The 43,180-nt window shown below is 67.1% G+C and carries 44 protein-coding genes (1 of these 44 cut by a window edge); 17 read left to right on the forward strand and 27 right to left on the reverse strand.

What is annotated here, in order from left to right:
• The 4 genes in view from J1902_RS10100 to J1902_RS10115 are tightly spaced (each overlapping or abutting the next) and all read right to left on the reverse strand, a layout consistent with a single transcriptional unit that may run on beyond the window.
• On the reverse strand, positions 1-791 hold the 5' portion of the coding sequence (locus J1902_RS10100; protein ID WP_207616124.1) for an aldo/keto reductase. The gene continues 181 nt to the left of window position 1, outside the view; the window shows 791 of its 972 coding nt (coding positions 1-791); its start codon is at positions 789-791; its stop codon lies off the left edge, out of view.
• Entirely contained in the window at positions 788-1,102 is a 315-nt protein-coding gene (locus tag J1902_RS10105; RefSeq protein ID WP_207616125.1) for an L-rhamnose mutarotase, read from the reverse strand. The genes J1902_RS10100 and J1902_RS10105 overlap by 4 nt, the downstream gene beginning before the upstream one ends.
• The gene (locus tag J1902_RS10110; protein ID WP_207616126.1) at positions 1,095-2,387 is read right to left on the reverse strand and encodes an alpha-L-fucosidase; all 1,293 of its coding nucleotides are present in this window, start codon (positions 2,385-2,387) and stop codon (positions 1,095-1,097) included. Before J1902_RS10110 ends, J1902_RS10105 begins: the two co-directional genes overlap by 8 nt.
• Positions 2,384-3,718: an L-fuconate dehydratase gene (locus tag J1902_RS10115; protein WP_207616127.1), complete on the reverse strand. Its 1,335-nt coding sequence runs from the start codon at positions 3,716-3,718 to the stop codon at positions 2,384-2,386. The genes J1902_RS10110 and J1902_RS10115 overlap by 4 nt, the downstream gene beginning before the upstream one ends.
• Before the next feature lie 148 nt (positions 3,719-3,866).
• Here J1902_RS10115 and J1902_RS10120 point away from each other — a divergent pair, with 148 nt between their 5' ends.
• Entirely contained in the window at positions 3,867-4,778 is a 912-nt protein-coding gene (locus tag J1902_RS10120; protein WP_207616128.1) for a fumarylacetoacetate hydrolase family protein, read from the forward strand.
• A complete protein-coding gene (locus J1902_RS10125) occupies positions 4,775-5,524 on the forward strand; it encodes an SDR family NAD(P)-dependent oxidoreductase (RefSeq protein ID WP_207616129.1) in 750 nt (249 codons plus the stop codon). Before J1902_RS10120 ends, J1902_RS10125 begins: the two co-directional genes overlap by 4 nt.
• 406 nt (positions 5,525-5,930) lie before the next feature.
• Here J1902_RS10125 and J1902_RS10130 read toward each other — a convergent pair whose 3' ends face one another.
• The 3 genes from J1902_RS10130 to J1902_RS10140 form a co-directional block, all read right to left on the reverse strand.
• Positions 5,931-6,512: a dihydrofolate reductase family protein gene (locus tag J1902_RS10130; RefSeq protein ID WP_207616130.1), complete on the reverse strand. Its 582-nt coding sequence runs from the start codon at positions 6,510-6,512 to the stop codon at positions 5,931-5,933.
• Positions 6,513-6,593: 81 nt separating this feature from the next.
• A complete protein-coding gene (locus J1902_RS10135) occupies positions 6,594-6,743 on the reverse strand; it encodes a transposase (RefSeq protein WP_307794422.1) in 150 nt (49 codons plus the stop codon).
• A 413-nt stretch (positions 6,744-7,156) separates the two neighbouring features.
• A complete protein-coding gene (locus J1902_RS10140) occupies positions 7,157-8,167 on the reverse strand; it encodes an Lrp/AsnC family transcriptional regulator (RefSeq protein WP_207616131.1) in 1,011 nt (336 codons plus the stop codon).
• Between the two features lie 115 nt (positions 8,168-8,282).
• On the opposite strand from J1902_RS10140, the gene J1902_RS10145 reads away from it, so the two are divergent.
• Together J1902_RS10145 and J1902_RS10150 are read left to right on the forward strand one after the other, a co-directional pair.
• Positions 8,283-9,773, forward strand: coding sequence for an MFS transporter (locus J1902_RS10145; RefSeq protein ID WP_207616132.1), 1,491 nt, complete (start codon positions 8,283-8,285; stop codon positions 9,771-9,773).
• Positions 9,774-9,811: 38 nt separating this feature from the next.
• The gene (locus J1902_RS10150; protein WP_207616133.1) at positions 9,812-11,047 is read left to right on the forward strand and encodes an amidohydrolase; all 1,236 of its coding nucleotides are present in this window, start codon (positions 9,812-9,814) and stop codon (positions 11,045-11,047) included.
• A 152-nt stretch (positions 11,048-11,199) separates the two neighbouring features.
• Here J1902_RS10150 and J1902_RS10155 read toward each other — a convergent pair whose 3' ends face one another.
• A complete protein-coding gene (locus tag J1902_RS10155; RefSeq protein WP_207616134.1) occupies positions 11,200-11,394 on the reverse strand; it encodes a hypothetical protein in 195 nt (64 codons plus the stop codon).
• 172 nt (positions 11,395-11,566) lie between these two features.
• Here J1902_RS10155 and J1902_RS10160 point away from each other — a divergent pair, with 172 nt between their 5' ends.
• From J1902_RS10160 to J1902_RS10175, 4 genes are all read left to right on the forward strand, one after another.
• Positions 11,567-12,886: an ATP-binding protein gene (locus J1902_RS10160; protein WP_207616135.1), complete on the forward strand. Its 1,320-nt coding sequence runs from the start codon at positions 11,567-11,569 to the stop codon at positions 12,884-12,886.
• A 117-nt stretch (positions 12,887-13,003) separates the two neighbouring features.
• Positions 13,004-13,642: a transmembrane-type terpene cyclase gene (locus J1902_RS10165; protein WP_207616136.1), complete on the forward strand. Its 639-nt coding sequence runs from the start codon at positions 13,004-13,006 to the stop codon at positions 13,640-13,642.
• 168 nt (positions 13,643-13,810) lie between these two features.
• Positions 13,811-14,044, forward strand: a complete 234-nt coding sequence (locus J1902_RS10170; RefSeq protein ID WP_207616137.1) for a helix-turn-helix transcriptional regulator — start codon at positions 13,811-13,813, stop codon at positions 14,042-14,044.
• Positions 14,041-15,234 carry a type II toxin-antitoxin system HipA family toxin gene (locus J1902_RS10175; protein ID WP_207616138.1) on the forward strand — a complete coding sequence of 398 codons (1,194 nt, stop codon included), beginning with the start codon at positions 14,041-14,043 and terminating at the stop codon, positions 15,232-15,234. The genes J1902_RS10170 and J1902_RS10175 overlap by 4 nt, the downstream gene beginning before the upstream one ends.
• 7 nt (positions 15,235-15,241) lie before the next feature.
• Here the strand turns inward: J1902_RS10175 and J1902_RS10180 are convergent, their stop codons facing one another.
• From J1902_RS10180 to gluQRS, 3 genes are read right to left on the reverse strand one after another with little or no spacing between them, the layout of a single operon-like run.
• On the reverse strand, positions 15,242-15,778 hold the full coding sequence (locus J1902_RS10180; protein WP_207616139.1) for an HD domain-containing protein: 537 nt from the start codon (positions 15,776-15,778) through the stop codon (positions 15,242-15,244).
• 8 nt (positions 15,779-15,786) lie between these two features.
• Positions 15,787-16,914, reverse strand: a complete 1,128-nt coding sequence (locus tag J1902_RS10185) for a serine hydrolase domain-containing protein (protein WP_207616140.1) — start codon at positions 16,912-16,914, stop codon at positions 15,787-15,789.
• Between the two features lie 41 nt (positions 16,915-16,955).
• The gene (gluQRS, locus tag J1902_RS10190) at positions 16,956-17,852 is read right to left on the reverse strand and encodes a tRNA glutamyl-Q(34) synthetase GluQRS (protein WP_207616141.1); all 897 of its coding nucleotides are present in this window, start codon (positions 17,850-17,852) and stop codon (positions 16,956-16,958) included.
• 356 nt (positions 17,853-18,208) lie between these two features.
• On the opposite strand from gluQRS, the gene J1902_RS10195 reads away from it, so the two are divergent.
• Positions 18,209-18,667: an Lrp/AsnC family transcriptional regulator gene (locus tag J1902_RS10195; RefSeq protein ID WP_207616170.1), complete on the forward strand. Its 459-nt coding sequence runs from the start codon at positions 18,209-18,211 to the stop codon at positions 18,665-18,667.
• A 20-nt stretch (positions 18,668-18,687) separates the two neighbouring features.
• Here the strand turns inward: J1902_RS10195 and J1902_RS10200 are convergent, their stop codons facing one another.
• Positions 18,688-19,143, reverse strand: a complete 456-nt coding sequence (locus J1902_RS10200) for an Lrp/AsnC family transcriptional regulator (RefSeq protein WP_207616142.1) — start codon at positions 19,141-19,143, stop codon at positions 18,688-18,690.
• 104 nt (positions 19,144-19,247) lie between these two features.
• On the opposite strand from J1902_RS10200, the gene J1902_RS10205 reads away from it, so the two are divergent.
• A complete protein-coding gene (locus tag J1902_RS10205) occupies positions 19,248-19,910 on the forward strand; it encodes a LysE family translocator (RefSeq protein ID WP_207616143.1) in 663 nt (220 codons plus the stop codon).
• Positions 19,911-19,961: 51 nt separating this feature from the next.
• On the opposite strand, the gene J1902_RS10210 is transcribed toward J1902_RS10205, so the two are convergent.
• The 3 genes from J1902_RS10210 to J1902_RS10220 form a co-directional block, all read right to left on the reverse strand.
• On the reverse strand, positions 19,962-20,432 hold the full coding sequence (locus tag J1902_RS10210; protein WP_207616144.1) for an SRPBCC family protein: 471 nt from the start codon (positions 20,430-20,432) through the stop codon (positions 19,962-19,964).
• Entirely contained in the window at positions 20,429-20,749 is a 321-nt protein-coding gene (locus J1902_RS10215) for an ArsR/SmtB family transcription factor (RefSeq protein WP_207616171.1), read from the reverse strand. Before J1902_RS10215 ends, J1902_RS10210 begins: the two co-directional genes overlap by 4 nt.
• Positions 20,750-21,032: 283 nt before the next feature.
• Positions 21,033-22,004 carry a hypothetical protein gene (locus tag J1902_RS10220; RefSeq protein ID WP_207616145.1) on the reverse strand — a complete coding sequence of 324 codons (972 nt, stop codon included), beginning with the start codon at positions 22,002-22,004 and terminating at the stop codon, positions 21,033-21,035.
• A 158-nt stretch (positions 22,005-22,162) separates the two neighbouring features.
• Here J1902_RS10220 and J1902_RS10225 point away from each other — a divergent pair, with 158 nt between their 5' ends.
• The gene (locus tag J1902_RS10225; RefSeq protein WP_207616146.1) at positions 22,163-22,642 is read left to right on the forward strand and encodes a DUF4383 domain-containing protein; all 480 of its coding nucleotides are present in this window, start codon (positions 22,163-22,165) and stop codon (positions 22,640-22,642) included.
• Between the two features lie 83 nt (positions 22,643-22,725).
• Here J1902_RS10225 and J1902_RS10230 read toward each other — a convergent pair whose 3' ends face one another.
• The 6 genes from J1902_RS10230 to J1902_RS10255 all read right to left on the reverse strand — a co-directional run bounded on the left by J1902_RS10230 (position 22,726) and on the right by J1902_RS10255 (position 29,138).
• Entirely contained in the window at positions 22,726-23,427 is a 702-nt protein-coding gene (locus J1902_RS10230) for a response regulator (RefSeq protein ID WP_207616147.1), read from the reverse strand.
• Complete coding sequence (locus J1902_RS10235; protein WP_207616148.1) at positions 23,399-24,799, reverse strand: sensor histidine kinase; 1,401 nt, start codon at positions 24,797-24,799, stop codon at positions 23,399-23,401. Before J1902_RS10235 ends, J1902_RS10230 begins: the two co-directional genes overlap by 29 nt.
• A 196-nt stretch (positions 24,800-24,995) precedes the next feature.
• Positions 24,996-25,499: a DUF456 domain-containing protein gene (locus J1902_RS10240; RefSeq protein WP_207616149.1), complete on the reverse strand. Its 504-nt coding sequence runs from the start codon at positions 25,497-25,499 to the stop codon at positions 24,996-24,998.
• A gap of 92 nt (positions 25,500-25,591) precedes the next feature.
• Entirely contained in the window at positions 25,592-26,785 is a 1,194-nt protein-coding gene (locus J1902_RS10245) for an NAD(P)-dependent malic enzyme (protein ID WP_207616150.1), read from the reverse strand.
• Positions 26,786-27,067: 282 nt separating this feature from the next.
• Positions 27,068-27,673, reverse strand: coding sequence for a TetR/AcrR family transcriptional regulator (locus J1902_RS10250; protein ID WP_207616151.1), 606 nt, complete (start codon positions 27,671-27,673; stop codon positions 27,068-27,070).
• A 157-nt stretch (positions 27,674-27,830) separates the two neighbouring features.
• A complete protein-coding gene (locus tag J1902_RS10255) occupies positions 27,831-29,138 on the reverse strand; it encodes an MFS transporter (RefSeq protein WP_207616152.1) in 1,308 nt (435 codons plus the stop codon).
• A gap of 144 nt (positions 29,139-29,282) precedes the next feature.
• Here J1902_RS10255 and rraA point away from each other — a divergent pair, with 144 nt between their 5' ends.
• The 4 genes from rraA (at position 29,283) to cycA (ending at position 34,966) form a co-directional block, all read left to right on the forward strand.
• Positions 29,283-29,756, forward strand: coding sequence for a ribonuclease E activity regulator RraA (rraA, locus tag J1902_RS10260; RefSeq protein ID WP_207616153.1), 474 nt, complete (start codon positions 29,283-29,285; stop codon positions 29,754-29,756).
• Between the two features lie 123 nt (positions 29,757-29,879).
• Complete coding sequence (locus J1902_RS10265) at positions 29,880-31,556, forward strand: MDR family MFS transporter (RefSeq protein WP_207616154.1); 1,677 nt, start codon at positions 29,880-29,882, stop codon at positions 31,554-31,556.
• 225 nt (positions 31,557-31,781) lie between these two features.
• Positions 31,782-33,236 (forward strand): sugar porter family MFS transporter, encoded by a 1,455-nt coding sequence (locus J1902_RS10270; protein WP_207616155.1) that lies wholly within the window; start codon positions 31,782-31,784, stop codon positions 33,234-33,236.
• 269 nt (positions 33,237-33,505) lie between these two features.
• Entirely contained in the window at positions 33,506-34,966 is a 1,461-nt protein-coding gene (cycA, locus tag J1902_RS10275) for a D-serine/D-alanine/glycine transporter (RefSeq protein ID WP_207616156.1), read from the forward strand.
• A 116-nt stretch (positions 34,967-35,082) separates the two neighbouring features.
• Here the strand turns inward: cycA and J1902_RS10280 are convergent, their stop codons facing one another.
• The 3 genes from J1902_RS10280 to J1902_RS10290 are packed head-to-tail and all read right to left on the reverse strand — an operon-like array spanning position 35,083 to position 39,036.
• Positions 35,083-36,240 carry a mannitol-1-phosphate 5-dehydrogenase gene (locus tag J1902_RS10280; RefSeq protein ID WP_207616157.1) on the reverse strand — a complete coding sequence of 386 codons (1,158 nt, stop codon included), beginning with the start codon at positions 36,238-36,240 and terminating at the stop codon, positions 35,083-35,085.
• Complete coding sequence (locus J1902_RS10285) at positions 36,240-38,255, reverse strand: PTS mannitol transporter subunit IICBA (protein WP_207616158.1); 2,016 nt, start codon at positions 38,253-38,255, stop codon at positions 36,240-36,242. Before J1902_RS10285 ends, J1902_RS10280 begins: the two co-directional genes overlap by 1 nt.
• 58 nt (positions 38,256-38,313) lie before the next feature.
• Positions 38,314-39,036 carry a TetR/AcrR family transcriptional regulator gene (locus J1902_RS10290; RefSeq protein ID WP_207616159.1) on the reverse strand — a complete coding sequence of 241 codons (723 nt, stop codon included), beginning with the start codon at positions 39,034-39,036 and terminating at the stop codon, positions 38,314-38,316.
• A 115-nt stretch (positions 39,037-39,151) separates the two neighbouring features.
• Here J1902_RS10290 and ptsP point away from each other — a divergent pair, with 115 nt between their 5' ends.
• Positions 39,152-40,837, forward strand: coding sequence for a phosphoenolpyruvate--protein phosphotransferase (ptsP, locus tag J1902_RS10295; protein ID WP_207616160.1), 1,686 nt, complete (start codon positions 39,152-39,154; stop codon positions 40,835-40,837).
• 33 nt (positions 40,838-40,870) lie between these two features.
• Complete coding sequence (locus J1902_RS10300) at positions 40,871-41,149, forward strand: HPr family phosphocarrier protein (protein ID WP_207616161.1); 279 nt, start codon at positions 40,871-40,873, stop codon at positions 41,147-41,149.
• 59 nt (positions 41,150-41,208) lie between these two features.
• Here the strand turns inward: J1902_RS10300 and J1902_RS10305 are convergent, their stop codons facing one another.
• The 3 genes from J1902_RS10305 to J1902_RS10315 form a co-directional block, all read right to left on the reverse strand.
• Positions 41,209-41,595: a metal-sulfur cluster assembly factor gene (locus J1902_RS10305; protein ID WP_207616162.1), complete on the reverse strand. Its 387-nt coding sequence runs from the start codon at positions 41,593-41,595 to the stop codon at positions 41,209-41,211.
• Between the two features lie 169 nt (positions 41,596-41,764).
• On the reverse strand, positions 41,765-42,385 hold the full coding sequence (locus J1902_RS10310; RefSeq protein WP_207616163.1) for a ferritin: 621 nt from the start codon (positions 42,383-42,385) through the stop codon (positions 41,765-41,767).
• A 361-nt stretch (positions 42,386-42,746) separates the two neighbouring features.
• Positions 42,747-43,180 (reverse strand): acyl-CoA dehydrogenase family protein (locus J1902_RS10315; RefSeq protein WP_278253620.1); only part of this gene is annotated, 434 nt, incomplete at its 5' end.

Raw genomic sequence — 43,180 nt, forward strand, 5'->3', positions numbered from 1 at the left:
CACACGCCGGCCAGCGCCCGCGCCCGCTCCACCAGGGCCCGGGGCGCGCGCCCGTAGTTGTAGTGCGCGTCCTCGGGGACCTCGGGCCGGGCCAGCAGCCCGGAGTTGAAGACGCCTACGTTCACGACGCCGGTGCCGCGGGCGGTGCAGCGGTCCAGCAGCGGGACGCCGGGCTGCTCCAGGAGGGTGTAGCGGCCGGCAAGCATCACGAGATCCAGCTCGGCGGACTCGACGCACTCGAGCGCAGCCTCCGCCGAGTTGGTCCCGACGCCGATGGCCCGGACCAGGCCTTCCGCACGCAATTTCTCGAGCACGGGCAGGGCATGGCTGATGCCGGCCTCGAGGTCATGGACGTCGGGGTCGTGCAGGTACGCGATGTCCACGTGGTCCAGGCCCAGCCGGCCGAGCGAGTCCTCGAGGCTGCGGCGGATGCCGGCCTCGGAGAAGTCCCACACGCGCAGGCTGTCTGCGGGAACGTCGAAGCCTTCGTCGTCGAGCCGGCCCTGAGCATCTTGCGGCTCCAGCAGCCGGCCCACCTTGGTGGAGATGGTGAAGCTGTCCCGGGGCTTGTCCCGGAGCACGGCGCCGAGGCGCCGCTCGGACAGGCCCAGGCCGTAGTGCGGCGCGGTGTCGAAGTAGCGCACGCCGGCGTCCCAGGCCGCGTTGATGGTGTCCTCGGCCTGCGAATCGGGCATGGCACGGTACAGGTTCCCGATGCCGGCGGCGCCGAAACCGAGCCTGCCCAGCCGGGCCGCCTCAGGCTGCCCGCCCAGCTCGGAGGCCGCGCTCATGCGAGCTCCCAGACGAGCGGGATGCCGGAATCGTTGCCGGAGTAATCGTCCTGGACCTCCAGCAGCTCCGCCATGCGGGCCTGCCAGGGCACATTGGCCGGGTGGCCTGCGAGCGCCCGGCGCATGGCCTGGTAGTCCTCAACGTCCACCAGGTGGAAGAGGTCCTGGCCGCTGCGCCAGATGCGCCAGTTGCCCACGCCGGCTTCCTTCAGTGCCGCGGCCAGTTCGGCGGGGATCACCGCGTGGACGGAGTCGTATTCCTGTTCCGCCCCGGGCTTGAGCCGGGTGTGCAGGGCGACGGTCTCAGGCACCGGAGACGCCTTCCTTGAGGAACAGCTCCAGCACGGGCACGGCCACATCGGGCCGCTGGACCGGAAGCTTGATGGTCAGGGTCCCGGCGGGCTGGGCGCCGGGGGTGGTGTTGTAGGCCTGCTGGTTGGGGTCGCTCTCCTTGAGGAACACCTCCGAGGCGTCGTTGAGCAGCTGGGCGTAGTCCACCTTCCCGGCCAGCCCAGGAAGGTGCACGAACTCGAACGGCCAGGCGAACAGGTGCACGTAGAGCCTGTCGCCACGCTGCGTGTAGCGGGCATCCGCCGGCGGAGTGAAGCCGGAGGGACCTGCGCCGTGGATGGAGCGGCCGTGCAGGTGCATCCAGTCCCCAATTCCCTGCAGCGAGGCCGCGGCGCGGGGGTCGAGGTTGCCGCGGGCGGTGGGGCCGACATTGAGCAGCAGGTTGCCGCCCTTGGAGACCCCGTCCACGAGCATCCGGATGAGCAGGTCCACGGACTTGTAGTCCAGGTTGTCGCGGTCGTAGCCCCAGCTGCCGTTGAGGGTCTGGCAGGCCTCCCAGGTGACCGGAACGCCGTCGGACATCATGGGACCGGCCGGCTGGTACTGCTCGGGGGTGACGAAGTCGCCCGGAATGTCGAGGCGGTCGTTGACCACGATGCCCGGCTGCAGCTCGCGGACCATGGCCAGCAGGGACTCGGAGTCCCAGTCCTTGCGCCCCTTGCCGCCCCAGAACTCATCGGGGTTGGCATCCGAGTAGGAGAAGTCGAAGAACAGGTAGTCGATGGTGCCGTAGTTGCTGAGCAGTTCGCGCACCTGGCCGTGCAGGTAGTCGCGGTAGCGGCCCATGTCGCGGCCCTGGTTCAGGGCGTCGACGTCCCCGGCATTGCGCAGGGGGTGCACGCTGTCCACCGTGAAATCGGGATGGTGCCAGTCGATCAGCGAGTAGTAGAAGCCCACCTTGAGGCCTTCGGCGCGCAGGGCCGCCACGTAGGGGGCGATGAGGTCGCGGCCCGCCGGCGTGTTGCTGGCCTTGTAGTCGGTGAGGGCCGAGTCCCAGAGGCAGAAGCCCTCGTGGTGCTTGGTGGTGAACACCACGTACTTCATTCCGGCGTCCCGGGCGGCACGGGCCCACTCGCGGGGATCGTAGAGGTCCGGGTCAAAGCGGCGGAAGTACTTGGCGTACTCCTCCACGGGGGTCTGCTCGCGGTTCATCACCCATTCGTGGCGGGCCGGCAGGGCGTAGAGGCCCCAGTGCACAAACATGCCAAACCGCGCCTCTTCGAACCATGGTGCGTGCTGGATCAACGGGATTCCTTCCGGGTCGTCTCAAGTACAGCGCCCGCGGCCCAGACGGGGCCCTCGGGATAGCTGTAGTCGGCCAGTGTCTCACGGAGCATTTCAGTCCCAGCGCCAGGGGCCGACGGCGGCCAGTAGCTGCCGCCGTGGACGTCCACCGGCGTCACGAAGTGCTCGTGGAGGTGGTCCACGAACTCGATCATCCGGTCCTCTTTGGTGCCGGACACTGCCACGAAATCGAACATGGAGAGGTGCTGCACGGCTTCGCAGAGGCCCACGCCGCCGGCATGCGGGCAGACGCGGACGCCGAACTTCGCCGCGAGGAGCAGGATGGCGATGTTCTCGTTGACGCCGGCCACCCGGGCGGCATCGATCTGCAGCACCTGCAGGGCACCGGCCTGGAGCATCTGCTTGAACATCACCCGGTTCTGCACGTGCTCACCGGTGGCCACGGGGATCGGGGCAACCCCGCGGGCGATGGCCGCGTGGCCCAGCACGTCGTCCGGGCTGGTGGGTTCCTCAATCCAGGCGATGCCGTACGGCGCCAGGTGGGCCATCCAGTCGATCGCGTCCTGGACGTCCCAGCGCTGGTTGGCGTCGACGGCGATCCTCACGTCCGGGCCCACGGCATCGCGCGCGGTGCGGACGCGGCGGATGTCGTCCTCCAGCGACGCCCCGACCTTGAGCTTGATCTGTGTGAATCCCTCGGCCACGGCTTCCTTGGCCAGTCGCGCGAGCTTGTCGTCGCTGTATCCCAGCCAGCCCGGCGTCGTGGTGTATCCCGGGTAGCCTTCGGCCAGCAGCGCTGCCTTGCGCGCCTCCCGTCCGGGTTCCGCGGCGCGGAGCATGGCCAGTGCTTCCTCCGGGGTCAGGGCGTCGCTGAGGTAGCGGAAGTCCACCAGGGCCACAAGGTCCTCCGGGCTCATGCCGGAAAGCAGTTCCCACAGCGGCAGGCCGGCCCGCTTGGCCTTGAGGTCCCACAGGGCGTTGACGACGGCGCCGATCGCCATGTGGATGACGCCCTTTTCCGGGCCGAGCCAGCGGAGCTGGGAATCGTGGGCCAGAAGCTTCCAGGTGGCGCCCATGTCGGCGAGCAATTCCTCGACGTTGCGGCCCAGGACGTGGTGGCGGAGGGCCTCGATCGCCGCGGTTTCCACCTCGTTGCCGCGGCCGATGGTGAAGACGAAGCCGTGGCCCCCGTGGCCGTCGCCGGCGTCCGTGCGGATGATCAGGTAGGCGGCCGAGTAGTCGGGATCCGGATTCATGGCGTCCGAGCCGTCCAGGTCCTGCGAGGTGGGGAACCGGATGTCGAAGGTGTCCACGGCGGTGATGACGCTCATTGTGCTCCTAGCTTGGCAGCTATTGGTCGTTAAATCTGCACTGAGCCTAAACATCCGATGTCTGTATTGTCAATGGGTCACATTTCCGTATTATGGAGGACAACATCACACTAGAGCTCGGATGTTAGTCCCAGAGCAGGAGGAAGCCATGAACTTGAAATTCGCCAGGCTGGGCACGGCCGGAAACGAGCAGCCGGTTGTTGTCGCCCAGGACACGAACGGCACTGAAAAGTACTTCAGCCTTGCGGCGCTGACCGGGGACATCGATGGCGGTTTCCTCGCCGCGGACGGCATCTCCCGCACCCGCGAGGCCCTTGCATCCGGCAATCTGCCCGAGATTTCGGCCGAGGGGCTCCGAATCGGCTCGCCCATTGCCCGCCCCGGCTCGGTGGTCTGCATCGGCCTGAACTACACCGCCCACGCCGCCGAATCCGGCGCGGAGCCGCCCACCGTGCCTGTCGTCTTCCTCAAGCCGGCCAACACGGTCAGCGGGCCGTTCGACGCCGCCCCCATTCCGCCGTCGTCGGAAAAGTACGACTGGGAGGTGGAACTGGGCATCGTGATCGGCCGGGAAGCGTCATACCTTTCCAGCACGGACGAGGCCGCCGAATGCATCGCCGGCTACGTGGCCGCCAACGATCTCTCCGAGCGCGAGTACCAGATTCCGGGCGCCGCCGGCCAGTGGACCAAGGGCAAGTCCCTGCCGTCCTCCACGCCGCTGGGCCCCTGGCTTGTCCCGGCCGGGCAGCTCGACGCCGGCAACCTCGGACTGCGCACCTGGGTCAACGGCGAGATCCGGCAGTCCTCCAACACCTCGGACATGATCTTCGACCCCGCCACCGTGGTCCACCACCTCAGCCAGTACATGGTCCTGGAACCGGGCGATGTGATCCTCACCGGCACCCCCGAGGGCGTGGCGCTCTCCGGCCGCTTCCAGTACATCCAGCCCGGCGACGTCGTGGAGCTCGAAGTCGACGGACTCGGCCGCCAGCGCCGGGAGTTCTACCGGGCGCAGACGCGGGCGGAATCGCTGTCCTCGGCCGCCGGGCAGGGGGCGTGAGCACCGAATTCGAGGGCCTCGCAGCCCTGGTGACGGGCGGGGCATCCGGCATCGGCGCGGCCATCGCGGACCGCCTCGCCGCAGGTGGAGCGAAGGTGGCCGTGCTGGACCTGAACCCGGCCGGTTCGCCGCATTTCGGCGTCGAATGCAACGTGGCCGATGACGCCTCGGTGCGGGCCGCCGTCGACGCCGTCGCCGCGAAGTTCGGCCGCCTGGACGTGGTGGTCAACAACGCCGGGATCGGCGCCCAGGGCGACATCGCCGCAAATGACGACGCCGAGTGGCACCGCGTGCTGGACATCAACGTCGTCGGGATTGCCCGCGTCAGCCGTGCGGCACTGCCGTACCTGCGCGAATCTCCGGCCGCGGCGATCGTCAACACCTGCTCCATCGCCGCGACGGCGGGGCTGCAGCAGCGCGCGCTGTATTCGGCGTCGAAGGGTGCCGTACTGTCCCTGACCCTGGCGATGGCCGCCGACCACGTCCGCGAAGGCATCCGGGTGAACTGCGTGAACCCGGGCACCGTGGACACGCCTTGGGTGGGTCGCCTGCTCGATTCCGCCGCCGACCCCGCCGCGGAACGCGCCGCCCTCAACGCCCGGCAGCCGCACGGCCGCCTGGTGGATGCGGCCGAGGTGGCCGGCGCCGTGGCCTACCTCGCGAGCCCTCTGTCCGGTTCGACGTCGGGCACGTCCCTGGCGATCGACGGCGGCATGCAGGGCCTGCGGCTGCGGCCGGTGGGCTAGGGGTTCCCCGCCCTCGCTTACCCGCGAACTCGCGGCTCCGGGGCCGTGCTGTTCCCCGTCTAGTCGGCGGACGACGACGGCGGAGGGTCGCCTTATGGGGCTCTTCGCGGTTCGTGGTGAATTGACCTGCTGAAGGGTGTTCACGCTGCGACTCTCGCGGCGCTGGTGAGCAGGATACGGGATCGGTAGTTGCGCTCGTTGCTCACCGTCGACCAGGTGCTCGAGCGGCGCCGGGGGCCGACGCCGGCAGACCAGGTGCTCGACGCGCTGCGCGACGTCTACGACACCTGCCCCAAGTGCGGCACGTACACCGGCGGGCAGCCGCACGGGTGCTAGGCCAGCGAGCGGAGGCCCGATCTTGTGTCACCGTTCGCAGTGGACTTCTTCGCGTACCCGCTTAGATCGGTCAACGGCGCACCCGATAGCGCAGGTGAAGCACCCGGTTGCCCTGAATCACCACGTCAGGATCCTCCAACAGGTGCTGCGCGTGGACCGACCCGAAGTAGCGCTTGCCGGACCCGAACACGACGGGTACGACGTCCATGCGCACCTCGTCGATCAGGCCCGCGGCAAGCACCTGGCCACCGACGTCGCCAGCGGCGACCTCGACCATGCGGTCACCGGCAAGCTCCTGCGCCTTGGCCACGGCTGCCTCGACGCCGTCGACGAAGTGAAACGGCGCCTCGGGGTCCCAGCCCTCAGGCTCCGGCCGGTGCGTCACGACGACCACGTGGTCGACCCCGCCCGGAGGCTTCCCGTCCCAGCCGTCCGTCAAGTCGAAGACGTGGCGGCCGACTAGTGTCGCCCCGATCTGGTCCCAGTACGGCCGGGTGTAGTCGTAGGACGTCTGCGACACCTTCAACTCGCCGCTCTCGTCCAACGGCACGTCACCGCTGGACAACCAGTCGAACAGGGGTCCGGGCTGGTCATTCTCGTCCGCGATGAAGCCGTCCACCGACACCGAGCTGTACATGACCACCTTGCCCATGGGGCTCTCCTTTGCCTTGGGGTGCCCCCAGATTAGCGGCTCTCCGCGGGTTCGTGGGCGAATTGACCTGCTGAAGGGAGTTCACGCTGCGACTCTCGCGGCGCTGGTGAGCAGGATACGGGATCGGTAGTTGCGCTCGTTGCGGAAGCCGCGGCCGGTGCGCTTGATGTGCTTGATCTTCGTGTTCGCTGCCTCGGTGCGGGCGTTGGTTGCGCCGGTGACGATGAGCACCTCGATCTGTTCCCACCAGGTGCAGATCGTCTCGAACAGGCGTCGTCTCGGGCATGTCGGCGGCCAGCACGGCCATGCCCAGACGCATCTTCGCGTCGTGCGCGTCGGCGATCGAGCCGGTCCTCAGCAGCATGCGGACGTGCTCTTTGACGCCCCAGGCGGCGCCCAGCTCGTCGGTGGGCAAGTTGAAGATCAGGCTCGCCGCATCACGCCGCAGCCCATAGGCTCGTACATGGCTCGTGGTCCTCAGGATCGGTTGTCTCTAGCAACACCCATTCCAGCAGGGCCACGAGCCCCGTCACATCACTGCGACACCGCGCCCTTCACCACGAACCTTGAAGAGCCCCTTAAGGTGGCCCTCCGCCGTCGTCGTCCAGACCCCCGTGCGGCGTTCCGGGTCCGATCAGCCCGGCTCAGCGATCTTCCATCAGGCTGACGAATTCCCCGGTGGCGCAACCGGATCTATCCAACAGGCGCCCCAGGTGCTTGAAGACGCGGACGACCATGGACCGATCCATGATCACGGCATCAGGCAGCCGCCTTTCGAGTTCGGCCTCGAGCCTGAGCGTGTCGGACCCGCTGCGGGCACTGAGCGCCACAATCAAATTCCATTGGCCGGTGGTCACGCCGGCGAACTGCACCTCAGGTATCCCGGCGAGTGTTTCGCGTGCCCCGCTGATCGACAAACTCGGCACCTGGATGAAGTACCACGACACCGTCGGCCAGGTCGAATATGGCTGCGCGACGTCCACCCTGAGGTCCAGGGACCCCTGCTGCCTCATCGTGGCGATCGCATCCCCGACCCGCTGCGGACTCATGCCCAGGATCCCCGACAGTTCCACATTGGTCGCCCGCGCGTTCCGCTCAAGGGCGCTAACCACCCGTGACATGGTCTGCTGCGGGACGACTTTCGCGGCTCCGGGGCGCGGGGGCCTGAACCTCGGGATCCGGGCCGCCTGCGCGGGCGTGAGCGCCCGGAGGGTCCACTGCGATCCGATCTTCACGGTTACATTGACGATGTGCGTTCGGACCAGACGCACCGAGGGCAGCCGGCCCAGTTTGACGAGAATGTACTCCGCCAGTTCGTCGTCGTTCCTGGTGGACAGCGTCATCAGGATGTCACGGAATCCGCTCGTGAGGTCGATCGAATAGATCGCGGGATCCCGGCCGGCTTCTTCGGCCGTCGCGAGAGCTTGCCCGGGTTCGCACTGTATTTCGACGATGGCCAGGCTGCGCGGGGAATCCATTCCATGCATGGCAGTGATCCAGGCCAGCCCGGTGGCGGAGATCCTTTCCCAGCGTCGGGAAAGCGTCACGGAGTCGGCGCCGATGACATTGGCGAGGGACGTCCACGGCACCCTCGGTTCGATCTGGAGCGCATTGATAATCTGCAGATCCAGCTCGTCAAGCTGATCTTTATTCACATGACTTCCTTATATCACCAGAATCCTGCATATCAGCATGCGCTTGTGTTGCCGATGTCACAGTATTCCACGTCACAACCGCATCTGGCGCGTTTCCTAGGAAGGAACCCCCAATATGGACACAGCCCACCAACGGGCCACTCACAGGACAGGCGCCAAGCTTCGCCTGTTCGTCCCCGTACTGATTGCCCTGGAACTCTTCTCCGGTCTGGTCCAGGGCTGGATAGTGCCCTTGCTGGGAGAGATCGGGCGCGTTTATGACGTGCCCGCCGGGGCGACCAGCTGGGTATTTGCCGTGGGACTGCTCTCTTCTGCCGTCTCCGTGCCGCTGCTCGCCATGCTTGGTGACCGGTTCGGGCACCAGAAACTGCTGGTGATCTCGGTGACGCTCGTGGCTGCCGGCTCCCTGCTGATCGCGTTTGCCCCCAATTTCACCTTGCTCCTGCTCGGCGTGGCCGTCCAGGGTCCGGTGGCAGCATTCCTTCCGCTCGATATGGCGCTGCTCAAGGCACACCGCCTGCGGTCGGCCAACCGGGACATCGGGTTGATCGTGGGCACCCTCACCATCGGGCTGGCCGCGGGCATGGTGCTGTCCGGTGTGGCGCTGGATGCCCTGGGAAGCCTCGCCGTCGTGCAGATGATTCCGGCCATCGGAATCACTCTGCTTGTGCCGGCCATCTGGCTCCTGGTTCCCGAGACCAGCCCCGATGCCACCCGGCGCATTGACTGGAAGGGAGCCGTGTTCCTCGGGACGGGCCTGGTGGGCATCATGTTCGGACTGTCCGAGGCCCCGCATCAAGGGTGGACGTCGTCGCAGGCCCTGCTCCCCCTGGCCGCCGGGATCATCGCCCTGCTGCTCTTTTTCGGGGTGGAGAAGCGGGCCGAGTCCCCTCTCGTGGACCTCAAGGTCATCCGCGCCTCGCGGCTGGGCATGCCGATCGGCATCGGCTTCCTGGGTGCTGTCACGATGTTCGGCAACCAGGCCCCGCCCGTGCTCTACCTGACCGCCAACCCCAATCTGCTCGGCTACGGCGGAGGCCTGTCCGCGGCCGCCGTCGGGATGGTTCTCGCCATCAGCTCCGCCAGCCTGGCACTCGGCACGTTCGTCTCGTATCCGGTGGGCCGGGCGATCGGGCAGAAAGCCGGCTTGGTGTTTGCGTTCCTGGTGTCGGCCGCGGCCCTGCTGTGCCTGGCATTCGTGCCCTCGTCCGCCGTGCTCGTGATCGTCTGGATGGCGGTCGCAGGATTCGGCAACGGAATCGTCCTCAGCGCGCTGCCGGCGGTCGTGATCGACCGGGCTCCGGCCTCCGCCCCGGCGTCAGCGTCGGGCGTCTACAACACCGCCCGTACCATCGGCGGTTCCCTGGCCGGGGCGTTCGTGGCTTCGGTGACCACGGTGCTGGTCGTCTCGGTCGGCGGCTCCGGATCCACCGTCACGGCGCCCTCGCTGCAGGCGTTCCAAGTGATCTGGACTGTCTTTGCTGTGCTGAACGTGGCCGCTGCCGTCGCCTCCATTTTTCTCTCGCGCGGCAGCGCCGAAGGCCAGGAGGAGACAGCGCTGGCGGACTCCGACTCCGACCGTGCGCCCGTCAGCGTTCAGCCCTAAGACCCCGGAAAAGCACATGAAAGACAGGAACCTTCACCATGACCCCAGAAACATCCACGACCGTGCGGGACATCATCACGAAAGCCGTCGAACGGCACCGCGACTCACTGCTGCAGCTAAGCCATAGCATCGGCACCCATCCCGAACTGGCCTTCGAGGAGTTCCATGCGGCTGCCGAGGTGGCCGACGTGCTCGAGCGTGCGGGATTCGCCGTCGAGCGGGGAGCCTACGGGCTGCCCACTGCGCTCGAATCGGTCTACGGAAACGGCGATTGCACGGTGGCGCTGGTCGCCGAGTATGACGCGCTGCCCGGCATCGGCCATGCCTGCGGCCACAATGTCATCGCAGGCGCGGCCGTTGGAGCAGCACTCGCACTCAAGGACGTGGCGGAGACGCTGAACCTCCGGGTCAAGCTCCTCGGCACCCCTGCCGAAGAGGCTGGCGGCGGCAAGATCCTCATGCTCGAACAGGGCGCCTGGGACGACGCCGACTTCTCCCTCATGGTGCACGGCTTCACCGGCCCGCAGATCCCGTGTGCATCCTTCACCACACAGGCGTACGAGCACATCACGGTGACTTTCACGGGTCGGGCCGCCCACGCTGCCGCCGCACCCCACGAAGGAGTGAATGCTGGAGACGCGGCAACCTTGGCGCAGGTGGCCTTGGGGCTGCTCCGCCAGCAACTCAAGACCAGCGTCGTCGTTGCGTCATTCGTTGAGTGTGGCGGAGCGGCGACCAACATCATTCCGGGACAGAGCACCATTCAGGTTGAAATCAGGGCCTTCGATGAAGACGACTGGTTTGACGCTAGCACCCGTGTGCGGGCTTGCATCGAAGGAGCCGCCATGGCCAGCGGCTGCCAGGTGAGGATCGAGCGGACCGAGGAACCGTATGCACCCATGCGCCAGCACCCGGACCTTGCCCGCTACTGGGACGGAAACATCGAGGAACTGGGCTACCGGATCGAAGTGCCTGCCGCTTCCGGCGGCGGCGGATCCACGGACATGGGCAACGTTTCCTTGTTCTTGCCCTCCATCCATCCGAGCCTGTCTTTCCGGAACTGCGACGCCGTTCCGCACACCCTCGAGTTCGCCGAAGCCGCCGTTTCGCCGGCCGGAGACCGGGCAGTTATCGATGGGGCACTGGCATTGGCCCTCACCGTTGCGGATGTGGCCATCGACCAGGAGCTGCGCGCCGGCCTTCGCGAACTCCGGGCAGAGCGGGCAGCGAACGCGGTCGGTGCCGAACTGATCGGCACCGCCGCCGAAGCCTAGGATCTCCCTGTCAGTTCCCGTCCTTCCTAGGCTCAGGACGGGAACGACGCCACCCTCCCTCGACCACCGCACGCCGCGAACCCGCGGCTGTGGCCCGGACATGACGCCTGCAGACGTCGAGTCCGGGCCACAGCCACTATCCCGCCGAAATGCTATGCCCGGAAGACCCTCTCGCGGCTCCGGTCGATCACCGGCTCCGGATCGTTCCTGAACTCCCGGTGGCGGCGTGGGAAGACCCAGAAACTGAAGTCCTTCGCGTCCACCCGGGGCTCCGGGCGCTCCTCAGGTTCCCGTGAGGCATCCTTCTTGGTGTCCCACCGGTAATCCTTGCTGTACGGGTAGCACATCACAGACCTCCTTCCAGCGACTGCCCCTTAATCCTCCTCCCGTTCCGCCGCGCGGTCGACCCTTTCGGGCTCCGTCCGGCGTAACGCAACGGGGCGGCAACCTCCGGCGCACGCACTTCGCCTATGCTCGACTTCCAAAGGCATCAACGGCGATCCACCAAGGAGCAAGGCCATGAGCAACTGGCGCATCAGGGACTTCCACTCGTCCGATCTGGACGGCATCCTGCATCTGTGGGAGTCACTCAAGGCGGACGGCGTCGAGCCCGTCTACGCGCTGTCCGAGGTGCTCGCGTCCTGCGAGAAGGACCACGCGGTGGTGGCGGTGCAGGGTGATCAGGTGGTGGGCGCCGCCGTCGGACGCGCCGCGCACGACCAAGGCTGGATCGTCTTCCTCGCCACGCTGCCCGAGTTCCGCGGGCGCGGCATCGGCACCTCGCTGCTGGCCGCCGTCGAGAACCGCATGGCGCCGCACGGCCTCAACAAGCTCTCCGCGCTCATGCCTGAAACCGAGACGCGCGTGGAGGCGTTCCTGGGCCGCGGGTTCGTGGTGAAGAAGAACCTGCGCTACTTCGAGCGGACCATCCCGGTGCAGCGCCAGGAGCTGGAGCCGCTCGGCCTGCTCGGCGGCCGGATCCTGGCCCGCGATCTGTGGGAGAACGTGGCGGGCATGCGGCGCGAGAAGGAACTGCTGGAGCGCCGCCTGGTGCTGCCGCTCGCCGAGGCCGACCTCGCCGATGAATACGGCGTGGTGCCGCCGCGCGCCGTGGTCCTCTTCGGCCCCCCCGGCACCGGCAAGACCACCTTCGCCAAGGCGATCGCGTCACGCCTGGAGTGGCCGTTCGTGGAGGTCTTCCCCTCCCGCCTGGCCGCCGACCCCAAGGGCCTGGCCGGCGCACTGCGCGAGACCTTCCTGGAAATCGCCGAGCTCGAGCACTGTGTGGTGTTCATCGACGAGGTGGAGGAAATCGCCTCGCAGCGTGCCGGGGACCCGCCGTCACCGCTGCAGGGCGTCACCAACGAACTCCTCAAGATCATCCCCGCCTTCCGCGAACAGCCCGGCCGCCTGCTGGTCTGCGCCACCAACTTCATCCGGGCCCTGGACAGCGCGTTCCTGCGCCACGGCCGCTTCGACTACGTCATCCCCATCGGCCTGCCGGACACCCACGCCCGCGAGGCCATGTGGCAGCGCTTCATTCCGGCCGCCGTGGTGGACGACGTTGATGTGCAGCTTCTGGTGGAGCGCACCCAGGGCTTCTCCCCCGCGGACATTGAGTACGCGGCCCGGAGCGCCTCCCAGCGTGCGCTCGAAAAAGCCGTGTACGACGACGGCGGTGCCGGCGGCGGCAATGGTGCCGGCGGCGTGTCCGCCAACGGGCGCAGGGGGCCGGTCACCCAGGACTACCTCGATGCGATCGGCGACACCCGCACCACGGTCAGCGAGGAGGTCCACCGGGACTTCCTCGAGGACATCGAGGTGCTGGGCCGCGTGTAGCCCCTGTTCGCATCCCGAATTCGCGGGTAACGTGCCAGCTCGCTGCAAGTTCGGTTTACGGCGAACTCGCACGCTTCCCGCGAGCTGTGACACCCACGGCCACGCCAGGAGGAAACCATGGTGCTTTTTCTAACCATCCTGAGCGGCATCGCCTGGACGGTCGTCTACATCGAGGCCATCCGGCTCGGCTTCCGGGACAGGAGCTATGCGATCCCGGTCGCGGCCTTGGGCCTCAACATTGCCTGGGAGTTCCTCTACGCGGCCCACGGCCTGGCGACAAGGATCGACGTCCAAGTAGTCATCAACATCGCCTGGGCACTGGCCGACGTGGTGATTGTCTACACTTTCCTCAGGTTTGGCCGCGCCGAGTTGCCCTCATTTGTCACCAGGCCCTTGTTTGCAGGCTGGGCTGTGCTGCTGTTTCTCACGTCCTTCGTGGTTCAGTGGCTCTTCGTTGTCCAGTTCGATTGGGACAACGCGGCACGCTACGCCGCGTTCCTGCAGAACCTCCTGATGTCCGGCTTGTTCATCGCCATGTTTGCGGTTCGGCGGGGCCTCCGGGGCCAATCGATGCTGATCGCCGTGGCGAAGTGGATCGGGACTCTTGCACCAACGATTTCCTTCGGCTGGTACATTCATTCGCCGTTCATCCTTGGCATCGGCCTGCTCTGCAGCATCTTCGACCTGGCCTACATCGGCCTGCTGTGGTGGGCGCGAAACAGCCCACGGGCGCTTGCCCCGGCTGGGAACCCGTAGCCCTCTGGAGCGGCCCTCTGACGCGGCGGTACGCTGAGCCAGCACATGGAACCGGCACGAACGTGCCGATTCATGGCAACAAACCCTTGATTCCACCTGTCGCGGGGCGGAAAATGGTGAAACCGGCACGTTCGTACCGGCGTCGCGGGCACGAAAGGCAGGCAGCGCATGACATCCCAGGTATTCGCGACGGCGCTCGGCGCCCAGGTCCGGGCACGCCGAGGCTCGCTGAGCTTGAGCCAGTCCGACCTCGCAGATCTCGCGGGTGTCTCGGAACGCTTTGTGCGTTTCGTCGAACAGGGCAAAACAACAGTCCAGCTCGAGCCGCTGCTGGCTGTCCTCTCGGCCCTGGGCCTCGAACTCACGCTGAGTCCAGCTCTCAGCGAAGCGGCACGGCCATGACGTTCCACCGGATCGCCGACGTCTACAAGCAGGGAACCCTGGCCGCCAGGCTGGAGCGCCACGAGGGCGGCACCAAGTTCAGCTACCTTCCCCGGTACCTCGAGTCCCACGGCCCGGCCGTCGCCACCACGCTCCCCCTCAGCCCCGCGCCCGTCTTCACGCCCAGCGGCGCCGTGCCGCCCTACTTCACCGGGCTGCTCCCGGAGGGCCGGCGGCTGAGCTCCCTGCGCCGGGCGGTCAAGGCGAGCGCCGACGACGAACTTGCCCTCCTCATGGCCGCCGGCGGCGACGCCGTGGGCGACGTCCAGACCCTCCCGCACGGCGAGCCGCCCGTGGAAGGAGGCGCCGCCGTCGTACTCGATCCGAAGCTGCCGCTGGACTTCGACGCCCTGCTGGGCAACTCGGGGCTCATCGATCCGGTGGCGCTGGCGGGCGTGCAGGACAAGTTATCCGCGGGGATGATTTCGCTCCCGGTGGCGCAGTCCGGCAAGCGCTTCATCCTCAAGCTCAACGCCCCCGAGTTCCCGTTCGTGGTGGAGAACGAGTTCCTCATGTTCCGCTATGCGCGCAGGCTGCGGATCCCGGTGAGCACAGTGGAGCTGGTGCACGACGTCGCCGGCCGGGCCGGGCTGCTGGTGGAGCGTTTCGACCGCCTCACCGACGCCGACGGCGGAGCGGTGCGCCTGGCCGTCGAGGACGGCGCCCAGGTGCTGGGGCTCTACCCGGCGGACAAGTACAGTGTGCCGTTCGGGCAGGTCTGCGCGGCGCTGGCCGCCCACTGTTCCGCGCCGCTGCCGGCCCTGCGGAACCTGGCCATCCAGCTCGCCTTCGCCTGGCTCTCCGGCAACGGCGACCTCCACGCCAAGAACGTCTCGATGGTGCAGTCGCCGAACGGCGAATTCACCATCGCCCCCGTCTACGACATCCCCTCCACAGTGGTCTATGGAGACAAGACGCTCGCGCTGGCCATCGGCGGCAAGAAGAACGGGATCTCGCGCAAGCACTTCCTGGGCTGGGCCGTGAAGCTTGGGCTGACGGAGCGTGCCGCGGAGCATGTCCTTGAAGCGGCGCTGAAGGCGAGCGGTCCGCTGATCGGGGACCTCGACGCCGGCGCCTCGCCGTTCGGCGCGATGCAGAGCAAGGACTGGGGCAAGGAGCTCAAGCACCGGCGGCGGCTGATGGAGGGCTGAGCAGCAGCTACTCCGGCGCGATCCGGTCCAGTTCAGGCAGCAGGTACGGGTTGATCCGCTCCAGGATCAGCCGGACTTCCTCACGGGGCACGGCGGTGTAGAGCACCGGGCGGGCCTCGGCATAGCGGGTGACCGGCGGCTTGTCCGGCCACTTTTCGGCGAGCGCCCGCACCCGCTCCGGCAGGGAGTTGTGCGCATTGTCGGCAATCTTGACCAGGGTGGCGTCGTGGTCCTCGGCGACGTAGAGGATGCCCGCAGCATAGTCCTCCGGATCGTCGTGGAAGCGCCGGGTCACGCGTTCGATGATGTCCACGGCGCGCTCGGTGACGCCCATGTCCAGCAGTGCCTGCCGGGTGATGGGGGTGTCCTCGGCGATGTCGTGGAGGTAGCCGGCGATCCGGATGTCGTCGTCGAAATCGGCCAGCGCATCCCCCACCGCCAGCACGTGCTCACGGTACGGCCGCTTCAGCTTGTCCTTCTGGCGGTTGTGCGCCACCTCGGCAAGGACCATGGCTGTTTCAACGGTGAATCTAGGTTCGCTCATGCTCCATCCTACTGAGGCAGTAGGATGATCGCCTGCCGCACGGCCGAGCTCAGGAGGACGTTCCGGCAGCCGTTTCCGCCGGGTTCGGCCTGCTGCGGCACGTACCCGAAGCCGAGGTCATACACCGGATCCGCGAACCCCAGGGACGCGCTGGCGCCGTCGTGCCCGAACGCCCGGTAGCTGCCATACGGCATCCGCGCATGCGACTTCATGAACACGGTGCCGAAGGCGCTGGTCTCGCCGAACACGCGGTCGATCCCGAACACCTGCTCGGCCGCGACGGTCTGGATGGTCGCCTCGGTGAGGAGGGGCCCGACGGCGGTCAGGCCGCCGTCGGGGGCCAGCCCGGTGAGCGCGGCAGCGTAGATGCGGGCCATGCCCTCGGCACTGGCGACGCCGGCGGCGGAGCTGAGCCCGGCGGCGCGGACCTCGCGGTTGTTGGGCAGGTCCAGGATGTCGCCGACGGCGGAATTGGCCGCGAGGCCGAAGTGGCTGCTGGGATCCATCCACGGCTGGGAGGGGTCCGCTGTCCAACGGATGGGTTCGAAGCGGGGTTCCTCGGATTCCGGCAGGCCCAGGTAGAAGTGGGCGCCGGTGACGGAGCGGATCCGCTGTTCGAAGATGTCCTGCAGCGTGGTGCCGGTGATGCGCCGGCAGAGTTCCTCCATGAAGACGCCGATGGTGAGGGCGTGGTAGCCGAAGGCGGTTCCGGGCTTCCAGAGCGGCCGCAGGGTGGCAAGCTTGGCGGCGGCGAGCTCGGAGTGGTTGTATTCCTCGAGGGTGAGCCCGCCCTCGACGCCGAGCAGCCCGGCCTGGTGCGAGAGCAGCTGCGCCACGGTGATGGAGGCCTTGCCTTCGGCCCCGAATTCCGGCCAGTACTTGGCCACCTCGGTGTCGAGGTCCAGCGCGCCGTCCTGCACCAGCAGCGCCATGACCAGCCCGGCCATGCCCTTGGAGCAGGAGAAGACGCCCGTGACGGAGTCCGGCCGGACGTGCGGGCCGCCGCTGAGATCCAGGACCTTGACTCCGCGGTGGTAGGCGGCCAGCTGGGCCGAGTAGTCGGGGTCCTCAGCGAGGAAGCTGCGGAACAGATCCGCGACGGATTCAAAGCCGGGGGCGATCGTCTGTACGTCCATCGGAACAGCCTACTGGGCGGCGGCGTGTGCTTTAAGTCCGCTCAGTGCCGTGCGCGGCCGGCTCCCTGCCAGACCCACGGCACGCGCGGAATCCCGGCCGGATCAAACGCGGCGAGCGCGTTGTCCAGCGGCCCGTCGGGCAGTCCCAGCGATCCGAGGATCAGGTCCCGGACGGCCTCCGCGGACAGCCCGACGGCGGCGAGGTCCGCGAGCGTCACCGCGCCGTCGCGCTTGGCCAGCCGCGCGCCGTCGTGGTTCACCACGAGCGGCACGTGCGCGTATTCCGGCACCGGCAGGCCCAGCAGGGAGGCGAGGTACGCCTGCCGCAGTGTGGAGGACAAGAGGTCGTCGCCGCGGACCACCTGGTCGATCCCCTGTTCGGCGTCGTCCACCACCACGGCCAGGTTGTAGGCGGTGACGCCGTCATTGCGCCGGAGCACGAAGTCGTCCACCACGCCGGTGAAGGGTCCGTGAAGCCGGTCCTGCACCGTCCATTCGCCGGCTTCGGAGCGCAGCCGGACCGCGGCGGGGCGGGAGGCCCGGCGGATTTCGAGTTCGGCGGCGTCCAGCCGGCGGCAGGTCCCGGGGTACGCGCCCTGCGGCGCATGCGGGGCCGACGGCGCGTCCTGGATCTCGCGCCGCGTGCAGAAGCACTCGTAGGTGAGGCCGGCGTCGGTGAGCCGTCCGATGGCTTCCGCATAGAGTGCGGCGCGGTCCGTCTGGCGCACGACGGCGGCGTCCCAGCCAACGCCGACGGCCTGCAGATCGCGGAGCTGCCCGGCCTCGGCGCCGGCCCGGGCGCGGTCCAGGTCGTCGACGCGCAGCAGGAAGTCGCGGCCGGTGGACCGGGCAAAAAGCCAGGCCAGGATGGCCGTGCGCAGATTGCCGACGTGCAGCTCGCCTGAGGGGCTCGGGGCGAAGCGGCCTGCGGAAGTCATGGCTCCAGCCTATGCGGCGCGGCCTACTTGGGGATTTCGCGGGCAACGCAAGAGCCCCTCAGCTACCGCAACGTTCGGTGGCTCAGGGGCTCTTGGAGTGCGGCCCGACGATCCGGGCAGGTGCGGAATGACAGTGCGTGAACAAGAGTCAATCAGCGGCAGCTTCCTTGCGGGAAACCTGTCCAGGAAACCGGGTGGTGTGCCGGGGGCCTGTAGCCTGCGGGGTTCCGGCGGTGGCCTCGCCCTGCTTCGTTGCCACTATTTGAGCAGGAGACATACAGTAGGTGCAACAGACATGAGCATTAGTAGTCATTCTGACTAATTTTCAATGAATTGCTGGACAGGAAGTGGTCACTTTGCAGGAACTCGACGCGACCGACCGCCGCATCCTCGCAGCCCTCGACGAGGACCCCAGGGTACCCATCATGGCCCTGGCCCAGAAGCTGCATCTCGCGCGCGGCACCGTCCAGTCCCGGCTGGAGCGGATGACGGCGTCGGGGGCGCTGCGGCCGAACAGCAGCAGGGTACTGCCCTCGGCACTGGGCCGGGGCGTGGCGGCCGCCGTCAGCGCGGAACTGGACCAGAGCCGCCTCAACGAGGCGATTGCCGCCCTGCGCGAGATCCCGGAAGTCCTCGAATGCCACGCCCCGGCCGGCGAAACCGACCTCATCATCCGCGTGGTGGCCACCAGCCCGGACGACCTCTACCGGGTCTCCGAGGAAATCCGCCTGTGCCCGGGAATCGTGCGGACCTCCACCAGCATGTTCCTGCGCGAGGTCATCCCCTACCGGACCACGGGGCTGCTGCAGGGCTGAGCCGCCGCCCGCTTAGGCACCTACACCGGCGGGCCGGTGTTCGATTTCAGGTTCTTCATCACCAGCGTTGAGGTCAGGCGCTCGACGCCGGGAAGCGCCGCGAGCTCGTCGTCGTAGAAGCGCTGGTACGCGGGCAGGTCCGCGGCAATGACCTTCAGCAGGTAGTCCGGCGCGCCGAAAAGCCGCTGCGCCTCCACCACATTCGGCATCGCCGCCACCCGCGCCTCGAAAGCGGCCAGGATGGCACGGTCCACCTGGCGCAGCGTCACGAACACGATCGCCTCGAAACCGAGCCCGACGGCGGCGGGATCGATGTCTGCGCGGTACCCCCGGATCACCCCGGATGTCTCGAGATCGCGCAGCCGCCGGTGGCAGGGTGCCACGGTCAAACCCACCTTGCCGGCCAGCGCCGTGGCAGTCATCCTGCCGTCCTCTTTGAGGTAGCGCAAAATACTTCTGTCTATTCCATCAACCACGCAATTATCTTACCCAAACTGCCGGATTCAGGGCTAAATCAGGGAACACTTATGGGGCGATTTTCCCTAGAGTTTTCCTTGTCACCACTACCCGGGAGCCACCCTTGAATCCGCAGCTATTCCTCGCCTTCATGCTTGTCGCAGCCACGCTGGCCTGCACCCCGGGCGTCGACTGGGCATATTCGATTGCGGCCGGCCTGCGGCAGCGCAGCTTCGTGCCCGCGGTGGCCGGACTGTGCAGCGGCTACGTGGTGCACACCCTCCTCATGGCTGCGGGACTGGCGGCCCTGCTCGCCGGTGTTCCGGGACTGCTCGGCTGGCTCACCCTGGCCGGCGCGGGCTACCTGCTCTGGCTGGGCGCGGGCACCATCCGCTCCTGGCGGGGGGCCAGCTTCAGTGCGGACGACGCCGTCGGGCAGCCCGCAAACCAGCTCCGCACCTTCTTCCAGGGCATGGGCACCAGCGGCATCAACCCCAAGGGCCTGCTGTTCTTCGTGGCGCTGGTGCCGCAGTTCGTCAGCCCCGAAGCGGCGCTGCCGGTCCCGGTGCAGTCGGGCCTCCTGGGGCTGACGTTCGTCCTGCTGGTGGCCGTGGTCTACACGGCAGTGGCCCTGGCCTCGCGGAAGCTGCTGCAGTCCCGGCCGTCGGCGGCGCGGGTGGTGACGTTGTCCAGCGGCATCATCATGGTGGGCCTGGGTGCGGTGCTGCTGGCGGAACAGCTCCTCCCGCACCTCCAGACGCTCTCTCACCTTTGGGGCGTTTCCTGACGATCCTCTCTCACCTTTGAAGCGTTTCCAGGTGATCCCCTCTCAGATACCTCAGCCGGCCAGCAGGTCGTCCAGCCGCTCGTAGCCCTCGATGACGCCCGAGTCCATGCCGCTGGCCACGGCCATGTCGCGGGCTTCCACTGAAGGGTAGACGTCATGGATGGAGATCCGGGTGCGGCCGCCGAGGTCCTCGAACGTGGTGGCGCCGATTCCCACCTGGCCGGGGGCGCCGGAGAACTCGAACGTCATGATCAGCAGCTTCTGCGGCTCCACGGTGTGGAAGACTCCGCTGAAGGTGAACTCGTACCCGTCGCTGCTGGCGGCGCCGAAGCTCCATCGGCCACCCACCCTTGTGTCGTATTCGATGCCCTTCACGGCGTCCCGGCGGGGCCCGAGCCATTTGGCGAGCAGCTCGGGCTCAACATGGGCGCGGTAGACGGCGTCCACCGGGGCGTCGAATTCGCGGATGGTCTCCACGAACGGGACGCCGGGCTCGGAGGTGATGGTTGTTGGATTGCTCATTGTTCTTCCTCTTTCTTCTCCTCGGTGTTTTCGATGGTTTCCAGGAGGGCGTCGAGACGGCGGAAGCGGCTCTCCGCGATCAGCCGGTATTGGTCGATCCAGGCCGTCAATTCCTCCAGGGCCGCGGCGTCCAGATGGACGGGACGGCGCTGGGCATCCCGTGAGCGCGTGACCAGGCCGGCGTGTTCGAGGACCTGGATGTGCTTGGAGACGGCCTGCTTGGTGATGGCGAAGGGTTCGGCGAGCTCGTTGACCGTGGCGTCGCCCCGCGAGAGCCTGGCCACGATGGCCCGGCGCACCGGGTCGGCCAGCGCCATGAAGGCTTTGTCGAGAGTGTCCTGGTCCACGGTCCTGCCCGTCTTCGTAATCAACTAACTTCTTGATCAACCTATTGGTTGATCAAGAGACTACGCCCCTGCGCTTGTCGGGGCAAGGGTATTTGGGAGGCAGATCTGAGAGAGCGTCCGCCAAAAACGCCGCAAAAGTGAGAGAGCGTCCAGCAGGGCGGGGCGGGACGGGCCGAGCGGGGCAGGGTGGCGGGGACCGGCAGGGACGGGCCGAGCGGGGCAGGGACGGGCAGGCCGGGCCGCTGGGCGGGCGTCAGTCGCCGCCGAGCTGCTTCCAGTCCTGTTCCCACAGCCGGCGCATCTCGGCGTCCTTGCGGATCACTTCCAGGGTCTCGAGCTCCGCCGGCATCTGGCGCCGCGAGCGCGGGGTGAGCGTGCGGCGGCCCACGTCCAGGGCCAGGAGGGTGCGGTCCGTGACGGCGTCGTTGCGCAGGGCCAGGCTGGTCTTGCGCCGCCGCAGGACCTCCTTGAGTGCGGCCTGCGCGTCGTCGTAGTACCCCAGGGCCCGCAGCGAGCGCGCCCGGATGAGGAGCAGGGCGGCGGCGAGGTCGTCCGCGTTGAGCAGTCCCCCGGTCCAGGCGACGACGTCGGCGTGCCGGCCGAGCGAGGCGGCTGCGGTGCAGCGCGCCAGGGCTGCGGGCAACGACGGCGGCAGGCCGGCGACGGCGTCCAGCGCGGCTTCCGCCCGGCCCATCTCCCGCAGGCTGTGCGCGAGCGCCAGGAACACCGATTCCTCGCTGAACAGCACAGGTACTTCGATCCGTTCGGCGACCTCGACCCGGGTGACCACCTGGCCAAGGTAGCTGGCCGAGAACTGGCTCGCGGCGTCGTCGATCCTGGTGGTCAGGCCGCGGCGCAGCAGCTCGGAGGCGCGCAGGTACCCGCCGTGCTTGTATACGAGGAGGCCGGCCATCACATGGCACAGCCCCGACCAGCCCGGATACGCGCGGGCCAGCGTGATGAGGCGGTCCGGCGCGGTACTGGTGAAGACGGCGCTGTGCACTGCCTTGGCGGGCTGCCCCGCGAGCCGCTTGAGCCGCGGAACCTCCCCCTCGACTCCGATCCTGCCCGGATCGCGTCCGCCGAGGACTCCGCTGATCATCCCTCCGACGCCGTCGGCGAGCCCCCGCACGGGAGTGCGGACGTGCCCGTCGCGGAACGGCGTCAGATCGCGGGCGTCATGGTAGACCGGCACCGGCGCGCCGCCGCCCAGGCCATCATTCATGAACCCATGCTAGCCCCCGGCGCCGGGGCACCCCTCCCCTGCTCACGGGCTCATTTCAGGAGTAGGATGTGCTCGTCGGCAAGGATTCCTTGCGACTCCTTGCCGCCAGGCCGGTTCTCCATCAGAAGAACCGGCAACCAGCGTGAAAGGGAGGACATATGACCACCGCTTCGCATCCGGCCCAGCACCACATGATGGGGCTGACGCTCCACAACGCCACCATGATCGTGGGTTGGGTATTTCTGGCGGTAGGCGTCCTGGGGTTCATTCCGGGCATCACCACCAACTACAGCGCCATGACGTTTGCGGGACAAGAGTCCGGCGCCATGCTGCTTGGAGTCTTCCAAGTCTCCGTGCTCCACAACATCGTCCACCTCCTGTTCGGCGCGGCAGGCCTGGCAATGGCCAGGACCGGCAAGATGGCCCGCCTGTTCCTGATCGGCGGCGGCGCCGTATACCTGGCCCTGTGGATCTACGGCCTCGTCCTCGAAATGGGAACAATGGGCACGATGGCGAACTTCGTCCCGTTCAACACCGCGGACAACTGGCTGCACATGGCTCTAGGCGTTGCCATGATCGGCGTGGGCCTGTGGCTCGGACGGGATGCCGTGGGGGAGGCGAAGAGGCGGGCCAAGTAGGGTTCCCCACTCTTCAGGGAGAACGACGACGGCGGACGCCCCCTTCGCGGGGACGGCCGCCGCGCCGTGTGCCGGCCAGACTCCTAGCCCAGCAGCCGGTGCTCGTATGCGAAGGCCACCAGCTGCAGCCGGCTTCGGACACCCAGCTTTGCCAGAACGCTGCGCAGGTGGGTCTTGACCGTGGCCTCGGAAACGAAGAGGCTCTCCGCCATCTCGCCGTTGCCCAGTCCCTTGGCCGCGAGCAGGAAGACATCGCGCTCGCGGGGCGAGAGTACCTCGAGCACGGCCAGGTCCGGGCCGGCCACGGGGACTGTCCTGGCTGCATGCTGGAAGAGCTCGTGCACGGAGCCGGGCGCAATCACCGAATAGCCCGAATACACGGTGCGGATGGCGGCCAGCAGGAACTCCGGCTCGGCGCTCTTGAGCAGGTATCCGCTGGCGCCGGCCTGGACGGCTTCCACCACGGCCTGGTCGCGGTTGAAGGTGGTCAAGGCGATGATCCGGGGCTTGTCCACGCCTGCCGCGTCCGCTTCCTCGGTGATGTGCCGGGTGGCCGTGACGCCGTCCATCACGGGCATGCGCAGGTCCATCAGCAGGACGTCGGGCCGGTCCTGGGCGGCAAGCGCCACCGCCTGCCCGCCGTCGTCGGCCTCCCAGGCCAAGGCCATGTCCGCCTGGCTCTGCACCATCATCCGGATGCCGGCCCTGAACAGCGGCTGGTCATCCACCAGCGCAACCGTGATGGGCGCTGGGGCTTCAGCCACGCCCGGCACCTTCCAGTTCATGGCCCGACGGCGGCGCCGCGGCAGCGAGCGCCGGCGCAGTTGGTGCCGCTTCTGTGAGTGCGGCGCCCGCAGCTGCGGCGCCCGCCAGGCCCGCTTCCTTGTCAGCCGCCTCCTCCGCCGAGCGCGATGCCGCATGCGAACCGTAGGGAATGAACACCGTGACGCGGAACTGCTCGCCGTCCGGGCCCGAGGTGAGCCAGCCGCCGGCCAGGTGCGCGCGTTCGCGCATGCCCGGGATGCCGCGCCCCACGCGTGCCGCCGAACCGCCGTCGTCCGATCCCCCAATTGAAGCGGACGCCGGCAGCGCGGAGGCAACATGCAGGGTCAGGCCCGGGCCGCTCCAGTCGAGATGCAGCCGCACCGCGGTGCCCCGGCCGCCGTGCTTGAGGGCGTTCGTGAGGCATTCCTGGACGATCCGGAAGACGGCCAGCTGCTGCCCCCCGCCAAGGTCCACCGGCTTGCCGGTCTCGCTGTGCTGGACTTTGAGGCTGCCCTGGCGCATCCGCTCAATGAGCGGCCCGACGTCGGTGAGCCGGGGCTGCGGGGCGACCAGGCCGTCGTCGCGCACTCCCTCGATGACACGCTGCGCGTCCACGAGGGCATGGCGAGCGGACACCGCGATGTTTTCCAGGGCGTCGAGCACGGCCTTGGGCTGGTCCTGGCTGAGATAGCGGGTGCCGTCAGCCTGGGCGGCGATGACGGCGAGCGAGTGGGCCAGGACGTCGTGGAGGTCGCGGGCGATCCGGGTGCGTTCCTGTTCGACGACGAGCTCGATTTCGGTTTCCTTGAGGCTCGCCTGGGCAAGATTGCGCGCCACGGAAAGGCTGCCCCGTTCCTCATACAGCCGCAGGGCGATGCCGACGGATGCGCAACCCGCGGCGATGAGGAGGAGCACCGCGAAGCACAGCCACCAGTAGCTGACCATGGTCTTCTGTGGAAGTGCGTGGACCCACATCCAGCCCCCGCCCATGCCATAGCTTCGGGACAGAACCAGATAGGCGAACACTGCGGCGAAGACGATGTTCGCCGCGACGGCAATAGTCCGCCACCGTGTCGACGCCGTCCACATCATGAAGCCCAAGGCGACAAAGACGCCGATAAAGATCTGCCACTGGACTGCGACCGCAGCCATCGGGCCCAGAATCCTGAAGGACAGCAGCGCCAGAAGCGCCCCGACGATGCCAAGCGAGACGGCCGGCCAACGAACCGACACGGCGATGGCCAGCGAGATCGCAACGACGGCCGGGATCCTGCCTTGGTCCGTGAGGAAGCTGCCGTAGAGGCCGTAGTATGGGCCCATCCACAGCGCGAAGAAAACGACGGCCGCCACGGGGGCGCCCCATTGCCGTACAAGTTTCAGTGTCTGTTCCATGTCAGCCACCCTATCCACGGGCACCGACACGAAAGGGCCGGTGCCGGGCGCCGGCGCCCGATCTCCACCCCGGAGCCAGCGGATTCATCCCTCAAGCCAGCGCCGGGCCTGCTTCCACTGATTGATCCAGCAGTTCCGGCGGGGTCGCAGGCCCAGACGTCGCCTGATCTGCTGGATGAAGGCGGCCCGGGGAGCTTCAGCCGCTGACCGCGGCCACCCACACCCCGATGACCCATGTGCTCGCGGCAAGGCAGGCCAGGCCGAACTCCACCAGGATGCCCAGGCCCGTTGCCTTCAGGGCGGCGGCGCTCGAGGTCAGCGCCTTGGTGAAGTCGCGCGTACGCAGGACTTCACTGGCCAGGAGCCCGCCGGCGAAGCCCACGAGCAGCCCCACCACGGGGATGATGAACATCCCGACGACGCCGAGGACCAGCCCCGCGAGCACCGATCGGTTGGGAATGCTGTGCTGCTTGAGCTTGCGGCCCGTGAGGACGGCGCTCGCGGCCATGCCGGCCAGGACGAAGGCCAGGCCGACGCCGAACACCACCCAGCCGCCCGCGCCGGCCCCGCCCCAGATGGCCCACGCCAGCAGGCTCAGCCCGATGAGGATGCTGCCGGGGAGGACCGGAACGATGGTTCCCGCCACGCCCACCAGGATGGCCAGGCCGCAGAGGATGGTCACGATGGTCTCGGCGTTCATAGCCCCCCAGTCTAGGTCCGGCGCCTTAAGCAAAGAACGACGGCGACGCTCCCCAGCACGGGAGGCGTCGCCGTCGTCGGCTGATGCGGTGGTTACTCGGCTGCGGCGGCGGCAACTGCCGCGGTCACGGCCGGGGCCACGCGTGCGTCCAGGGGGCTGGGCACGATGTAGTCCGCGGCGAGGTCTTCCTCGGCCAGCGCGGCGATGGCACGGGCTGCGGCGATCTTCATGGCCGGCGTGATGCGGCGGGCGCCGGCGTCGAGGGCGCCGCGGAAGATGCCCGGGAACGCGAGGACGTTGTTGATCTGGTTCGGGAAGTCGCTGCGGCCGGTGGCAACCACGGCGGCGTACTTGGCGGCGACCTCGGGCAGGACTTCCGGGTCCGGGTTGGACAGGGCGAACACGATGGAGCTGTGGTTCATCAGCTTCAGGTGCTCTTCGTCCAGCTTGGAGGAGGAGACGCCGACGAAGACGTCGGCGCCGAGGAGGGCCTCGCCCGGGCCGCCGGAGATGCCGCGCGGGTTGCTGCGCTGGGCCATCTGCGCCTTCTTGCTGGCGGGATCGGCGGCGATGTCGGCGCGTTCGGCGTTGATGGCGCCCTTGGAGTCGAGCAGGATGACGTCCTTGACGCCGGCGGTCAGCAGGATCTCGGCGACGGCGATGCCGGCGGCACCCGCGCCGGAGACGACCACCTTCAGGCCTTCAAGCTCGCGCTTGGTCACCTTGGCGGCGTTCGTCAGGGCCGCGAGGACCACGACGGCGGTGCCGTGCTGGTCGTCGTGCATGACGGGGCAGTCGAGGGCTTCGATGAGTCGCTCTTCGAGTTCGAAGCAACGGGGAGCCGAGATGTCCTCGAGGTTCACGGCGCCGAAGCTCGGGCGCAGGCGGACCAGGGTCTCGATGATTTCGTCCACGTTGGTGGTGTTGAGCACCAGCGGGATGGAGTCCAAGTCGCCGAAGGTCTTGAACAGGGCGGACTTGCCCTCCATGACGGGCAGGGATGCGCTGGGGCCGATGTCGCCCAGTCCGAGGACGGCGGTGCCGTCGCTGACCACCACCACCAGGCGCTCGGCCCAGGTGTGGGTGCGGGCGAGCTCCGGGTTCGCGTGGATGGCGCGGCTGACCTGGGCAACGCCCGGGGTATACGCAATGGAGAGGTCGCGCTTGTTGTTCAGCGGAACGGTGCTGGAAATCGTCAGCTTGCCGCCCACGTGGGCGTCGAAGATTTCCTCGTCGCTCAGGACAAGGGCGGATTCGGTTTCGGCGGGGATTGTCTCAATGGACACGTCTTTGTCTCCTCAGGCTAGCCGTGGACCCACGGCATCAATACGGCAAGGGCAGGAATCCGCCGATGGCCAAGGGTGGCTGGCCTGTTCGGTGAATCGTCTGCAGGAATGGGCTGCTAGCCGCTTCGGTTTCGCCATCGTAGGCAGCCGCCGCATACGTACTGATTCCATACAAAGCAAGACGATTCGAGAGTTAAACGTTCATCCAAATTTAAATATGACTTAAATGGGACAAAAAAGCCGACTTATTGCCTCGGCGGTCTAGACCAGTTACGAAAAAGTTTAGGACTCCACCAGCAGGCTGCAGGCCCGCTTGAGGTCCTGCTCGGCCTCGAACAGCGACAACCGGCGGCAGCGGACGGACTGGACCAGACCACTGACCAGATGCAGCAGGATCCGGGCCTTGCCGGCGTCGTCGGTTGCGGCAGTGACCACTTCCTCCGCAAGTCCATCAATCTCCCGCAGCAACGCCGCAGTGTCCCCGTCCTTGCTGGTGTAAGGGCGGATCAGGCAGTACTCCACGCCGGGCTGCATGACGCGCAGGTGGAAGATCTCCATGACAAGGCTCGTCAGCACATGCTGCCGGCCGCGCGAAGGGCCGGGCCGGCCGCCGTCCCGGAGCTCACGCAGCTGCTGACGGTAGACGGCCAGCATGAGGTGGGCCGTGGAGGGGAAGTAGCGGTAGAGCGTGCCGAGCGGGACATCGGCCCTCGCGGCGACGTCGGACAGGCTGAGCGTATCGAAGCGGCGCTGCGCGAACCCTGCCGCGGTCTTCAGGATCCGGGCGTAGCGCAGCTGCTGGCGCGGGGCGGTGGGGGCTGCGGCCATGTGCGGCAATCCGGCGGCCAGATCAAGGGAGTACGGTTCCAGGGAATACGATTCGGACATTTCCGGCGATCTCTTGGGAGGGCTTGCAGGGAAGCGGCTGCCGGGTTCCCCAGGACCACACAGCCAGCCGACCGTGACAATGATACGGCAGCAATATGTCAGTTTCCTGAAAGGGCCCCGGTTTCCCGGAAGGCTCCGGTTCCTGAGGACCGCAGCCCTACGCCACGCTCTTGATCTTCACCACTAACACCGCGCCCAGCAGTCCGATCACCGCTGCGGCCACGTAGAGCGAGACGTAGCCGCCCCAGTACGCCACGAACGGGAAGGCGATCAGCGGCGCCACCACCTGCGGCAGGGAATTGGCCACGTTGATGACACCCAGGTCCCGGCCGCGGTCCAGGGCGGTCGGCAGGACCTGGGTGATCAGCGCAAAGTCCACGGCCAGGTACGCCCCGAAGCCGATGCCCAGCACGGTGGCGCCCGCGAGCGCTCCGGCCCAGGTGGGAGCGAACCCCAGGATGAGCGAGGCGACGGCGATGACCACGGAGGACGTGATGACCAGCGGCTTCCGCTTGCCCATGCGGTCGCTCAGCGATCCGCCCAGGACGCTCGTGACGATCACCATGACCGCATAGATTCCCGTCAAGATCAGGACGCCGAACGCGGGTTCGATGCCCTCGGTCTCCTTGAGATGGACGGCATCGCTGAGGAAGAACAGCAGGTACAGGGTGACCATGTGGTTGCCGATGTTGACCAGCAGGCGCGTCAGCCAGGCCCAGCCGAAGTCCGGATACTTGGCCGGGGAAACCCAGAATCCCTTGAAGAACCCTGCCAGGCTGAAGGGCGGACGGGCCTGCGAGGGCAGAGGATCGTCGTCGTTCTTGAAGAAGTACAGCACGACGCCGGCAATCAGCGCCGCCGCGCAGACCAGGTAGCCGGCGGCAAAGTTTCCGGCCACGGCTGCGGCGATCACCGCACCGAGCAGGATGCCCACGGTCTGGCCCATGGCGGCCAGGCCGCCCACGATTCCGCGCTGCGGCACCGGAACCCGGTCCGGAATCGCCGCCGTGATGGCGGCGTAGGCCCCGTTGCAGCCGGCCTGGACCAGGCACCACAGGAGCGTCATGACGGCAACGTTGGGTGCGCCGGCCAGCCCCACGAGGGCCACCGCACCCAGGACGGCACCGAACACCACCCACGGAACGCGGCGGCCGAAGCGGGAGGTGGTCCGGTCACTGAACGCGCCGAAGAGAGGGTTGGCCACGAGGGAGACCGCGGCTCCGGCGCCCGTGACGAGGGCCAGGATGGCTTCCTTCTGGCCTTCGTCGAAGTGCGCGGCCTGCTGCCCCAGCAGCACCTGGATGGGCCCGAAGAACGCAGCGTTGATGCCCAGGTTGACGAGCACCACTCCGGTGACCCACAGTGCGCGGACACGGTCAACGGGCTCGGCGAGCGCCGTCGTCGTCGGGGTTTTCCGGAGTCCGGCAGGCTCCGGTACCGGACCGGACGGTTCGGATAGGGCCATGGTGCGCTCCCCTTGGTTCGATGCGTCTGCAGCCAGCCTAGGCGGGCTGGGAAGGGCCCGTCCATCCTTGTCACAGAGACCTTTGACAAGGCGGCGCCCGGCCGCAGGGTTTAGGGTGGCCATATCCGAGCGAGGAGAACCATTTTGAGCACGCAAATCAACACCGCCGACCTCTATGACGAGCGCGGCGAAGAAGTCGAATCGATCGCCATCCAGTTTCAGAACCTGGGCGGCAACAGCCACTTCAACGGCCCCGTCCGCACGGTGAAGTGCTTCGAGGACAACGCCCTGGTGAAGGCGGTCCTCGGCACGCCCGGCGAGGGCGCCGTGCTGGTGGTGGACGGCCAGGGGTCGGTGCGCACGGCCCTCATGGGGGACATGATTGCCGAGAGCGCCGTGGCGAACGGCTGGGCCGGCGTCGTGATCAACGGCGCCATCCGCGACCGCGAGGCCATCGCCAAGCTGCCGCTGGGCGTCAAGGCGCTGGGCAGCAACCCCAAGAAGAGCGCCAAGACCGGCGTGGGCGAGGTGGACGTCCAAGTGGTGATCGACGGCGTGCACATCCAGCCCGGCGTCATGATCTACTGCGATCCCGACGGCGTACTTGTGGAGCGCTGACAGGCGGCGTCGGGCGGGGGCTGGGAAAATTCTTTCTGCGGGAGGGAATGAATGAGGGAGCAGGATAGTTACTGAAAGCAACTATCCTGCTCATCCCTACTTTTGCCACCGCTTGGAGAAACAATGTCCAAAACCACGCCCATGCGGGCCGCCGGCGAGGTCCTGACGCACCGTCAGACACTCACGGTCATGGTGGGCCTCATGCTCGGCATGTTCCTGTCCTCCCTGGACCAGACCATCGTCTCGACGTCCATCTACACGATCGCCAACGACCTCGACGGCCTGTCCCTGCAGGCCTGGGCCACCACCGCCTACCTCATCACGTCCACGGTGACCACGCCGCTGTACGGCAAGCTGAGCGACATCTTCGGCCGCCGCCCGCTGTACCTGGCCGCCATCCTCATCTTCCTGGGCGGTTCGCTGTACGCCGGCTCGGTGCACTCGATGACCGAGCTCGCCATTGCCCGCGGTATCCAGGGCATGGGCGCCGGCGGCCTGCTGGCCCTCGCTCTGACGATCATCGGCGACATCGTGGCGCTGAAGGACCGGGCCAAGTACCAGGGCTACTTCATGTCCGTTTTCGGCATCTCCTCCGTGCTGGGGCCCGTGGTCGGCGGTGCCTTCGCGGGCACCTCCACCATCCTGGGCTTCGACGGCTGGCGCTGGGTCTTCTTCATCAACCTGCCCATCGGCCTGGCGGCCCTCGCCGTCGTGTTCCTCTACCTGCACCTGCCCGCGCGGCACGTGAAGCAGAAGATCGACTACTGGGGCGCGGCCGCGATCACGCTGGCCATTGTTCCCTTGCTGCTTGTGGCCGAACAGGGACGCAGCTGGGGCTTTACCTCGCTGAATTCCTTCCTTTGCTACGGCCTGGGCGTGACCGGCATCGTCTGGTTCCTGCTGGCCGAAAAGCGTGCCGGCGACTACGCGCTGATCCCGCTGCGGCTCTTCACCAACATCACGTTCGGCCTGTCCTCGCTGCTGAACTTCATCATCGGCATCGGCATGTTCGGCGCCATCGCGATGCTGCCCATGTACCTGCAGCTGGTCAAGGGCCTCACCCCCACCGAGGCCGGCCTGATGATGATCACCTTCACCGTGGGCATCCTGTTCGGCTCGATCACCGCGGGCCGCACCATCTCGGCGTCGGGCACCTACCGGATCTTCCCGATCCTCGGCACGGCCATCCTGACGGCCGCCGCCGTCGTCATGGGCCTGTCCCTGGGCGTGGACACCGGGCTCTGGGTTCCCGGCCTGATCGCCGTGTTCTTCGGCATGGGCCTGGGCTTCTGCATGCAGCCGCTCACCCTGGCCATGCAGGTTTCGGTGCCGCCGAGGGACATGGGCGTGGGCACCTCCTCCGCGGCGTTCTTCCGTTCCATGGGCGGCGCCGCGGGAACCGCCGTGTTCATCTCCATGCTGTTCAGCCTGGCCGCGGACAAGATCGCCGAGGGCATGAAGGCCGCCGCCGTGAGCCCGGACTACCAGGCCGTGCTGCGCGACCCGGCCGTGGCCGCGGACCCCGCCAACGCCAAGCTGTACGACTTCTTCAAGAACGGCGCCAACAACGAGTCGCTGAACGACACCAGCTGGCTGCATTCGGCCAACCCGGTGCTCACGCGGCCCATCACGGAGGGTTTCGCCCAGGCGATCGACGCCGTCATGCTCACCGCAGCGGCGCTGACGCTCCTCGCGTTCCTGATCAGCTTCGCGCTGCCGAACAAGAAGCTCACGGACCCGGCTGAGGCTGCGAAGGCGGCCCCGAAGGACACAGACACCGTGTCCGTGCCCGCGCACTAGTTGGCTTCAAGTCCTGAACGCACATGGAATAGGTGGTCTGAGCATTCCGCTGATCTATGGTGATCTTGTGTTAACAGAGTGAATGCATGTCATGCACGTCACGTTGGCTGGATCTTTCTTCTTATGACATGCCACACTGTTTAGCGCGAGTGCACCGGCGTCCCGTCGGAACTGCCGACGACGTCCGCACCGCAGCAACCCACCCCCCATCCCCAAGGGAGACCCATGTCCAATTCCAGCTCCGAAGGCCTGCCCCCGGTACCCCGCAAGGTGATCGGCCTTGCCGTCGCTGGCGCGGTGGGCGGATTCCTGTTTGGCTTCGACTCCTCCGTGGTCAACGGCGCCGTGGATGCGATGAAGGACGAGTTCCTGATGAGCGAGGCCGTTACGGGCTTCGCGGTGGCGGTGGCGCTGCTCGGCTGCGCCGCCGGCGCCTACCTGGCCGGGAAGGTCGCCGACAAGTACGGCCGCATCCCCGCCATGAAGTTGGGGGCCCTGCTCTTCCTGGTCAGCGCCGTGGGCACCGGCCTGGCGTTCGGCGTGTGGGACCTGATCGCGTGGCGCCTGGTGGGCGGGCTCGGCATCGGCCTGGCGTCGGTCATTGCGCCGGCCTATATTTCCGAAATCTCCCCGCGGCACGTGCGCGGCCGCCTCGCGTCGCTGCAGCAGCTCGCCATCACCACGGGCATCTTTGCGGCGCTGCTGTCCGACGCCGTCCTGGCCACCTCGGCGGGCAGCGCGGACCAGCCGTTCTGGCTGGGCATCGAAGCCTGGCGCTGGATGTTCATCGCCTGCGCCCTCCCGGCCGGCATCTACGGCTGGATCGCGTTCCGGCTTCCGGAATCCCCGCACTTCCTGGTCCTGAACGGCAAGGAGGACGCCGCCCGCAAGGTCTTCGACACGCTCATGCCCGGCGACGACACCGAACGGCACATCCGGGAAATCCGCGAATCGATCGAGCAGGACCAGCTCTCCTCCAAGAAGGGCTCCCTGCGCGGGAAGACCTTCGGACTGCAGACCGTGGTGTGGATCGGCATCATCCTGTCCGTGCTGCAGCAGTTCGTGGGCATCAACGTGATCTTCTACTACTCCACCACGCTGTGGAAGGCCGTGGGCTTCCACGAGCAGGATTCGCTGGCCATTTCCGTGGCCACCTCCGTCACCAACATCCTGGTGACCCTCGTGGCGATCGCCCTCGTGGACCGGATCGGCCGCCGCCCCATCCTCTTGGCAGGTTCTATCGGCATGGCCGCCTCGCTGGGTGCCATGGCCCTGGCCTTCTCCTCCTCGGTTGGCACGGGGTCCGAGATTTCCCTGCCCGGTGCCTGGGGTCCGGTAGCGCTCGTCGCCGCGAACGTCTTCGTGGTCAGCTTCGGCGCCTCCTGGGGCCCGCTGGTCTGGGTGCTCCTAGGCGAGATCTTCCCCTCCCGCATCCGCGCCCGGGCCCTGGGGCTGGCAGCGGCCGCGCAGTGGATCGCGAACTTCGTCATCACCCTGAGCTTCCCGGTCATGGCCGCCGGTTCGCTCCCGCTGACATACGCCATGTACGCACTGTTCGCGGCGGCGTCGTTCTTCTTTGTCGTGTTCAAGGTGCCGGAAACGAACGGCATGTCGCTGGAGCAGGCCGAGACACTGTTCGTGCCCAAGGGCGCCAAGGTGGCCGCACTGGCCTCCAAGTAGGTGGCCCACAAGTAGCTTCCCACCACCCCCAAGTAAGTAGCAGCAGGTGTCGTTATGAGCGCTCATAACGACACCTGCTGCGACTCAGCTGGGTGGCCGCCAGCATGAAACGGGCCCCGCGGGCGGCCTCGGGCGGCCGAAAAATTCTCCTTCATGAATTCACTGTTAAACGTTCAATCACAGTTTTTTGAATGCTTAGAGTTACCTTGGACTAGCCGATTTGTTAGCCGGGTCACCATTACGGCGAATCACACGAAGGATTCAAGAACATGTCCGAACAGACAACAACGGGGCAGCGCACTGCCTCAAGCCGGGACAGCGAGCCCCACCTGTCACGCTCGCTGAGCAACCGCCACATCCAGCTCCTGGCCATCGGCGGCGCCATTGGAACGGGCCTGTTCATGGGCTCGGGCAAGACCATTTCCGTGGCCGGGCCCTCCGTGATCTTCGTATACATGATCATCGGCTTCATGCTGTTCTTCGTCATGCGCGCCATGGGCCAGCTCCTGCTTTCCAACCTGAACTACAAGTCCTTCAGCGATTTTGCGGGCGACCTCCTGGGCCCCTGGGCCGGCTTCTTCACGGGCTGGACCTACTGGTTCTGCTGGGTGGTCACGGGCGTTGCCGACGTCATCGCGATCGCGGGCTACGCCAACGAGCTCATGCCTGGCATCCCCCTCTGGATCCCGGGGATCGCCACCATCGCCATCCTGCTCCTGCTGAACCTGCCCACGGTCAAGGCCTTCGGCGAGACCGAGTTCTGGTTCGCGCTCATCAAAATCGTGGCCATCGTGGCGCTGATCGCCGTGGGCCTCGTGATGATCTTCACCGGTTTCCAGTCCTCCGCGGGAACTGCAAGCTTCACCAACCTGTGGAGCCACGGCGGCTTCTTCCCCAAGGAGTTCATGGGCTTCGTGGCCGGCTTCCAGATCGCCGTGTTCGCGTTCGTGGGCATTGAGCTCGTGGGCACCGCCGCGGCCGAAACCAAGAACCCGGAGCACAACCTGCCGCGCGCCATCAACGCGATCCCGCTGCGCGTCATGCTCTTCTACGTAGGCGCCCTCATCATCCTGATGTCCGTCACCCCGTGGACCGAATTCAAGGCAGGCCACAGCCCCTTCATCGGCATGTTCTCCCTGGCCGGCCTGGGCATGGCCGCCATGGTGGTCAACCTGGTGGTCCTGACCTCGGCGATGTCCTCGGCCAACTCCGGCATCTACTCCACCTCGCGCATGGTGTTCGGACTGGCGAACGACGGCGACGCCCCCAAGCTGTTCGGCCGCCTGTCCAGCCGCAAGGTTCCGCAGAACGCCCTGTTCCTGTCCTGCGTGCTGCTGCTGGCCGGCGTCGTGCTGCTCTACGCGGGCAAGGACATCGGAGCGGCGTTCGACATGGTCACCACCGTGTCCGCGGTCTGCTTCATGTTCGTCTGGTCCATCATCCTGGCCAGCTACCTCGTGTACCGCAAGCGCCGCCCCGAGCAGCACCAGGCCTCGCCGTTCAAGATGCCCGGCGGCATCCCGATGATCTGGGTGGTCTTCGCGTTCTTCGCCTTCCTGATCTGGGCCCTGACCACGCAGCCGGACACGCTCACGGCGCTGCTGGTGACGCCCATCTGGTTCGCGATCCTGGGCGTGGCCTACGCCGTGGTCCGCAAGTCCCCGCTTCACCAGGCCCGCGTGGCCGAGTGGAAGGCCATGGCCGAATCCGAAACCGCGGCAGCGCGCTAACCCACCAGAAGTTAAAGCCCGACGTCGGCACTCACCGTGAGTGCCGACGTCGGGCTTTCTTGATGCAAGTGGGAGAGCGTCTGGCCAGAAGGCCCCAAAGGTGAGAGAGCGTCTGGCTATTCGGCCTTGCGGTCCTCGATCAGCTTCTGCACCTGGGCGAACAGCGGGTGCGCGGGCGGCAGTTCGGTGATGCGTTCCACGGCCTCGGCGGAGTCCATTTCGGCAAGCATCCGGGCGAGTTCCACGGCTTCGTCGTCCGCGCCGTCGTCGAAGCGCAGGGCGGCAGCCATGGCCTCGAGCAGGGCCACGGGCGTGACGCCGCGTTCGGCCAGTTCCGCGGCCGGGCCGATGAACCGTTCGTGCCGGCCCAGCTTGCGCAGCGGGGCCCGGCCCACCCGGTTCACGGTGTCCGCCAGGTGCGGGTTGGTGAAGCGGGACAGGATCTTCTGCACGTACGCCTCCTGTTCGGCCTCCACGAAGCCGTGCTTGGCCACCAGCAGTTGCTTGGTCTCCTCCAGCACGGCCCGGACCTTCGCCGCGACCCCGGAATCGGCCATGGCGTCGGAGATCTTCTCCAGGCCGGCAGCGTAGCCGAAGTAGGCGGCCGAAGCGTGGCCCGTGTTGACCGTGAACAGCTTGCGCTCGATGTACGGGCCGAGCTCGTCCACGAACGTTGCCCCGGGAATCACGGGCGCCTTGCCGTCGAACGGCGTGCGGTCGATGACCCACTCGTAGAACGTCTCCACGGTGACGTCCAGGCCCTGGCCCGGCGCCTGGTTGGGGACGATCCGGTCCACAGCGGTGTTCGCGAACACCGCGACGGCGTCGAGTTTGCCCGCCCCCTCGCCGGCACCGGCGTCCCACGCACCACGGATTTCCAGGTGAAGCAGGTCAGTGGCGTTGATGGCGTTCTCACAGGCCATGATCTGCAGGGGCGGCAGCGACGGCGAACGGCCGGCCAGGCCGCGCGCAATCACGGGAGCCACGAACTTGAGGATGTGCGGCCCCACTGCGGTGGTGACCACATCCGCCGTCGCGATTTCGGCAACGACGGCTGCCTCCTCGGTGCCCGAGTTGAGGGCACGGAAACCGGAGACGGTCTTCACCGCCGGGTTCTCGCCCACCTCATGGACCTCGTAGCTGTCCGCTGCGGCGAGCTGGCTGATCAGGGCGTCCGCGACGTCGGCGAACACCACCTCGTACCCGGCCTCGTGCAGCAACAGGCCCACGAAGCCCCTGCCGATGTTCCCGGCCCCAAAATGGACTGCCTTCACTATGCGTTGACCTTTCCGAACAGATCCAGCACTTCCTCGACCGTGCCGGCTTCCTCAAGCTGGGCCACCTGGGCCTTGTTGGTGAAGATCTTGGCGATGGAGGACAGGATGTGGAGGTGCTCGTTGTTGATGCCGGCCACGCCGACGACGAACTTGACCTGCTTGCCGTTCCAGTCGATGCCCTGCGGGTAGCGGACGATCGACACGGCCGAGTGCATGATGTGGTCCTTGGCGGCGTTGGTGCCGTGCGGGATCGCCAGGAAGCTGCCCATGTAGGTGGAGACGGATTCCTCGCGTTCGTGCATGGCGTGCACGTAGCTGATGTCCACCGCACCGCGGTCCAGCAGTAGCTTGCCGGCTTCGTCGATCGCGCCATCGCGGTCCGTGGCGGTGCCGTTGAGGACCACGCTTTCGGCGAGGAGGACGCCCTTGGCCCCGGCGGCGGGCGCGGCGGCCGGCCCGACGGCGGCAGCGGGCTCAGCGGCATGCGCACCATGGGTGACTGCCGGCGCGGCAGCGGGCTCCGCCGTCGTAATTTCCTCGGTGTTGCTGCTCTTCACGAGCTCGACGATCTCGTCGTACCGCGGGCTGTTCATGAAGTTGTCCACGGAGAAGTGCATGGCGCTGGCGGTGACCGGCTGGGCACGTTCGGTGAGGTCCTGGTGCGTGATGACGACGTCATAGGTGTCGCTGAGGCTGGCGATCGCCGCATTGGTGACCTTGACGTCCGGGAAACCGGCCGCCTTGATCTTGTTGCGCAGCACCGAGGCGCCCATGGCGCTGGAGCCCATGCCGGCGTCGCAGGCAAACACGATGTTCTTGATGGGTCCGGCCAGCACCGCGGTGCCGACACCTGTCAGGGTGGAGGAGACGGAGCTCTTCTTGCCCTTCATGGCTTCCATCTTGGAGGTGGCGGCGTTGAGGTCGCCCTCATCGCTGTGCTTGGTGGTCTTCAGGATCACGGACGCCACCAGGAAGGAAACCGCCGTGGCGAGCACCACGGCGAGGATCACGCCGACGTAGCTGTCGCGGGAGGTCTGGGCGAGCACGGCGATGATCGAGCCTGGTGCCGCCGGAGCGACGAGGCCGGAGTTGGTGACGGCCAGTGTTGCAATTCCCGTCATGCCACCGGCAATCGAGGCCAGGATCAGCATGGGGCGCATCAGGACGTACGGGAAGTAGATTTCGTGGATGCCACCGAGGGCGTGGATGATGGCCGCGCCGGAAGCTGAGGCCTTGGCCACACCCCGGCCGAAGAACATGTACGCGAGCAGGATGCCCAGGCCGGGGCCGGGGTTGGCCTCGAGCAGGAACAGGATGGACTTGCCCTGCTCCAGCGATTGCTGGATGCCCAGCGGGGTCAGCACACCGTGGTTGATGGCGTTGTTCAGGAACAGCACCTTGGCGGGCTCGATGAAAATGCTGGTGAGCGGCAGCAGGCCGTTGTTGACCAGGAACTGGACCACGTTGCCGGCGCCGGTGCTGAAGGCCTGGACCAGCGGGGAGATGCCGTAGAAGCCCAGCATGGCCAGCAGCGCACCCCAGATGCCGGCGGAGAAGTTGTTGACCAGCATCTCGAAGCCCGGGCGGATTTTCCCCTCCCACAGGAGGTCGATCTTCTTCATGGTCCAGCCGCCGAGGGGGCCCATGATCATGGCGCCGATGAACATCGGGATGCCGGCACCCACAATGACACCCATGGTGCCGATGGCGCCCACCACGCCGCCGCGGACGTCGTAGACCATCTTGCCGCCCGTGTAGGCGATCAGCAGTGGCAACAGGTAGGTGATCATGGGTCCGACGAGCCCGACGTTGGGGTCACCGGCGGCATTGGTGCCGAAGCCGCCCAAGGCCGGAACCGGGATCCAGCCCTTCTCGATGAACAGGGCCGTGATCAGGCCCCAGGCAATGAATGCCCCGATGTTGGGCATGATCATGCCGGACAGGAACGTCCCGAACTTTTGGATACCTACGCGCAGGCTGGTGCGCGGCTTCGCAACTGTCTCTGTTGCCATGTGAATTCCTAACGTGGGTCCCGCAGCTGTGCGGAATCAGTCAAAGTCGACCAGCAGACTAGGAACTGCTGGAGATGCGGTGCAGCCACTCGAGGAAGAGTTTCAGCTCCGAACTGGAAAGTTGGTCCGAATGCGAGGCCTGGAGGGCCGCATTCAGGGCGATTGCCGCTACAACCACCGACGATTTGCCGGAGTCGTCGGCCGCGGCGCCACGGGTTTTTTCCGTGGAGATGGCGAAGATCATGGAGTCCCGGGTCATCGTTGAGAGCTCGAGGTTCCTGTCTTCCACCGGATCTGCGATCAGCATGAGCGTGACGCCCACATTGGCCGCAAGGATGCTTCTGGCCGCCTCCCGCGGCGGCACGTTGATCAGGCCGGCAATGGCGGCCTTGTTGAGCATCTCCTCCAGAAGCGCCTCGGCATCAGCCACGATGGCCGGGCGGCTTTCAGGACGGATGTTGCCGAACATCACCAGGTAGAGGTGCGGCTGGGTCAGGCCGAACTGGACGTGGTTGTCCCACATCCGCCGGATGTCCTCCAGGGGTTCTCCCGAAGGCGCAAAGTCGCGCTCCCCCGCCACGTACTCCTCGAAGCCGGCCGCAACGACGGCGTCGAACAGCCCCTCCTTGTCGCCGAAGTGGTGGTAGAGCGTGGGGGCCGTGACCCCGGCAAGTTTGGTGATCTGTCGCGTAGAGACCGGTAACCCGTCCGAATTCGCCAGCAGTTCGGCTGCCGCACGGAGCAGCCGGATCTTGGGCGGAAGCTGGTCATCGAAACTCATAACCGCTACCCTAGCACCTATAGCAACGCTATATGAAGTCAGTCACAGGGGATTTTTTTGGACCTCGAGGCGCCGCAGCCGGCAGGTCCGACCAAGAGCAGGGACAGAGGATTCAATGCAGAATTTCCAGGGAGTGGGCGTCAGCCCCGGCCGCATCATCGGCACCATCCGCCAGATGCCCAGGCCAGTCAGTGAACCGCCGTCGGGCGAGCGCCTGGCCGCCAACACGACGGCGGAAGACGCCGTCGCGGGCCTGAAAACCGCGGCCAGGGCCGTCCACGACGAACTCAAGGCGCGGGCGGAGCGGGCCAGCGGGGACGGCAAGGCGGTCCTGGAGGCCACCGCCCTGATGGCCAAGGACCCCATGCTGCTCAAGGCCGCCGGCAAGCTGATCAACGCGGGCACCTCGGCCGAGCGCGCCACCTGGGAAGCCGGCGCATCCGTAGCTGAGATGCTGCACAACCTGGGCGGCTACATGGCCGAGCGTGCCACGGATGTCCTGGACGTCCGCGCCCGCATCGTCGCCGAACTCCGCGGCGTCCCGGCCCCGGGGATCCCTTCCTCCGAAACGCCGTTCATCCTGGTGGCCGAGGACCTGGCCCCCGCGGACACGGCCACCTTGGATCCCGCCGTCGTGCTCGCGCTGGTGACCTCCGGCGGCGGGCCGCAGTCGCACACCGCCATCATTGCCCGTTCCCTGGGCCTGCCCGCGGTGGTCGCGGCGCACGGCGTGGATTCCGTGGTGGATGGGACCGAGGTTTATGTTGACGGTGCGGCCGGCAGCATCACGGTTGGCCCCACGGTCGAGCAGCGCGCCGCCGCTCTTGCCTGGGTCGAGAACGCCGCGACGCTGGCGGTCTTCGACGGAAACGGCACGACGGCGGACGGGCACCTGGTGCCGCTGCTCGCCAATGTGGGCGGGGCCAAGGACGCGGTTGCCGCCGCGGCGCTCGGCGCCCAGGGTGTTGGCCTGTTCCGCACCGAATTCTGCTTCCTGGAACGGGATACGGAACCCACCGTGGAGGAGCAGACCGCCGCGTACAAGGCCGTGTTCGACGCGTTCCCCGGCAAGAAGGTGGTGCTCCGAACGCTCGACGCCGGCGCGGACAAGCCCCTCCCGTTCCTCACGGACGCCACCGAACCCAACCCTGCCCTGGGCGTGCGCGGCTACCGCACCGACTTCACCACCCCGGGCGTGCTGGAGCGCCAGCTCGAAGCGATTGCTTTGGCGGCAGCCGGTTCCGAGGCCGACGTCTGGGTCATGGCCCCCATGATCTCGACGGCAGCCGAAGCCGCGCGCTTCGCCCAGCTCTGTGCCGCGGCCGGCATCAAGACCCCGGGCGTCATGGTGGAGGTCCCTTCGGCCGCCCTGACCGCCGCCACCGTGCTGGCCGAGGTCGGCTTCGCGTCGCTGGGCACCAACGACCTCACCCAGTACGCCATGGCCGCCGACCGCCAGCTCGGCCCCCTCGCGGAACTCAACACCCCCTGGCAGCCCGCCGTGCTGCGCCTCGTCCAGCTCACCGTCGCCGGCTCCGCCGAGGAAGGCAGCAGCAAGCCCGTGGGCGTCTGCGGCGAGGCAGCCGCGGACCCGGCCCTCGCCGTCGTCCTCGCCGGACTCGGCGTGTCCACGCTGTCGATGACCGCCCGCTCGCTGGCCGCCGTCGGGACCGTCCTCAAGACCGTCACCCTGGAACAGGCCCAGGATCTGGCCCGCCTGGCACTGTCCGCGCCGAGCGCCACCGAGGCCCGCGACTGGGTCCGCGCCAAACTGCCGATCCTCGAAGAGCTCGGGCTCTAGGCCCTTCCAACCCCAACACCAAGGAGAAAACCCATGCCCGAACGCACCGCCACCATCGCCAGCCGCTCCGGCCTGCACGCCCGCCCCGCCGCCCTCTTCGCCGAAGCCGCAGGTGAGTCACCCGTGGAGGTGACCATCGCCCGCGTAGGCGAGCCGGCCGAGGAAGCGCTCGACGCCGCCAGCATCCTCTCGCTCATGACGCTCGGCGCGGCGAAGGGCGACGTCGTGGTGCTGCGGGCCGAGGGCGACGGCGCCGATGCGGCCCTGGACTCCCTGGTCGCGCTGCTCGAAACGGACCTCGACGCCGAGTAGGACCCTCTCTGCCTGGAATCCCGCAGGTCGTAGGGCAACGTGCTGGGTGCCCAACCACTTCACGATCTCCCGACCTCAGAACATGTGGTGGCTGACGGTGGAGGCCCCAAGGCGCGCATCTGGTTACGGCCGGCATCAGTGATCCGATCGGGACCCCATGGCGGCATCCAGACCCAATTCAATTGCCATCTGCCGACGATGCCGCTCAGTGCCTTGCCGACCTGCTCCTCGATCATCCCAGCCAAAGGGCAAGCGGCTGAGGTCAGGGTCATGGTGATCACCAGTGCGTTGTTATCCCCGTATTCAAGGCCATAGAGGAGCCCCAGATCGACGACGTTCGCGCCCAGGTCGGGGTCAACGACGTCCTTGAGGGCGACTTGGACATCCCTAAGGGGAGGAGGCTCGAGGTTGATCGCCCTTGATGCACTGATTTCAGTCTCGGTCATGGGTCCCTCTATGCAGACAAGCTGATACACGGCCAGGGTCGCTGACGTGTGGAACAAGAGGGGCGGGCTGTGTCTTCACCCGTCCTTTCAAAATCTTGATACTGCCTAGGATAGCAAGGTAAGGCTTACCTAAGCTCGGCATGGCCTGAAACGGACGACAGGAGGGTTATCAGAGTGACCCTCCGGCGGCTTCCGGCGCGCCGGAGTCGTGGGCCCCTCCACCATAACCGCCGCCGTGGTGTCCGCCGTGTGCGCCGTGTACGCCGTGTATGTGATGACCGCCATGGTGGCCACCATGCTGTCCGTGGTCGCCGACCCGTTCACGGGCGAGGAAGTTTTCGATGTCGAAGAGGTTGTCCGCGCGGCGGGCAATATTCAACAGCGTGGTCATCGCGGCGACCTCTTCGACCTGTTCCTTGAGGAACCAGAGCATGAACTGCTCGCCCAGAGCGTCGTTTTCCGAGCGGGCCGCGGCGAAGAGTTCCTTGATGCTCTCGGTGACTTCCTGTTCCTGGGCGAGGGAAAGGGCCAGCGCTTCCTCCACCTTGTTGAAGTCGTTCCGGACAGGTTCCACGCCGGGGATCGCGATCTTCAGTCCGCGGTCCAGGATGTAGCGGACCATCATCATGGCGTGGTTTCGTTCCTCCAGCGATTGACGGTAGAAGTGCTTGGCCAGCTGGGGCAGGTCCTGCCCGTGGAACCAGACGGCAATGGCGATGTATTGGTGGGATGCTGCAAACTCGTTGCCGACCTGGCGGGCCAGCAGTTCGTTGAACTTAGACGTGGGCATCGGGATCTCCTCGGATCGTGTTACGAGTTTCGGACTGGGGCACAGGGCTTTGGCGCCCCGGCGTAGGACGCCTGGAATGAGAATCCTCCGCCGGCGCCCCACGGTCAATACCAAGTTCCTTGGCATGGGGCCCGGACAGCTGCCCGTCTTTGTCCTCGAGGAGCTGGGCATCCCAGACCGACCCGGCCGCGAGCAGTGTCCGCACAACGTATTGGTGCCCTCAGCCTCGACGCCCTGCTTGGGATCCTGTCAACCGGGGCTTCAGATTTCGTGAACCCACGGGGAACTCACTTATGGCGCCATTCCAGCCGACGCTCTCTCGCTTGCTTCACGAAAGTGAGAGAGCGTCGGGCTCTGAGGCTCAGGCGAAGGCGGAGATTCCCGTGATGGAGCGGCCGATGATCAGGGCCTGCACGGTCTCGGTGCCCTCGTAGGTGTGGATGCCCTCGATGTCGGCAAAGTGCCGGGCCACGCGGTTGGCCAGAAGGATGCCGTTGCCGCCGAGCAGGTCGCGGGCATTGGAGGCGATACTGCGGGCCGTGCGGGTGCAGGTGAACTTGGCGAGCGAGGCCTGCGCGGGGGTCAGCACGCCTTCCTCGTCCAGCCTGGTCATCTGCATCACCATGAACTGCATGGTGGCCAGTTCCGAGTGCATGCGGGCCAGGCGTTCCTGCACGATCTGCGAGGCGGCCAGGGGCCGGCCGAACTGCCGGCGCTGGGCGGCGTACTGCACCGCCGTTTCGTAGCAGGCCGTGGCATGCCCGACGGCGGACCACGCCACCCCGAGCCGGGTCG

The sequence above is a fragment of the Arthrobacter cavernae genome, from assembly GCF_017368795.1.
GTDB classification, from domain to species: domain Bacteria; phylum Actinomycetota; class Actinomycetes; order Actinomycetales; family Micrococcaceae; genus Arthrobacter; species Arthrobacter cavernae.

What these genes read in the sequence shown, in the direction of transcription:
- J1902_RS10115 (WP_207616127.1), bottom strand. Translation starts at nt 3,718, where the DNA reads ATGAGCGTCATCACCGCCGTGGACACCTTCGACATCCGGTTCCCCACC.
- J1902_RS10120 (WP_207616128.1), top strand. Translation starts at nt 3,867, where the DNA reads ATGAACTTGAAATTCGCCAGGCTGGGCACGGCCGGAAACGAGCAGCCG.
- J1902_RS10130 (WP_207616130.1), bottom strand. Translation starts at nt 6,512, where the DNA reads ATGGGCAAGGTGGTCATGTACAGCTCGGTGTCGGTGGACGGCTTCATC.
- J1902_RS10145 (WP_207616132.1), top strand. Translation starts at nt 8,283, where the DNA reads ATGGACACAGCCCACCAACGGGCCACTCACAGGACAGGCGCCAAGCTT.
- J1902_RS10150 (WP_207616133.1), top strand. Translation starts at nt 9,812, where the DNA reads ATGACCCCAGAAACATCCACGACCGTGCGGGACATCATCACGAAAGCC.
- J1902_RS10155 (WP_207616134.1), bottom strand. Translation starts at nt 11,394, where the DNA reads ATGTGCTACCCGTACAGCAAGGATTACCGGTGGGACACCAAGAAGGAT.
- J1902_RS10160 (WP_207616135.1), top strand. Translation starts at nt 11,567, where the DNA reads ATGAGCAACTGGCGCATCAGGGACTTCCACTCGTCCGATCTGGACGGC.
- J1902_RS10165 (WP_207616136.1), top strand. Translation starts at nt 13,004, where the DNA reads ATGGTGCTTTTTCTAACCATCCTGAGCGGCATCGCCTGGACGGTCGTC.
- J1902_RS10170 (WP_207616137.1), top strand. Translation starts at nt 13,811, where the DNA reads ATGACATCCCAGGTATTCGCGACGGCGCTCGGCGCCCAGGTCCGGGCA.
- J1902_RS10175 (WP_207616138.1), top strand. Translation starts at nt 14,041, where the DNA reads ATGACGTTCCACCGGATCGCCGACGTCTACAAGCAGGGAACCCTGGCC.
- J1902_RS10180 (WP_207616139.1), bottom strand. Translation starts at nt 15,778, where the DNA reads ATGAGCGAACCTAGATTCACCGTTGAAACAGCCATGGTCCTTGCCGAG.
- J1902_RS10185 (WP_207616140.1), bottom strand. Translation starts at nt 16,914, where the DNA reads ATGGACGTACAGACGATCGCCCCCGGCTTTGAATCCGTCGCGGATCTG.
- gluQRS (WP_207616141.1), bottom strand. Translation starts at nt 17,852, where the DNA reads ATGACTTCCGCAGGCCGCTTCGCCCCGAGCCCCTCAGGCGAGCTGCAC.
- J1902_RS10210 (WP_207616144.1), bottom strand. Translation starts at nt 20,432, where the DNA reads ATGAGCAATCCAACAACCATCACCTCCGAGCCCGGCGTCCCGTTCGTG.
- J1902_RS10215 (WP_207616171.1), bottom strand. Translation starts at nt 20,749, where the DNA reads ATGGCGCTGGCCGACCCGGTGCGCCGGGCCATCGTGGCCAGGCTCTCG.
- J1902_RS10220 (WP_207616145.1), bottom strand. Translation starts at nt 22,004, where the DNA reads ATGAATGATGGCCTGGGCGGCGGCGCGCCGGTGCCGGTCTACCATGAC.
- J1902_RS10225 (WP_207616146.1), top strand. Translation starts at nt 22,163, where the DNA reads ATGACCACCGCTTCGCATCCGGCCCAGCACCACATGATGGGGCTGACG.
- J1902_RS10230 (WP_207616147.1), bottom strand. Translation starts at nt 23,427, where the DNA reads ATGAACTGGAAGGTGCCGGGCGTGGCTGAAGCCCCAGCGCCCATCACG.
- J1902_RS10235 (WP_207616148.1), bottom strand. Translation starts at nt 24,799, where the DNA reads ATGGAACAGACACTGAAACTTGTACGGCAATGGGGCGCCCCCGTGGCG.
- J1902_RS10240 (WP_207616149.1), bottom strand. Translation starts at nt 25,499, where the DNA reads ATGAACGCCGAGACCATCGTGACCATCCTCTGCGGCCTGGCCATCCTG.
- J1902_RS10250 (WP_207616151.1), bottom strand. Translation starts at nt 27,673, where the DNA reads ATGTCCGAATCGTATTCCCTGGAACCGTACTCCCTTGATCTGGCCGCC.
- J1902_RS10255 (WP_207616152.1), bottom strand. Translation starts at nt 29,138, where the DNA reads ATGGCCCTATCCGAACCGTCCGGTCCGGTACCGGAGCCTGCCGGACTC.
- J1902_RS10265 (WP_207616154.1), top strand. Translation starts at nt 29,880, where the DNA reads ATGTCCAAAACCACGCCCATGCGGGCCGCCGGCGAGGTCCTGACGCAC.
- J1902_RS10270 (WP_207616155.1), top strand. Translation starts at nt 31,782, where the DNA reads ATGTCCAATTCCAGCTCCGAAGGCCTGCCCCCGGTACCCCGCAAGGTG.
- cycA (WP_207616156.1), top strand. Translation starts at nt 33,506, where the DNA reads ATGTCCGAACAGACAACAACGGGGCAGCGCACTGCCTCAAGCCGGGAC.
- J1902_RS10285 (WP_207616158.1), bottom strand. Translation starts at nt 38,255, where the DNA reads ATGGCAACAGAGACAGTTGCGAAGCCGCGCACCAGCCTGCGCGTAGGT.
- J1902_RS10290 (WP_207616159.1), bottom strand. Translation starts at nt 39,036, where the DNA reads ATGAGTTTCGATGACCAGCTTCCGCCCAAGATCCGGCTGCTCCGTGCG.
- ptsP (WP_207616160.1), top strand. Translation starts at nt 39,152, where the DNA reads ATGCAGAATTTCCAGGGAGTGGGCGTCAGCCCCGGCCGCATCATCGGC.
- J1902_RS10300 (WP_207616161.1), top strand. Translation starts at nt 40,871, where the DNA reads ATGCCCGAACGCACCGCCACCATCGCCAGCCGCTCCGGCCTGCACGCC.
- J1902_RS10305 (WP_207616162.1), bottom strand. Translation starts at nt 41,595, where the DNA reads ATGACCGAGACTGAAATCAGTGCATCAAGGGCGATCAACCTCGAGCCT.
- J1902_RS10310 (WP_207616163.1), bottom strand. Translation starts at nt 42,385, where the DNA reads ATGCCCACGTCTAAGTTCAACGAACTGCTGGCCCGCCAGGTCGGCAAC.